Origin of the sequence: Candidatus Caldatribacterium saccharofermentans, assembly GCF_050267035.1 — a bacterium.
In the GTDB taxonomy this organism is placed as follows: domain Bacteria; phylum Atribacterota; class Atribacteria; order Atribacterales; family Caldatribacteriaceae; genus Caldatribacterium; species Caldatribacterium saccharofermentans.
The window spans coordinates 451,540-506,477 of record NZ_CP187957.1 but is presented as its reverse complement, the minus strand read 5'-3'; the positions used below and the strand labels follow the sequence as shown (position 1 = coordinate 506,477).

Annotated in this window: 62 protein-coding genes (2 of these 62 only partly in view); 46 read left to right on the top strand and 16 right to left on the bottom strand. The window is 57.1% G+C overall.

The window, feature by feature from the left end; all coding sequences use genetic code 11:
• The 5 genes in view from ACPT9Q_RS02590 to ACPT9Q_RS02570 are tightly spaced (at most 39 nt apart) and all read right to left on the bottom strand, a layout consistent with a single transcriptional unit that may run on beyond the window.
• Positions 1–421 carry the 5' portion of a ZIP family metal transporter gene (locus ACPT9Q_RS02590; RefSeq protein ID WP_427366186.1) on the bottom strand. The gene continues 329 nt to the left of window position 1, outside the view, so the window shows 421 of its 750 coding nt (coding positions 1–421); its start codon is at positions 419–421; the stop codon falls past the left edge of the window.
• 39 nt (positions 422–460) lie between these two features.
• The gene (locus tag ACPT9Q_RS02585; RefSeq protein ID WP_427366185.1) at positions 461–1,483 is read right to left on the bottom strand and encodes a lysylphosphatidylglycerol synthase transmembrane domain-containing protein; all 1,023 of its coding nucleotides are present in this window, start codon (positions 1,481–1,483) and stop codon (positions 461–463) included.
• A gap of 38 nt (positions 1,484–1,521) precedes the next feature.
• Positions 1,522–2,604: a glycosyltransferase gene (locus ACPT9Q_RS02580; protein ID WP_427366184.1), complete on the bottom strand. Its 1,083-nt coding sequence runs from the start codon at positions 2,602–2,604 to the stop codon at positions 1,522–1,524.
• A gap of 6 nt (positions 2,605–2,610) precedes the next feature.
• Entirely contained in the window at positions 2,611–3,786 is a 1,176-nt protein-coding gene (locus ACPT9Q_RS02575) for a glycosyltransferase family 4 protein (RefSeq protein WP_427366183.1), read from the bottom strand.
• Between the two features lie 22 nt (positions 3,787–3,808).
• Entirely contained in the window at positions 3,809–4,207 is a 399-nt protein-coding gene (locus ACPT9Q_RS02570) for a cupin domain-containing protein (protein ID WP_017872683.1), read from the bottom strand.
• Between the two features lie 218 nt (positions 4,208–4,425).
• Between ACPT9Q_RS02570 and metG (ACPT9Q_RS02565) the strand changes: the two genes are divergently transcribed.
• From metG (ACPT9Q_RS02565) to ACPT9Q_RS02460, 22 genes are all read left to right on the top strand, one after another.
• The gene (gene metG, locus ACPT9Q_RS02565) at positions 4,426–5,955 is read left to right on the top strand and encodes a methionine--tRNA ligase (RefSeq protein WP_427366182.1); all 1,530 of its coding nucleotides are present in this window, start codon (positions 4,426–4,428) and stop codon (positions 5,953–5,955) included.
• Positions 5,956–5,971: 16 nt separating this feature from the next.
• Complete coding sequence (metG, locus tag ACPT9Q_RS02560) at positions 5,972–6,307, top strand: methionine--tRNA ligase subunit beta (RefSeq protein ID WP_017872686.1); 336 nt, start codon at positions 5,972–5,974, stop codon at positions 6,305–6,307.
• Positions 6,304–7,077, top strand: a complete 774-nt coding sequence (locus ACPT9Q_RS02555; protein ID WP_017872687.1) for a TatD family hydrolase — start codon at positions 6,304–6,306, stop codon at positions 7,075–7,077. Before metG (ACPT9Q_RS02560) ends, ACPT9Q_RS02555 begins: the two co-directional genes overlap by 4 nt.
• 52 nt (positions 7,078–7,129) lie before the next feature.
• Positions 7,130–7,885: a flagellar basal-body rod protein FlgF gene (flgF, locus tag ACPT9Q_RS02550; protein WP_427366181.1), complete on the top strand. Its 756-nt coding sequence runs from the start codon at positions 7,130–7,132 to the stop codon at positions 7,883–7,885.
• 13 nt (positions 7,886–7,898) lie between these two features.
• Positions 7,899–8,687 carry a flagellar basal-body rod protein FlgG gene (gene flgG / locus ACPT9Q_RS02545; RefSeq protein WP_017872689.1) on the top strand — a complete coding sequence of 263 codons (789 nt, stop codon included), beginning with the start codon at positions 7,899–7,901 and terminating at the stop codon, positions 8,685–8,687.
• A gap of 6 nt (positions 8,688–8,693) precedes the next feature.
• Positions 8,694–9,641, top strand: a complete 948-nt coding sequence (gene flgA, locus ACPT9Q_RS02540) for a flagellar basal body P-ring formation chaperone FlgA (protein ID WP_427366180.1) — start codon at positions 8,694–8,696, stop codon at positions 9,639–9,641.
• Positions 9,638–10,231, top strand: coding sequence for a flagellar basal body L-ring protein FlgH (locus tag ACPT9Q_RS02535; protein WP_427366179.1), 594 nt, complete (start codon positions 9,638–9,640; stop codon positions 10,229–10,231). Before flgA ends, ACPT9Q_RS02535 begins: the two co-directional genes overlap by 4 nt.
• Before the next feature lie 10 nt (positions 10,232–10,241).
• Positions 10,242–11,354: a flagellar basal body P-ring protein FlgI gene (locus tag ACPT9Q_RS02530; RefSeq protein WP_427366178.1), complete on the top strand. Its 1,113-nt coding sequence runs from the start codon at positions 10,242–10,244 to the stop codon at positions 11,352–11,354.
• Positions 11,355–11,415: 61 nt separating this feature from the next.
• The gene (locus ACPT9Q_RS02525) at positions 11,416–11,658 is read left to right on the top strand and encodes a hypothetical protein (protein WP_427366177.1); all 243 of its coding nucleotides are present in this window, start codon (positions 11,416–11,418) and stop codon (positions 11,656–11,658) included.
• Positions 11,639–12,046 (top strand): hypothetical protein, encoded by a 408-nt coding sequence (locus ACPT9Q_RS02520; protein ID WP_017872694.1) that lies wholly within the window; start codon positions 11,639–11,641, stop codon positions 12,044–12,046. Before ACPT9Q_RS02525 ends, ACPT9Q_RS02520 begins: the two co-directional genes overlap by 20 nt.
• A 60-nt stretch (positions 12,047–12,106) precedes the next feature.
• Positions 12,107–12,430 carry a flagellar biosynthesis anti-sigma factor FlgM gene (locus ACPT9Q_RS02515; RefSeq protein ID WP_017872695.1) on the top strand — a complete coding sequence of 108 codons (324 nt, stop codon included), beginning with the start codon at positions 12,107–12,109 and terminating at the stop codon, positions 12,428–12,430.
• On the top strand, positions 12,414–12,941 hold the full coding sequence (locus tag ACPT9Q_RS02510) for a flagellar protein FlgN (protein ID WP_427366176.1): 528 nt from the start codon (positions 12,414–12,416) through the stop codon (positions 12,939–12,941). Before ACPT9Q_RS02515 ends, ACPT9Q_RS02510 begins: the two co-directional genes overlap by 17 nt.
• A gap of 11 nt (positions 12,942–12,952) precedes the next feature.
• On the top strand, positions 12,953–14,341 hold the full coding sequence (gene flgK, locus ACPT9Q_RS02505; protein ID WP_427366175.1) for a flagellar hook-associated protein FlgK: 1,389 nt from the start codon (positions 12,953–12,955) through the stop codon (positions 14,339–14,341).
• Between the two features lie 10 nt (positions 14,342–14,351).
• The gene (gene flgL / locus ACPT9Q_RS02500; protein WP_427366174.1) at positions 14,352–15,518 is read left to right on the top strand and encodes a flagellar hook-associated protein FlgL; all 1,167 of its coding nucleotides are present in this window, start codon (positions 14,352–14,354) and stop codon (positions 15,516–15,518) included.
• A gap of 16 nt (positions 15,519–15,534) precedes the next feature.
• Positions 15,535–15,987, top strand: a complete 453-nt coding sequence (gene fliW / locus ACPT9Q_RS02495) for a flagellar assembly protein FliW (protein ID WP_427366703.1) — start codon at positions 15,535–15,537, stop codon at positions 15,985–15,987.
• Positions 15,959–16,204, top strand: coding sequence for a carbon storage regulator CsrA (gene csrA / locus ACPT9Q_RS02490; protein ID WP_017872700.1), 246 nt, complete (start codon positions 15,959–15,961; stop codon positions 16,202–16,204). The genes fliW and csrA overlap by 29 nt, the downstream gene beginning before the upstream one ends.
• 14 nt (positions 16,205–16,218) lie before the next feature.
• Positions 16,219–16,983 (top strand): TlpA family protein disulfide reductase, encoded by a 765-nt coding sequence (locus tag ACPT9Q_RS02485; RefSeq protein WP_427366173.1) that lies wholly within the window; start codon positions 16,219–16,221, stop codon positions 16,981–16,983.
• A complete protein-coding gene (gene lptC / locus ACPT9Q_RS02480) occupies positions 16,967–17,524 on the top strand; it encodes an LPS export ABC transporter periplasmic protein LptC (protein ID WP_427366171.1) in 558 nt (185 codons plus the stop codon). Before ACPT9Q_RS02485 ends, lptC begins: the two co-directional genes overlap by 17 nt.
• On the top strand, positions 17,521–18,228 hold the full coding sequence (locus ACPT9Q_RS02475; RefSeq protein WP_427366170.1) for an LptA/OstA family protein: 708 nt from the start codon (positions 17,521–17,523) through the stop codon (positions 18,226–18,228). Before lptC ends, ACPT9Q_RS02475 begins: the two co-directional genes overlap by 4 nt.
• Positions 18,225–18,959, top strand: a complete 735-nt coding sequence (gene lptB, locus ACPT9Q_RS02470) for an LPS export ABC transporter ATP-binding protein (protein WP_427366169.1) — start codon at positions 18,225–18,227, stop codon at positions 18,957–18,959. The genes ACPT9Q_RS02475 and lptB overlap by 4 nt, the downstream gene beginning before the upstream one ends.
• A gap of 2 nt (positions 18,960–18,961) precedes the next feature.
• The gene (locus ACPT9Q_RS02465; protein WP_427366168.1) at positions 18,962–20,047 is read left to right on the top strand and encodes an LptF/LptG family permease; all 1,086 of its coding nucleotides are present in this window, start codon (positions 18,962–18,964) and stop codon (positions 20,045–20,047) included.
• Positions 20,048–20,056: 9 nt separating this feature from the next.
• Positions 20,057–21,235 (top strand): DUF3084 domain-containing protein, encoded by a 1,179-nt coding sequence (locus tag ACPT9Q_RS02460; protein ID WP_427366167.1) that lies wholly within the window; start codon positions 20,057–20,059, stop codon positions 21,233–21,235.
• Here ACPT9Q_RS02460 and ACPT9Q_RS02455 read toward each other — a convergent pair.
• From ACPT9Q_RS02455 to ACPT9Q_RS02440, 4 genes are read right to left on the bottom strand one after another with little or no spacing between them, the layout of a single operon-like run.
• Positions 21,167–22,063, bottom strand: coding sequence for an AEC family transporter (locus ACPT9Q_RS02455; protein WP_427366166.1), 897 nt, complete (start codon positions 22,061–22,063; stop codon positions 21,167–21,169). The genes ACPT9Q_RS02460 and ACPT9Q_RS02455 overlap by 69 nt on opposite strands.
• A gap of 6 nt (positions 22,064–22,069) precedes the next feature.
• Positions 22,070–22,834 (bottom strand): fumarylacetoacetate hydrolase family protein, encoded by a 765-nt coding sequence (locus tag ACPT9Q_RS02450; protein ID WP_017872708.1) that lies wholly within the window; start codon positions 22,832–22,834, stop codon positions 22,070–22,072.
• Entirely contained in the window at positions 22,806–24,206 is a 1,401-nt protein-coding gene (locus ACPT9Q_RS02445) for a B12-binding domain-containing radical SAM protein (protein ID WP_427366165.1), read from the bottom strand. The genes ACPT9Q_RS02450 and ACPT9Q_RS02445 overlap by 29 nt, the downstream gene beginning before the upstream one ends.
• Complete coding sequence (locus ACPT9Q_RS02440) at positions 24,155–25,300, bottom strand: isocitrate/isopropylmalate dehydrogenase family protein (RefSeq protein ID WP_427366164.1); 1,146 nt, start codon at positions 25,298–25,300, stop codon at positions 24,155–24,157. The genes ACPT9Q_RS02445 and ACPT9Q_RS02440 overlap by 52 nt, the downstream gene beginning before the upstream one ends.
• 346 nt (positions 25,301–25,646) lie before the next feature.
• On the opposite strand from ACPT9Q_RS02440, the gene bioB reads away from it, so the two are divergent.
• Positions 25,647–26,630, top strand: coding sequence for a biotin synthase BioB (gene bioB / locus ACPT9Q_RS02435; protein ID WP_427366163.1), 984 nt, complete (start codon positions 25,647–25,649; stop codon positions 26,628–26,630).
• Positions 26,631–26,689: 59 nt separating this feature from the next.
• On the opposite strand, the gene ACPT9Q_RS02430 is transcribed toward bioB, so the two are convergent.
• Genes ACPT9Q_RS02430 through ACPT9Q_RS02410 form a run of 5 tightly spaced genes read right to left on the bottom strand, consistent with a single transcriptional unit; the run spans position 26,690 to position 31,333 of the window.
• Complete coding sequence (locus ACPT9Q_RS02430) at positions 26,690–28,057, bottom strand: 2-hydroxyacyl-CoA dehydratase subunit D (protein WP_427366162.1); 1,368 nt, start codon at positions 28,055–28,057, stop codon at positions 26,690–26,692.
• Positions 28,050–28,934, bottom strand: a complete 885-nt coding sequence (locus ACPT9Q_RS02425) for a 2-hydroxyacyl-CoA dehydratase family protein (protein ID WP_427366161.1) — start codon at positions 28,932–28,934, stop codon at positions 28,050–28,052. The genes ACPT9Q_RS02430 and ACPT9Q_RS02425 overlap by 8 nt, the downstream gene beginning before the upstream one ends.
• Position 28,935: 1 nt before the next feature.
• Positions 28,936–29,151 carry a hypothetical protein gene (locus ACPT9Q_RS02420; protein WP_427366160.1) on the bottom strand — a complete coding sequence of 72 codons (216 nt, stop codon included), beginning with the start codon at positions 29,149–29,151 and terminating at the stop codon, positions 28,936–28,938.
• A gap of 8 nt (positions 29,152–29,159) precedes the next feature.
• Entirely contained in the window at positions 29,160–29,846 is a 687-nt protein-coding gene (locus tag ACPT9Q_RS02415; RefSeq protein WP_427366159.1) for a lipid-binding SYLF domain-containing protein, read from the bottom strand.
• On the bottom strand, positions 29,843–31,333 hold the full coding sequence (locus ACPT9Q_RS02410; protein WP_427366157.1) for a class I adenylate-forming enzyme family protein: 1,491 nt from the start codon (positions 31,331–31,333) through the stop codon (positions 29,843–29,845). Before ACPT9Q_RS02410 ends, ACPT9Q_RS02415 begins: the two co-directional genes overlap by 4 nt.
• Before the next feature lie 111 nt (positions 31,334–31,444).
• On the opposite strand from ACPT9Q_RS02410, the gene ACPT9Q_RS02405 reads away from it, so the two are divergent.
• From ACPT9Q_RS02405 to gltX, 22 genes are all read left to right on the top strand, one after another.
• Positions 31,445–32,746, top strand: a complete 1,302-nt coding sequence (locus ACPT9Q_RS02405) for an HD domain-containing phosphohydrolase (protein ID WP_427366156.1) — start codon at positions 31,445–31,447, stop codon at positions 32,744–32,746.
• Between the two features lie 12 nt (positions 32,747–32,758).
• Positions 32,759–33,166: a bacteriohemerythrin gene (locus ACPT9Q_RS02400; protein WP_017872640.1), complete on the top strand. Its 408-nt coding sequence runs from the start codon at positions 32,759–32,761 to the stop codon at positions 33,164–33,166.
• A complete protein-coding gene (locus ACPT9Q_RS02395) occupies positions 33,163–34,353 on the top strand; it encodes a class I SAM-dependent rRNA methyltransferase (protein ID WP_427366154.1) in 1,191 nt (396 codons plus the stop codon). The genes ACPT9Q_RS02400 and ACPT9Q_RS02395 overlap by 4 nt, the downstream gene beginning before the upstream one ends.
• A 46-nt stretch (positions 34,354–34,399) precedes the next feature.
• Positions 34,400–34,828 carry an RrF2 family transcriptional regulator gene (locus ACPT9Q_RS02390; RefSeq protein ID WP_427366152.1) on the top strand — a complete coding sequence of 143 codons (429 nt, stop codon included), beginning with the start codon at positions 34,400–34,402 and terminating at the stop codon, positions 34,826–34,828.
• A gap of 52 nt (positions 34,829–34,880) precedes the next feature.
• The gene (locus ACPT9Q_RS02385) at positions 34,881–35,228 is read left to right on the top strand and encodes a ferritin family protein (RefSeq protein ID WP_427366151.1); all 348 of its coding nucleotides are present in this window, start codon (positions 34,881–34,883) and stop codon (positions 35,226–35,228) included.
• Positions 35,225–36,013, top strand: a complete 789-nt coding sequence (locus ACPT9Q_RS02380) for a family 1 encapsulin nanocompartment shell protein (protein WP_017872644.1) — start codon at positions 35,225–35,227, stop codon at positions 36,011–36,013. The genes ACPT9Q_RS02385 and ACPT9Q_RS02380 overlap by 4 nt, the downstream gene beginning before the upstream one ends.
• 114 nt (positions 36,014–36,127) lie before the next feature.
• Entirely contained in the window at positions 36,128–38,806 is a 2,679-nt protein-coding gene (gene secA, locus ACPT9Q_RS02375) for a preprotein translocase subunit SecA (protein WP_427366150.1), read from the top strand.
• Between the two features lie 14 nt (positions 38,807–38,820).
• Positions 38,821–39,916, top strand: a protein-coding gene (gene prfB / locus ACPT9Q_RS02370; protein ID WP_427366149.1) for a peptide chain release factor 2 whose coding sequence is annotated in 2 segments (ribosomal slippage) — positions 38,821–38,889 and positions 38,891–39,916 — 1,095 coding nt in all. Because the reading frame shifts where the segments join, the coding sequence is not laid out codon by codon here.
• The gene (locus ACPT9Q_RS02365) at positions 39,913–40,740 is read left to right on the top strand and encodes an Asp23/Gls24 family envelope stress response protein (protein ID WP_017872646.1); all 828 of its coding nucleotides are present in this window, start codon (positions 39,913–39,915) and stop codon (positions 40,738–40,740) included. Before prfB ends, ACPT9Q_RS02365 begins: the two co-directional genes overlap by 4 nt.
• 53 nt (positions 40,741–40,793) lie before the next feature.
• Complete coding sequence (locus tag ACPT9Q_RS02360; RefSeq protein WP_427366146.1) at positions 40,794–42,353, top strand: acyl-CoA carboxylase subunit beta; 1,560 nt, start codon at positions 40,794–40,796, stop codon at positions 42,351–42,353.
• A complete protein-coding gene (locus ACPT9Q_RS02355) occupies positions 42,334–42,525 on the top strand; it encodes a hypothetical protein (RefSeq protein ID WP_017872647.1) in 192 nt (63 codons plus the stop codon). The genes ACPT9Q_RS02360 and ACPT9Q_RS02355 overlap by 20 nt, the downstream gene beginning before the upstream one ends.
• A 5-nt stretch (positions 42,526–42,530) precedes the next feature.
• A complete protein-coding gene (locus ACPT9Q_RS02350; protein WP_427366144.1) occupies positions 42,531–42,896 on the top strand; it encodes a biotin/lipoyl-containing protein in 366 nt (121 codons plus the stop codon).
• A complete protein-coding gene (locus ACPT9Q_RS02345; protein ID WP_427366142.1) occupies positions 42,896–44,746 on the top strand; it encodes a DUF5693 family protein in 1,851 nt (616 codons plus the stop codon). Before ACPT9Q_RS02350 ends, ACPT9Q_RS02345 begins: the two co-directional genes overlap by 1 nt.
• Positions 44,734–45,801, top strand: a complete 1,068-nt coding sequence (gene csaB, locus ACPT9Q_RS02340) for a polysaccharide pyruvyl transferase CsaB (RefSeq protein WP_427366140.1) — start codon at positions 44,734–44,736, stop codon at positions 45,799–45,801. The genes ACPT9Q_RS02345 and csaB overlap by 13 nt, the downstream gene beginning before the upstream one ends.
• Entirely contained in the window at positions 45,798–46,541 is a 744-nt protein-coding gene (locus tag ACPT9Q_RS02335) for a WecB/TagA/CpsF family glycosyltransferase (RefSeq protein WP_427366138.1), read from the top strand. The genes csaB and ACPT9Q_RS02335 overlap by 4 nt, the downstream gene beginning before the upstream one ends.
• Positions 46,542–46,553: 12 nt before the next feature.
• A complete protein-coding gene (locus tag ACPT9Q_RS02330) occupies positions 46,554–47,225 on the top strand; it encodes an ATP-binding cassette domain-containing protein (protein ID WP_017872652.1) in 672 nt (223 codons plus the stop codon).
• Positions 47,226–47,227: 2 nt separating this feature from the next.
• Entirely contained in the window at positions 47,228–48,082 is an 855-nt protein-coding gene (locus ACPT9Q_RS02325) for a cell division protein FtsX (protein WP_427366136.1), read from the top strand.
• Positions 48,079–49,251, top strand: a complete 1,173-nt coding sequence (locus tag ACPT9Q_RS02320) for a murein hydrolase activator EnvC family protein (RefSeq protein ID WP_427366134.1) — start codon at positions 48,079–48,081, stop codon at positions 49,249–49,251. The genes ACPT9Q_RS02325 and ACPT9Q_RS02320 overlap by 4 nt, the downstream gene beginning before the upstream one ends.
• 18 nt (positions 49,252–49,269) lie before the next feature.
• Positions 49,270–50,445, top strand: coding sequence for a S41 family peptidase (locus tag ACPT9Q_RS02315; protein WP_427366132.1), 1,176 nt, complete (start codon positions 49,270–49,272; stop codon positions 50,443–50,445).
• The gene (locus tag ACPT9Q_RS02310) at positions 50,429–51,511 is read left to right on the top strand and encodes a divergent polysaccharide deacetylase family protein (RefSeq protein ID WP_427366130.1); all 1,083 of its coding nucleotides are present in this window, start codon (positions 50,429–50,431) and stop codon (positions 51,509–51,511) included. Before ACPT9Q_RS02315 ends, ACPT9Q_RS02310 begins: the two co-directional genes overlap by 17 nt.
• The gene (locus ACPT9Q_RS02305; RefSeq protein WP_427366128.1) at positions 51,511–51,930 is read left to right on the top strand and encodes a PaaI family thioesterase; all 420 of its coding nucleotides are present in this window, start codon (positions 51,511–51,513) and stop codon (positions 51,928–51,930) included. The genes ACPT9Q_RS02310 and ACPT9Q_RS02305 overlap by 1 nt, the downstream gene beginning before the upstream one ends.
• Positions 51,923–53,395, top strand: coding sequence for a glutamate--tRNA ligase (gltX, locus tag ACPT9Q_RS02300; RefSeq protein WP_427366126.1), 1,473 nt, complete (start codon positions 51,923–51,925; stop codon positions 53,393–53,395). Before ACPT9Q_RS02305 ends, gltX begins: the two co-directional genes overlap by 8 nt.
• A 3-nt stretch (positions 53,396–53,398) precedes the next feature.
• Here gltX and ACPT9Q_RS02295 read toward each other — a convergent pair whose 3' ends face one another.
• Together ACPT9Q_RS02295 and ACPT9Q_RS02290 are read right to left on the bottom strand one after the other, a co-directional pair.
• Complete coding sequence (locus ACPT9Q_RS02295; protein ID WP_017872659.1) at positions 53,399–53,704, bottom strand: phage holin, LLH family; 306 nt, start codon at positions 53,702–53,704, stop codon at positions 53,399–53,401.
• A complete protein-coding gene (locus ACPT9Q_RS02290) occupies positions 53,701–54,240 on the bottom strand; it encodes a hypothetical protein (RefSeq protein ID WP_427366123.1) in 540 nt (179 codons plus the stop codon). The genes ACPT9Q_RS02295 and ACPT9Q_RS02290 overlap by 4 nt, the downstream gene beginning before the upstream one ends.
• An 89-nt stretch (positions 54,241–54,329) precedes the next feature.
• On the opposite strand from ACPT9Q_RS02290, the gene ACPT9Q_RS02285 reads away from it, so the two are divergent.
• Positions 54,330–54,938 carry the start of a gluconokinase gene (locus ACPT9Q_RS02285; protein ID WP_427366122.1) on the top strand. 864 nt of this gene lie beyond the right edge of the window, so only the first 609 of its 1,473 coding nucleotides appear in the window; its start codon is at positions 54,330–54,332; the stop codon falls past the right edge of the window.

Here is a 54,938-nt window from a genome sequence, read left to right as displayed (position 1 = left end):
CCACCGTGATGCCGTCAGCGATGTTCTTGCTCCCAAAGCTCACCCCCACAGCGAGGCCCTCGGGGAAGTTGTGCAGCGTAATGGCGAGAACAAAAAGCCAGATTTTCCGGAGTTTCGATGCCGGACCTTCCTTTCCCTTTTCGAAGTGCTCATGGGGGACGATGCGATCAAGAAGGTCTAAGAGTGCAGCTCCGGAAAGCACCCCTGCAACGGTCACCCATGTTCCACCCTGTTCAATAGCAGGAACAAGGAGACTGAAGGCGGTGGCGGCGAGCATGACCCCGGCGGCAAAGCCGAGGAGCTCGTCCTTCAGGCGGTGGGAGAGGGCATGAAGCGAGGAGAAAAGGACGGGTATAGCTCCAAGACCCGTCGCAAGGCCTGCCAGAGTACTCGCTATGATTCCCCAAAAGAGATGGTTCATGGCCCAATTTTGCCAGAGAAATGAGAAGATGGCAAGGGTTCAGCGGGCCAGGGTTCGGAAAAAGGCAATGCTTCCAGCACCTAAGGCCCCGTAATAGGTGAGAAGGCGCCAGAAGAACACAAGAAGGCTCACCTTTCCGCCTTCAAGGAAAGGCTTAAAGAGCGAGGCAAAGGAGAGCTCGGCTACACCGCTTGCTCCGGGAACCGGGGTGAAACGAAGGGCGAAAAAGAGGGGAACCTGGAGGTGAATAGTTGAAGGCCAGGAAAGACGGGTTTCAGCAAGGGCAAGGAGAATGAAGTAGGTCGTACCGAAAAGGCAGAGAAAGTGCAGGCAGTACATGGAGATGTTCCATCCAAGGTAGTGGGGGTTGCGGAGGAAAATGAGGAGTTTCTCCCGGAGGTCGAGGAGGAAGTTGCTGACGAGAGTGGGGATTTCCTGTCCGGTGGGGGCGAGGCGAGGGAAACGAGAGGCCAGAAAGGTACCGACTTTGCCGGAGAGCGCCACAAGAGGCGCAGGGAACCTGAGAAAAGCCGCCAGAATGCCGATGAGGATGGCGTAGAGCCCGAGAAGATACGAGGTAATTTGGAAGATCCGGGAAGGAATGGGCTCTTTCTGGAGGAGGGAGAACAACAGGAACAGAACCACAAGGCTCAGTGAGTACAGTGCTCCTCCCACAAGGGTCAGCGAAGTTGCTTCCCCGAGGGAAAGCCTGGATTTTGTGAGGACGTAAATCTCGGCGACGTTTCCCCCTGTGTTGGCAGGGGTGATGCCACTTAAGAAGTACCCGGAAAGAACCACGGTGAGGCCATCCCGAAAGCGAATGCGCTTTCTCCAGATGCGGGCCGTCACCGTCACCCGCAGGGCGTCACAGGACCACCCGCAGATAAGGAGGAGTACGGCCAGAAGGAGGTACTGGGGAGCAGGAACAGCAAAGACCACCCGTCCTTCCCGGCGGAAAAGGGAAAGCACGATGAGCACCAGCGCTCCTGCACTCCCACCCACTCCCACAAGGAACTGCCTGAGAATCTTTCGGGGGTTGAGGGTATGTTCGATTCCGCGCACAACCCCATTATAACAGAAGTTTTGAGCTTCGGCAGGATTCAGAGGGCCTTTACCCTGGAGAGTCCCGCTTTATGGGCAAAAAGCAAGCTCAAAAGGCACACAATCGTACTTTCTGCTCCCCGATTCTCGTTGAGCCCAGAAGGTGTGAGTCCATCAGCACAGGAACCTGTTGCTTCATCGTAGAGGCTCAGATGATGGACGTTTCTTCCCAGAAACCACTCTAAAGACAGCAGAGCTCGTCTTCGATTCCTCTCCGGGTCGTAGAATTTCGAGGCCCTGAGGGAGGCGACGAGCATCCAGAAGGCCTCAATGGGCTGCTGGTCAAAAAGCGCCCGTTTCCCTCCCTTCCGGTACCACCCCCTGTTCCCGATGGGGACGAACATGCTGTCCATAAAGACCTGGGAGGAAAGAAACTCAAAGCTTTCTCTGGCTGCTTTGAAAAACCCCCGGTCTTCAGTGAACTCATAGGCGGTGAAAAGGGCCAGGGGAAGCAGGGCATTACCCCAGGTGAGAACTTCGTCGAACCACCTCCACAGGGGGTCAGAATGCTCCCTGTAGTGCCTGAGAATCTTCTCCCCAAAAATCGAGGCGCATTCAGTGATGGAGAGTTCTACCCCCGGGACTGCTCCTTCCGGGACAAGTTCACGCAGACCCTCAAGAAGAAAGCCTATCGGGCGAGGGTGGTGTAGGGAGAGAAGATGAGGGGCGAGTTTCTCAAGCATTCTCCGGGCAGGTTCTCTGAGCTCCCGGGGAAAGCAGGAAGAAGCGAAGAGGGCCGAAAGCGCCCAGAAAGCCCTTCCCTGGCAGTCCTCAGAACCCACCTCGTCAAGGGGTTTACAGTCAATGGCGAAGAGGTTGTGGAAGAGCCCATCGGGTCTTTGAGCCCACTGGAGGAAGGACAGGTACCTTCTTGCGAGTTGCAGTACCCGGGGTTTGCCAAAGAGCTCAAAGTGGCGGATGGTCACAAGAAGGGCCCGGGCCACATCATCGGTGGTGTACCCGTGGCGGAGGTCGGGAACACCGAAAACGGCATGCTGGTAGAGGCCAAAGTGGTCGGTGAGCGCCGCAAGGTAATCAAGGCGAAGAACAGGAGTCCTTTTTCGCGTCTTCAGAGAGAACATAGCCTTTCACTCCCTGAAGGATGCGACGCGAGCCTGGTAGAGAATGTGTTCGAAGAGTTTCACATATTCCCGACCTACCCGGTCCCAGGAATAGGCTGTCCCGGCGTTTTTTGCCCGGGCTTCAATGGTGTGCATTTTCTCGGGGTGCTCAAGGAGTTCTATGAGTGCTTCCTGGATGGCCGTGGCATTCCGGAAGGGAACAAGAATGCCTGTACCATCCTGGAGTGCTTCCCGAGCGGAGAGGTAGGGCGTGGAGATGACGATTTTTCCAAAGCGAAGGGCATAGGTGAGGGTACCGCTTGTGACCTGTTCGGGGTTGAGATAAGGCGTGAGGTAGATGTCCGTTGCGGTGAGATACTGAACGAGTTCTTCCTGGGAGAGATACCGGTTCACAAAGCACACGTGGTCTTCAAGACCCAGGTTGTGAACTTTCTCTTCCAGAAGGGCTCGGTAAGATTCTCCCCGTCTTTTTCGCTCTTGGGGATGGGTTTCTCCGAGGATGAGGTAGAGGACATTGGGGAAACGGTGAACAACTCCAGGCAGGGCTTCGATGGCGTATTCGATGCCCTTTCCCGGACTGAGGAGGCCAAAGGTGGAGAGAACAGTTCTCCCCGAAAGCCCAAGGAGACTCTTTGCTCCCTCTTTGTCTTCAAGGATGTGGGAGGGTGCTCCGTGAGGAATGTAGAAAATTTTGTGGGGTGGAAGACCGTACACCTGTTCGAGAATGGGGATGGCCAGACGATTCATGCAAACGAAGGCGTCGACGTAGTAAGACATTTCCCGGATAATGGCGAGTTTCCCAGAGTCCGGGCGCGGGAGAACAGTGTGGAGAGTTACAACAGAGCTCTTTTTCAGATGCTTCAGGAAGGTAAGCACGAATTCCCCGTTTTCTCCACCGAAGATGCCGAATTCATGCTGGATGCTCACCACATCGGCAACGTCGCTGGCCATCTTTGCCGCTTTGATGTAGTCGAGCTCATGGTCCCTCCGCACCACAAAGAGCACTTCAGGAGGTCGTGCAGAAGTCTTTTCCCCTCCCTGTTCAATGGCAATGACTGCAGGCTGTGTGAGATTCCAGGAAGCAGCGGCAGAAGCAAGGTCCTGGGTAAAGGTGGCCAGGCCGCATTCTGTTGGGGGGTATGTTGAAAAATACAGGACCCTCTGATTGCAAGGGATGGACATTGTTCTCACCTCCCGTGAGTTTTCAGATTCTGCCGTACTTGTCCTCGTAGCGGACGATGTCCTCTTCGTCGAAAAAGCCAAAAGAAATTTCGAGGACTCTCACCGGGGCGCGGTGGGCCTGGAGGCGATGTTTTGTCCCTCGAGGGACAAAAAGCGTTGCAAGGTCTCCGAGCTGGTGTTTCTTTCCTTCGATTTCTGCTGTGGCTTCTCCGGAAAGCACAACCCACAGCTCGTCACGATGGCGGTGAGATTGCAGGCTCAGGGAAGCTCCAGGTTTCACCTCGAGGATCTTCACTGTGGTGGGCTCGTTGAGAGTGTACCGGATGAAACGTCCCCACGGTTTCTGGACTTCTTCAATACACGGTTCCCTTGTGTGCCGGCCGGTGTAACGGGAATGGTTTTGGACGGTCAGGTTTTGCATGGGAACCACCTCCGCACGAGGGTTTGAACGTTGCAAGCATTCTCTATTATAGTCAAAATATCAGGTTATGTCAAATGGGAGATAATTTCGCCCCGTGGCCTCCCTTCGGTCCTGCAGTTTCGAGGGAGAAGCACGTGGTGTTCTCCGCCAGGCGATTGACAGCGCCCGGAAAGTGCGGTACTTTTAAGGGCAAAATGTGGGAAACGAGGGGACAGGGGATGGATGGGAGTTTCTATATCACGACGCCAATCTACTACGTGAATGATGTTCCCCATATTGGGCATGCCTACACCACCTGCGCTGCCGACGTTCTGGCCCGTTTCCACCGCATGAGAGGGGAACGGGTGCTCTTCTCCACGGGAACCGACGAGCACGGGCAGAAAATCGCCAGGGCCGCTCAGGATGCCGGTCTTACTCCCCAGGAACTCGTGGACCGGGTAGTCCTCCGTTTCCAGGACCTCTGGAAACGGATGCACATCTCCCACGATGTGTTCATCAGGACAACCGACCCTGAACACGAGAGAACCGTTCAGTCGTTCTTCCTCCTCCTCAAGGAGAAGGGATACATCTACAAGGGTGAGTACGAGGGATGGTACTGTGTACCCTGTGAGACCTTCTGGACGGAAGCGCAGCTTGAGGGGCGCCTGGTGTGTCCTGATTGCGGCAGGCCCCTTGAGCGCCTGCGGGAGGAGAGCTATTTCTTCGCCCTCTCGAAATTTACCGAGCCTCTCCTGAGGTACCTTGACGAGCATCCCGACTTTGTGATGCCGGAGAGCCGCTTCAATGAAATCTACAGTTTCGTGAAGGGGGGCCTCAAAGACCAGAGCATTTCCCGTCTGGGGGTCCGGTGGGGGATTCCCGTTCCCGGAGACCCGAATCACACCATCTACGTCTGGTTCGATGCGCTCATCAACTACCTCACGGTGGTGGGGTTTGGGAGGGACAGGGAACTCTTTGAGACCTTCTGGCCTTCGGCCCACCACCTCGTGGGGAAGGACATCCTCCGGTTCCATGCTGTCCTCTGGCCCAGCATGCTCCTTGCGGCGGGGCTTCCTCTCCCCCGGCGGGTCTTCGCCCATGGCTGGTGGACGGTAGAAGGAGAGAAGATGTCCAAATCCAAGGGCAATGTGGTGGACCCCCTTGAGGTCATTGCCCGGTTTGGTGTGGATCGCTTCCGGTACTTCCTCATGCGGGAGGTGAGCTTTGGGCTGGATGGGGATTTTTCGGAGCGGGCGTTTGTGGAGCGGAGCAATGCGGACCTTTCGGATAACTTCGGGAACCTCATCCACCGGACGCTGAACATGGTCTGGAAGTACCGGAATGGCCGGGTGGCGAGACCTTCCCAGTATGAAGACCGGGAGTGGGAAGAGCTCCTTCAGGAGGTTCGAGAACGGTTCTTCACCTTTATGGACCGTTTTGCTTTCTCTCAGGCCCTCGGAGAGATCTGGCGTCTTGTGCACTTCGGCAACCGGTACCTCGACCAGAAGGCCCCCTGGCGGATGGCAAAGGATCCGGATCTTGGGGAGGAGCTCGATCGGGTACTGTATAGGCTTCTTGATTGCGGGAGGATACTTGGGGTGCTCTTGTTCCCCTTCATGCCGGAGACTGCAACGAGGCTTTTGCAGTACCTGGGGGTAGAAGAGATCCTGAGGGATCGCAATCCCCTGGCGTTGTGCGACTGGGGGAAGGGCCCGTCGGTGTTCTCTGTGGCGCAGCCTGAACCCCTGTTTCCTCGCCTGCAGGGGTAAGAGGAGGTTGGATGAAGTGCAATCTCAGGAAATCCACCTTGAAGATTTTCAAAAAATTGACCTTCGGGTTGGAGAAGTGGTGAGTGCCGAGCGGGTGGAAGGAACCCGGGCCCTCATGGTGCTTCGGGTGAACCTGGGGACGGAGGAGCGAACCCTGGTTGCCGGGCTGGCTCCATACTACTCAGTGGAGGAAATGGTAGGGAAGAAAGTTGTGGTGGTTACCAACCTTGAGCCCGCGGTCATCCGGGGGATTAAGTCCCAGGGAATGCTCCTTGCTGCCGATGACGGGCAGGGGAAGGTGAGCCTCGTCACCGTTGATCGGGACATCGCTCCGGGAAGCAGGGTGCGATGACCTTTTGGGTCGATATTCATGCCCACCTTGACGATGAGGCCTTCCGGGAGGATCTCCCCGAGGTACTGTCCCGTGCCCGGAGAGTGGGAGTGGCGTACATTGTCACTGCCGGGACTTCTCTTGAGTCTTCGAAAAAGGTCGTGGAGCTCATCCGGCTCTATCCCGGGGTTTACGGGTGTGTGGGGATACACCCTCAAGAGGTGAAGGGAGAGGTTGACCTTTTGCCTCTTGAGCGCCTTCTCAAAGAGGAAAGAATCCTTGCGGTGGGGGAGGTTGGCCTCGATTACTTCTGGGACACAACTTACAAAAAAGAGCAGAAAGTCGTTTTTGCCGCTCAGGTGGAACTCGCTGAGCAATACGGCCTTCCCCTTGTGGTACACTCCCGGAATGCAGAGGAGGACGTCTTCCGGATTCTCGCAAAAAAAGCCAGAAACGTCCCTGTAGTGTGGCACTGCTTCTCAGGAGATTCGGAATTCCTCAGGCGTGTCCTCTCCCGGGGATGGTACGTATCTTTTGGCGGTGTGGTGACCTATCCGAAGGCATTTCGTCTCCGGGAGGTGGCACGGATGGTTCCTCCTGAGCGTCTTTTCCTCGAGACCGATGCGCCTTATCTTGCGCCTCAACCAAAACGGGGCGCAAGAAACGAGCCGGCATTCCTCATTGAGACGGCCAGCTTTTTCGCCGCTCTTTTGGGGAAAAGCCCCGAGGACCTGAAGGCGCGTCTTTGGGAGAACTTCCTTCAGGTTTTCCTCAAAAATTCCCACCTGTAACTCCCTCTTTTTGGCATATTTCTTTATCACCCTCCTTGCGGGAGGTGATAGGGTGATCCGGGGAATTTACACTGCCCTTTCAGGGCTCAATCTCCACGAGATCAAGCAGGCTATCCTTGCCAACAACATTGCCAATATCGACACCCCGGGCTTTAAAAAGGACATCTTCTCCATTGAGGGAGGGGGAATGGCGGAACTTTTCCGCTTTGTCCCTGGGGAGTATCCAGCCTTCGTGGGCGAACTTCCCCTTGTCGTGCAGCCCCAGGTGGAGTTCACCACCGATTTTTCCCAGGGCAGGTTGGAGATGACGGGGAATCCTCTGGATCTCGCCATCGAGGGTGAGGGGTTTTTCGTGGTGATGACCGGGGAAGGCGAAGCATACACCCGGGCCGGGAATTTCCTGCGGAGTGCCGATGGGAGGCTGGTGACTCCGGGGGGGTATCCCGTCCAGGGAGAGGGGGGCGATCTCGTACTTCCTCCGCAAGGAGAAGTGGTGGTGGATGGAGAGGGCAATGTCCGGGTGGGGGAAGAGGTGGTAGGGAAACTCCGGATTGTGCGGTTCGCTGATCCTGGCCTTCTGGAGAAACAGGGTGAGAACCTCTTCCGGGCGCCAGGAGGGGTGGTGCCCGAGGTGGCTCAGCGGTACACCGTCCGGCAGGGGTTTCTGGAGCGGTCCAACGTGGAGATTGTGGAAGCCATGGTGCGGATGATTGAGGCTCTCAGAGAGTACGAGCTCACCCAGCGGGCCGTGATGGCTCAGGATGAAACGCTGGAGAAAGCGGTGAATGACATCCCTCGTCTGGGATAGGAGGAGGAGAGCGGTGATTCGAGCGCTATGGACGGCGGCTACGGGGATGCAGGCTAAGCAACTCGACCTTGACGTGATTGCCAACAACCTCGCCAATGTCAACACCACGGGGTTCAAGAAGAGCCGGGTGGACTTCCAGGACCTCATGTACCAGGTTATCCGCTTCAAGGGGACTCCCACTTCTCCCGAGACCCAGGTTCCCTCAGGGATTGAGGTGGGTCTTGGAGTGCGACCGGCGGCCATTCAGAAGATTTTCTCCCAGGGTGATATCTACGAGACGGGGAATCCGCTGGATCTCGTGATCGAGGGGGATGGGTTCTTCCAGGTCCTTCTCCCCGACGGAACGGTGGCCTACACGAGAGACGGGTCTTTCAAGCTCGATGCTCAGGGAAGGATGGTCACAAACGATGGATTCCCTCTTGAGCCTCCTATCACCATTCCTCAGGAGGCTGAGTCCATCACCATTGCTCAGGACGGGACGGTCACGGTGAAGATGCCCGGGGAGACGGAACCTCAGGAAGTCGGAGTGATTGAGCTAGTTCGTTTCGTGAACCCCGCAGGACTCCTGAGTATTGGAAGGAACCTCTACGTGGCTACAGCAGCTTCAGGTGATCCTCAGGTGGGGACCCCGGGGTTTGGGGGTTTCGGGACGCTGGCTCAGGGGTTTCTCGAGACCTCCAATGTCCAGATTGTGGAGGAAATGGTCCGGATGATTTCTGCCCAGAGGGCTTACGAAATTAACGCCAAAGCGGTCACCACCGCTGATGAGATGATGAGCATCACCAACAATATGAAGAGGTGAGGCCGCTTGCGGCGATGGGCAGGGGCCTTTGCGCTTTTTGGTCTTCTGAGCGCGGTGTCTTCGGCCTTTGCGCTCACCCTTGAGGTGCGCCTCAGGGAGGAGGTTGTGGTCTTTCAGGAGGTTCTAACGCTGGGAGACGTGGCCGAGGTTTCCTACCCCGACCCCCAGTGGGAGAAAGTCCTGCGGGGCTTGAGCCTTGGAGTTTTACCCCCTCAGGGGGAACGGGTGGTTTCGCCCCAGGAAATCTACGCCCGGGTGGTGGGGCAGAGGGTCCCGGGTCTTGACTACATTTACTTCTCTGGGGCCAGCGTCTCCCGGGTGCGGCGAGGAGGAACGCCGGTGGCCCGGGAAACTCTGGAGGAAGAGATTCACAGGGCTTTGAAGGAGCGTTTCCCTGGGGCTGAGCGGATTGAGGTGACCCTCCTTGAGGAGTCCGGGATAGTCCTCCCTACTCCGGAGTTTGCGGTGGTGCTCCCAAGGACCCTGAAACCCTGGGGAGTGCAGGGAGCAGATATCGTTGCAAGCGATGGGACGCAGAGAAAAACGGTGCGGTTTGCTCTTTCAGTCTACCGTCCTGTGGTTCGGGCCAGGAAAGACCTAACCGTTCACGAGACCATCGACCCGGAGGACGTCACCGTGAGCGTTGAGCCAGTGTCTTTTGCAACCGAAAAGGCCTGCACCGCCCTTGAAGAGGTTCTGGGGAAACCGGTGCGAAAGACCATCAGAGCGGGGGATCCTGTTGTGCCCACCGCTTTGGGGAAGGACGTCCTTATTAAGCGAGGAGACCTCGTGACGATGGTGGCAGAATACGGGGGCATTGTGGTGACGACCACGGGGAAGGCCAGGGGGGAAGGGACCTTAGGAGATCGCATTGTTGTTGAGAATACCTCCTCCCGGAAGAGGGTGGAGGGCATCATTGTTGATGAGCGGACTGTGCGGGTGGTGGTCCAGTGAGGTGGCTTTTTGGTTTCTTTGTCGGTTTTTGCCTGCTTTTGGGAGGTGTGGTCTTCGGAGAATCCCTCTGGCGAGATGATGGGTGGTTCTCAGAGCCTTACGTGGCGGAACGGGCCAGAGACGTCGGAGATGTGGTCACGGTGATCCTTGAAGAACAGACCAAGGGAACGGCCACAGCTTCATCCCAGGGGAGTAACGAAACACAGGTTGGGCTTCAAGCAGGCCAGGGAATCTTTGATTTTCTTCCCCCGGCGCAGCTCAACCACCAGAGTTCTCAAACGGGGAAGCGTTCGTACAGCCGGGGTGTCACCTTAAGTGGTGTCATCGCCTGCCGGGTTGTGGAGGTTCTCGAGAATGGTCACCTTCGCATCGCGGGCAAGAAAGAGATTTTCCTCAACAGGGAGCGGGAAACCCTGAGTATTGAGGGAACCATCGACCCCCGTTTGCTCTCGCCACAGAACACCATTTCTTCCACCCAGGTAATGGACGTGGTGATTCGTCTTGAAGGGACGCTCAAGCCCAAAAAGCGGGGTGGGCTTCTTGGGGTGCTCCAGGGACTTTTCGGTTCCATTCTTGACGTGCTCTTTTAGAGGGGAGAAGATGAGGCGGCTTTTGAGCGTTCTCATCAGCGTCTTCTGCGTGCTTCTGGCGTTGCCCCTCTGGGCAGAGGTGGTACGGATTAAGGATATCACCGACATCGAGGGCGTGCGGGGGAATCAACTCGTGGGGTACGGGCTGGTTGTGGGGCTCTCGGGCACCGGAGACAGCCAGAGCACCCTCTTCACCAACCAGGCCCTGGCGAACGTCCTGGCAAAGTTTGGTATCCCTGTGGACTCGCAGCTTGTGCGTTCCCGGAACGTCGCTTCGGTTCTTGTGACCGCAGAGCTCCCTCCCTTTGTTCGGAATGGGGAGCGCATCGACTGCATCGTTTCTTCGCTGGGGGACGCCAAAAGCCTCCAGGGAGGAGTGTTACTCCTCACCCCGCTCAAAGGGGTGGACGGAAAGGTGTACGCGGTAGCCCAGGGGCCGGTTTCCATCGGGGGGTTCAACGTTGGTGGAGGAGGGGGAAACCAGGTACAGAGGAACCACCCTACGGTGGGCCGGATTCCCGGTGGAGCCATTGTGGAGCGGGCAGTGGAGACGAATTTCTTCAACGCTGCCCGGGGAACCCTCACGCTCCTTCTCCGAAACCCCGATTTTGTCACCGCCTCCCGTATCGCTCAGGCCATCAATGTGGAGCTTGGTGGTGACGCTGCCCGGGTTCTTGATGCCAACCGGGTGGAGGTGCGCATCCCCGAGCACTACCGGGACCGGGTGTCCCAGCTTGTGGCGCTTTTGGGGGAGATTCCGGTGACGCCTGATGCTCCGGCCCGGGTGGTGGTGAACGAGCGCACCGGGACCATCGTCATCGGGGGGAACGTGAGGATTCTCCCCGTGGCTTTAGCCCATGGGAACCTTACCGTAACCATCAGGACCCAGTACGAGGTGTCCCAGCCCCCACCGTTCTCGCCGGGGGAAACCGTGGTGGTGCCAGAGACACAGGTTCAGGTGGAGGAGCAGGAAGCCCGTCTTTTCCGGGTGGAGTCAGGCAACACCATTGATGACCTCGTGCGGGTGCTCAACGCTTTGGGGGTGAGTCCAAGGGATCTCATCGCCATTCTCCAGGCCCTGAAAGAGGCAGGGGCGCTGCAGGGGGAACTCGTGATTCAGTGAGGGATAGGGTATGCGCGTTGAGGGGAAGTGCTCAGGACATTTGACAGGAGAGGAAAAATCGTTGAAAATGATGCAAAAGGCCTGCAGTGATTTCGAGGCCTTTTTCCTGGGGTTTGTGTTCAGGCGGGCGTTTGTGCCGGTGTTTTCTTCTTCGCTTTCAAGTCGGGAGGAGCTGTGGTTTCGGGAACTCTGGGTCGAGGAGGTGGCCAGAAGAGCGAGCGCCCAGGGAGGGGTGGGCCTGGGGAAGTTCCTTTTTGAGCGTCTCGTGAAAGAAGGGAAGTTCCGTGACCCTGGCAAAGTGTAAGCGGTGTGGGGCGATTTTCCAGAAGGTCATCGAGCGGGACCTCTGTCCGGCGTGTCTGGCCAAAGAAGAAGAGGAGTTCCAGAAGGTGAAGGAGTTCTTTCGCCGGCATCCCAAGGCGCGGCTTGAGGAGGTCAGCGAGGCCACTGGTGTGGAGAAGAAGGTGATTCTGGAGTTCGTGAAGGAGGGACGGCTGCAGGTTGCGTCTGAGGTGCAGCCTGTCCTTGAACTTTTCTGCGAGCGATGCGGCAGGCCAATTCTTGCGGGACGTCTCTGTGAGGAGTGTCGCCGGAAAGTCGCTCAGCTCATCCAGAGCGGTGAGAAGAAAAAACCCTCAGGGCCTGATTTCTACTTTAAAGATGCGCTGAAGAAAAAGAAGGAACAGGGCTAAAGAAAACTCAAAAGGCGTCGATATATAGGGGCAGAAGGGGAAGAAAAGAGGGGATGGAGCGTGAAGATTTCTGGGAATCAGGTGGAAAGCCTTCTCCAGGTGTACGTCGAGAGAGCCAGAGGACAGAAGCGAGGAGAGGTGCTCCGGGTATCTCCTCAGGGCGATTCCCTCGCTCTCTCTCTTGAGGCCCAGAGGATGAGCGTCCTGAAGGAACGCCTGCGGGAGATTCCTCCTGTCCGACAGGAGCTCGTGGCGGCTTTCCGGGAGCGCCTTGAGAAAGGTCAGTACCACCCAGGTGGTGTAGAGATTGCCCGGAAGATGCTCTACCGCGAAGCGGTGGATTTCATCGTGAGCGAGGGTGAACGTGTTGACCACTCAGCGTGAGTACTTCCTGCATCTTCTTGAGGGATTCAAGAGGGAACTTGGGCTCCAAGAGAGACTTCTTGAGATTGCCCGGAAGAAGCAGGCACTCCTCCTCAAAAACGACATTGAGGCCCTTGTGCCTCTTCTTGAGGAAGAAGGGGAACTGGTCTTCCAGACCTGTGCAGTGGAGAGGCGGTTAGGCAACATCTGGGAGGAGATGAAACGGCAGTTTTTCCCAGAAGAGCAGGAGATGAGCCTCTCGAGGGTTTTTGAGCTTGCCGATGCGGATCTCAAGGAGGAGTTCCACACCCTTCAGGGGGAACTCTCCCGGGTGGTTCGGGAACTCCAGGAGCTCAACCGGCAGAATGCCCTGCTCATCGAGGATGTTCTGAACTACATCGATGTGGTGTTCTCTTTACTCCTCCGGGAGGCGGAGCGGCAGGAAGAAAAAAACAGCCCCTATTACGGACCCCCACGGGGTGAGAGGTTCAGGAGTAGCGTCCGTGGGATTCTCATCGACGGCGTTGTGTAGGGGGGAAGGGTATGCGCACTATCTTCCTTGGACTGGAAATTGCCCGAAAGGCGCTGCAGGCACACCAGGCAGCGATGAACGTCACAAGCCACAATATTGCCAACGCCAATACCCCAGGGTACACCCGCCAGGTTCCTCACCTTTTGCAGGAGACTGTTCCTTTGAGTGGTCTTTTCGTTCCACCTCACCTCAAGAACATAGGTCTTGGGACCGACGTGGACGAAATCCGGAGAATGCGGGACAAATTCCTGGACCTGCAGATTCGCCAGGAATCCCGTACCGGAGCGTACTGGAACACGATAGACAAGGGGCTGGAACAGGTTGAGGTGATTTTCGGGGAACCGGGTGAGAGTGGTCTTTCCCAGATTTTTGACCGTTTCTGGAACACCTGGCAGGAACTGGCGAAATCTCCCGAGTCTCAGGCTTCCCGGGTCCTTGTGGCTGAGACCGGGAGTCTTCTTGCCCAGGCGCTGAATCACACCTACATGCAGCTTGAGGCCCAGAGGAGCGAACTCAACGAAGAGGTAGCCATAAAGGTCCAGGAGGTGAACAACTACATCCAGCAGATTTACGACCTCAACCAGCAGATTGTCCGGGTGGCCCCAGCAGGAGGCAACATCAACGACTACAAAGACCAGCTTGATGTTCTCGTTGAGAATCTCTCGAAGGTCCTCAGCGTCCAGGTCAAAGAGAACCAGAACGGGACCTACACCATCGTGCTCCAGGGGAGGATTCTTGTGAACGACCGGGAGCGGAGTTTCCTCAATCTCTCCCCGAACGCCTCGGGAATGTACGAGGTCTTTCTGGAGAACGGCCCTCGGGTGGACTTTACGTACCAGAACGGAGAGCTTAAGGCAATTCTCGACCTTCGGGATGTCATTGTCCCGAAGTACCAGGAGGCCTTGGATACCCTGGCCATGGGTCTCCGGGATGCAGTGAACACGGTACACCGGATGGGCTTTACCCTTGAGGAACCACCTCAAAGAGGCGGGGACTTCTTCATCGGAGACGGGGCGAAAGACCTTGCAGTGAACCCAGAGATCCCTGAAAACCCGGAAAAGATCGCAGCCTCCCTGAGTGGTGCTCCGGGAGACGGAGGAAACGCCCTGGCCATTGCCCAGCTGAGAGGTAGACCTGTGGTCAGCGGGTCCACCCCGGACGACTTCTACCGGGGGATTGTTTCCCGTCTGGGAGTGGAACGGGAGGAAGCCCAGCGCATCGCCAAGAATCAGGAGCTTCTTGTGCAGCAGCTTGAAAACCGCCGGGAGTCGATTTCGGGGGTGTCTCTTGATGAGGAGATGACCAACCTCATCCGGTACCAGTATGCGTACCAGGCGGCTTCCCTTCTTGTGCGTACCATCGATGAAATGCTCGACACCTTAGTGAACAGGATCAGGTAGAGGTGAGAGGATGCGGGTTACCCACCGGATGATCACCGACCAGGTCATGGCGAATCTGTACAATATTACAGAGAGGCTCCTCCGGGTGCAGGATATGCTCTCTTCAGGCAAAACCCTCCGCCGTCCCTCGGATGACCCGGTGAAGCTCAACCACGTGCTCCTTCTGCGCACATCTATCCGGAAGCTCGAGCAGTACACTGCAAACGTTGAGGACGGACTGAGCTGGCTCAACCTCACCGACACAAGTCTCAACCAGGCCACCAGCGTCCTCCAGAAGGTACGGACGCTGGCCGTTCAGGGGGCGAACGGAACACTCACTCCTGAAGACCGCGCCATGATCGCCACCGAGGTGGAGAAGTACCTTGAGGAGCTCGTGGGAATCGGCAATACCGCCTATGCTGGCAGGTACGTATTTTCCGGAACCGAAACCCTTACCACGCCCTTTGTTCTTGCCGGTGGCCGCCTTACGTATCAGGGGAACGGAGCATCCATCCAGAGGGAAATCAGCGAGGGGGTGGTGGTGGCGATTGGGGTACCCGGGGATGGCCTCTTCTTCCGGGGGTTTGAGGTCCAGAGTAACGAAGGCATAACGCTGACAGTGGGGGAACGCTTTGCCATAAACGGTGTGGAAATCGAAATCGATGGCACCATGACGACCCTTGAGGACCTTGTCCGCCGCATCAACGAGGATCCGGCCCTCAAAGAAGAGGTGTACGCCTTCACCGATGGCAAGCGGCTTTTCCTGCGTTCCCGGACGGAAACCCCCATCGACCTTGTGGATGTCTCGGGTACGTTCCTTCAGGACTCGGGGATGCTTGATCCGGCGAACTCTCGGGAGGCCTGGGGGATTCTCAAGGTGGTCCGGGACCTTGCGGAGCATCTTCGAGAGAACCGGGTAGACCTTGTTTCTGGGGAGGACCTGGAGAAACTGGACCAGGCTCTGGATCTCCTCTTGAAGGTCCGGGCGGAAGTCGGTGCCCGCACGCTTCGCCTGGAGAACGCCCTGGGTCGTTTCGAGGACTTCACCACGAATTTCAAAAAGCTCCTTTCCCTTGACGAGGACATCGACGTTGCCGAGGTTGTGGTGCAGCTTCAGGAGCATCAGAATGTGTACCAGATGGCTCTGGCAGCTGCGGCAAGACTCATGCAACCGACGCTCCTCGACTTTTTGCGGTGAGGGAAGCGCCTTGAAGGTGACCACGAGGTATTTCGGCGATGTTGAGGTTGAGGAGAGCAAAATCCTCCTTTTCCCCTGGGGTATTCCCGGGTTTGAGCACCTCCACCGCTTTCTCCTCCTTGAGGATCGGGGATTTTTCTGGTTGCAGAGCGTGGACGACCCGGACATCGTCTTTGCCGTGTGTGACCCCTTTGTGTGTTTCCCGGGGTACGAGGTAGAAATTCCCTCTCCCGAGTGCGAAGCTCTGGGAATCACGAAAAGCGACGAGGTCATCGTTCTCGCCATCATGAGTGTCCGTTCTCCTCAGGAAATAGGTGTTAACCTTCTGGCCCCACTTGTGATAAACTGTACCTTGAAGATGGGGAAGCAAATCATCCTTGAGGATGAACGGTACACCCTGTATCACCCCCTCGTCCTCAAGGGGCAGGGAGCGGAAGTCAATGCTGGTCATCACCCGGAGGGTCAATGAGAGCATTCGCATCGGCGATACCATTGAGGTCAGGGTAGTCGCCATTGAACGGGGGAAGGTTCGTCTTGGGGTCCTTGCCCCAAAGGACGTCCCTATCTACCGGGAAGAACTCTACCGGTCTCTCGTGCAGAAGAACCGGGACGCTCTCTTCGCCTCCGAAGAGATGGTGCACACCCTCAAAGAGATTTTCCTCCCCCAGAATGCCCCGCGAACCTGAAGGAGGCTACTTTCATGCGCATTCAGAGAGTTTTCGGGCTTTTTGTCGTGCTCTTTGTGGTGGTATGTGTTCTTCCTGAAGCCGGAGCTCAGGAAGCACCGGCTTTTCGCCTTCCTGGTTTAGACGGAAAAGAATATGCCCTCGCCGACTTTCGGGGCCAGCCGGTCGTTCTGTCTTTTTTCACCACCTGGTGTCCGTACTGTGAGAGGGAACTGCCGCTTCTTGACAAGCTCTACCGCGAGTACCGGGAAAAGGCGTCCCTGCTTGTTCTTGGTATCGACCTGCAGGAGCCAGGGGAGAAGGTCAGACGTTTCGTGGAAGGTCTGGGTCTTTCCTTCCCCATCCTTCTTGATGAGCGAGGAGAGACTGCCTTTTCGTACCGGATTTTTGGGCTTCCCACGCTCTTTTTCATCGATCCCCAGGGGAAGATTGCCGATGTGATTCTTGGGGGAAGCGATGAGGCCACCATCCGGAGGAAGCTCGACCGTATCCTGTGGTTCCGGGGTCTTCTGCTTCCTGAGGTTCGAAACCTCCTCGAAGTTCTCGACGGGGTGGTGCTTCTAGATCTCCGGGGGCATGGCACGAACCCCTTCCCTGAGAAGCCAGGTCTCCGTTATGAGGTCGCAAGAAGCGGGGATGACCTTTCCCACCTTGACCCCCAGGGCGTTTACGTTATTCTTGCAGCAACCAGCACCGAAGGGAAAGCCTTTGCCGCCTCCCTGGCGGCCAGAGGTTTCCGGCACGTGTACTACCTCCTGGTCGATGGTGCCAAAGAGTGACTCCAGGGGGGTACTGCTCTTTCTGGGTTCCCTTGCCCTTTTGGGGTTGCTTGTTGGGTACTTTTTTGTCATCCCCCACCCGGTGACCCTTCAGGAACCCCCCGTAGAGGAAAAGCGGACGACCATCTTCCTTGAGGAGGCCGAGGTGACGAAAGTCGGCGCAAGAGGCAGGGAGTGGACCCTCAGGGCCCCGCACATTGAGAAGCAGGGCGACACAGTGGTGCTGTCCTCGATTGTCGGAACGTTTTTTCGTGAAGGCACGCCGCTTTATGAAGTGCGGGCTCTGAGGGGGCGTGTTCTCCTTGGGACGCAGAGTGTGTTCCTCGAGGGTGTGGAGCTTCGCCATGTGACGACTGGGGAGCAGTTTTTCGGGCAAGCATTGAGCTGGCAGGGAGAGCGGGAAGAGTTCACGGTGGCGGGGGTGCGCTTTGTTGGTCGGGGAGTGAGGGCAGAGTGCAACGAGCTGGTTTATAATGTAGCGGAGAAGAAGGCGTACCTGCGGGGGAATGTTGTGGTGCGGCTGGAGATGGGAAAACCATGAAACGATGGCTTCTGGTTCTTGGATGTTTTGTCCTGGTCGTATTCGTTCTGGTTTGCGCGCTTTGGGGAGAAGAGGAAAATGTGCTCCTTGTGCGGACTCAGGAAGCAGAATACGACGAAAGAACAGGGAAAATCGTGGCCCACGAGGCCACCCTGCGCTGGAGGAATCTTGAGATTTTCTGCCCCACCCTCGAGGTGGACGTCAAGGCCCAGGAGGTCCGCTCAAGCGGTGATATCACTGCTCTCCTTGACGGTCTCACGGTTCACATAGGTTCCCTCTTGTATTCCCGAGAGGCCAACGTCCTCCACGTCCTGAACCTTTCGGGGACCGGGAAGGACATGAGCTTTGGAGCCCGGGAGGGACTTTTCGATTTCCCTCAGGGTGTGGCGGTGTTCACCGGGAATCCTGTACTCACTTTCCAGGGTTTTCAGGTGACTTTTTCCCGAGCAGAGTACCATTTCGCTGAGAAGATCTGGCAGGGGCAGGAGGCAGTAATCCGGCGGGAGGGATGGTGGGGGAGCGCGAAGCAGGCGCGATACACCGAGGGGACCAGTTTCCTGATCCTTGAAGGAAGAGCAGAGCTTGAGCGGGAGGGCAACCGCCTTCGAGGGGAACGCATCACGGTCAACCTCGATACCCTTCAGGTGAAGGTGGAGGGCAACGTGGAGATTTTCCTTGTCCCTCCCAAGGAAGGGATGCAATGAAGCGAAACTGGAGTGTCCTCTCCGGTCGGCGCCTGACGAAAGAGTACAGCAGGAAGCGGGTGGTGAACGAAGTCGACATTACGGTTCACCGGGGGGAAATCGTGGGACTCCTTGGCCCCAATGGCGCGGGGAAAACCACCACCTTCTATATGCTTGTCGGCCTTATCCGGCCCACAGGAGGACAGGTGTTCCTTGACGACCTTGAGCTCAACCACTTCCCCATGTATCTCCGGTCCCGTATGGGTATTGGGTACCTCCCGCAGGAACCCTCAGTCTTTCGCCGGCTCACGGTTCAGGAAAATCTTGATCTTGTCCTGGAAATGCAGGGGCTTTCCCGAAAAGAAGTGGTACAGCGGAGGAATGAGCTCCTTGAGGAGTTTGGCATTGCGCATCTTGCGAAATCGGTGGCCAACCTCCTCTCAGGCGGCGAGCGAAGACGTTTGGAAATTGCCAGAGCTCTGGCTACTTCCCCTTCCTTCATCCTCCTTGACGAGCCCTTCACAGGCATCGACCCCATAGCCGTGGAGGACATTCAGAACATTGTGCGGGGGCTGGCTGGAAGAGGCATTGGTGTTCTCATTACTGACCATGCCGTTCGGGAAACGCTGGCCATTACCGATCGGGCCTACATCATCTTTGAAGGGAAGATTCTGGTTTCGGGAACGCCGAAAGAAATCATTGAATCGGAATTGAGCCGCCGGTACTATCTTGGAGAACGGTTCAACCTCTGAATATGCAAGTGCTTGACCGGTATGTACTCAAGCAGGTCAGTGGGTCGTTTCTCTTTGGGGTTTGCCTCTTTGTGGCCATCCTGAGCGCAGGAGATCTCCTCTTTCGCCTGGCCCGGATGTGGCTTCGAGAAGGCCTTCCAGGGGAGAAGGTTGTGGCCATTTTCTTCCTGAGCCTCCCGCAACTCCTCGTTTACGTCCTCCCCATGGCGCTGCTTCTGGGGGTGCTTCTTGTCACCGGAAGGATGGCTGCAGACAGTGAAATCATTGCCCTTCGGTCCTGCGGGGTGAGCCTTGCCCGGTTCTTCGCTCCCTTTTTCCTCTTTGCCCTGTGGGTGTGCGTGGGGACTATCCTTCTTCAGGAGGTCGCGCTTCCCCTTTCGGCGCTGAAATTGAAGGAAATCTGGTCCGGGAGGGGTTTCTTTTGGCCGGTGGAAGAACGAACGTTTTTCCGGGACGTCAGTGAGGAGGGGGTGGAACGCATCTTCTACGTCCGGGAGATAGACTCCCACCATGAGATCCTCCGGGGGGTCGTGGTCCAGGAGTACCAGAAGGAGAAACTCCGGCGCATCATCAATGCGGCCCGGGCCCGGGTGGCTGACGGTCAGTGGGTTTTTGAAGATGGGGTATACTACGAGGTGAACGACCGCGGTGAGGTCGAGCGGGTCGTTCGTTTCGCCCGGGAAAGGGCAAAGACACAGGAAACCATTTCAGGCATCCTCAAGACCAGGAAAAGCCCCCAGGAGATGAGCTTTGCAGAACTCCGGGCCTACATCGCTCAGGAGAGAGCCCGCGGTCAGGCCACAGGACACCTTGAGGTTCTCCTCTGGCACAAGACCGCTATCCCCTTTGCGGCTCTGGTCTTTGCTCTTCTTGGTGTGGCGCTTGGGGTTGCCTCGCCCCGCTCAGGGAGGGCCCTGGGCATCGGGTTGAGTGTTCTCATCGTTTTCGGGTACTACGTCCTCTTCTCCATCATGAGTACCCTCGCCGAGGGGGGAGTACTCCCTCCTCCCCTTGGCACGTGGATACCGAATATCCTCGGAGGTCTCGGGGGGAGTATGCTCCTCTTGAGGCAGGATTCTGCGCAGTGAGGTGGGACAATGGGCACAGGTGGTTTCCTGCTCGTTCTGGTGCTTCTCCTTCTAAGCGGTGTCATTGCCTACGTGGGGGATTTCCTCGGCCGTCGTATTGGCAAACGGAAACTCTCGGTCCTCGCCCTCCGTCCCCGCTACACGGCGATTCTTGTGAGCGTCCTCACGGGGATTCTCATCTCCACGGTGACGCTCGCCATTCTGAGCCTGGCTTCAAAAGACGTGCGTACGGCGCTTTTTGGGATGGAGGAGCTGAAAGCGCAGCTTGAGTCGCTGAACCGGGAAATTCTGGAGCGGAATGTCCAGCTTGAGCACATGCAGAAGACCGTCAAGATGTACGAGGAACAGGTCACGGCGCTCTCGGAAAAAGAAAAAGAGCTTTCGATTTCCAAAGCCAGTCTCGAAGAACAGGTGAAGTCGCTTTCCCAGAGTGTTGCTGAACTTGAGGAACAGCGGAAGACCCTCCAGGATGAAATCCAGTCTTTGCAGATGGAACTTACCCGTCTTCGGGCCAATCTCCTGGCGGTGCGGCAAGGAGAGATTGTCTTCCGGGATGAAGAGGAAATCCTGCGAGTGGTGGCCCAGCCGGGGATGACCCGGAAAGAAGCGGAGAACTTCCTCCTTGCCCTCATTCAGCGGGCAACGGTTGTTGCCCAGGCGCGGGGAGCGGGGCAGGACCGGGAAGGGAGGGGGGTGGTGTTCGTCCAGGAAATGAACTTCCGGGAAGCGGTGCAGAGGCTCTCTGGAGCAACGAAGGAGTACGTGGTGCGTCTTGTGGCCGCCCTCAATACCCTCCGGGGAGAACCGGTCGTTGCCCGCTTTGTGATTGATGAGAACCGGAAAATCTTTGCCCAGGGTGAGGTCATCCTGAGGAAGAGAATAGCACTGGAGCGGGGGAAAACCAGTCCTGACCTTGTGCTTGCAGAAATGCTCCGGGACCTCAACGTCCTGGGGGTGGAGCGGGGGGTTCTCCCCCAAGAAGGGAAGGTCGGGGTGATTTCGGCGATGAACCTGAGCGAGATACGCCAGGAGCTCGAGAAGCGGGAAGGAACGGTGGTCCTTGAGGCGGTGGCTGAGGGAGACATCTTTGTGGCTGGCCCCATGAGGGTTTTCCTGAGGCTAAAGGAGGAGATTCCAGAGGGGAAGACTTCCCAAAGCAATGAGCGTCGTTGCGCAGATGATGCTTGAGGAGAGTTCGGTATCAAGTTCATACACCGAGGCGAAAACATAGGAACTCACCAGAGTCGGTGTGGCCGACTGGAGCACAAGGACCTTCGCGTAAAGCGGAGGAAGGGGGAAGAGCTTCACAAGCCCTAAAGCCACAAGGGGAAGGACAAGAAGCTTGAGGAGGGCCGAGACGCCGAGGAGTGGCGCGTCTTTGGAGAGGCTTGCAGGAGAAAGGGAAAGGCCAATGGCCACCATAGTGAGAGGAACGGTGGCATCGGCCAGGCGGTTGATGACACCAAGGAGAAAGGGTGGCAGGGGAAGGCCGTTGAGGAGGAGTGCCAGGAGGAAGGCGTTGAAGGGAGGGAGCTTCAGGAATTCTGTGACGTTTTTCCCCGAAAATTTCCCCGTTTTCCCAAAAACACAAAACGTTACCCCCAGGGTGTAGACTGAGAGGAAATTCCCGAGCTGGTCGTAGAAGATGGCTGCCGGTAACCCCTCTTCCCCAAGGAGGGCGAGGATGAACGGGTACCCCAGGAATGCGGTGTTGCCGAAAGCCGCACCCATGGCAAAACTCACCGCCCGCTTGGGGGGAAGGCGGAAGTACTTCGACCCTATGAGGAAGGCCAGAAGAAAAAGAGCACTGATGGCTGTGTAGGCCAGGGGTGGGATGCTCCACAGCCTCCGATCTAAGGCGGCTCCCTGGAGGGAACGGAAGACAAGACATGGGAAGGTCACGTAGAGGACGAAGCGATTGAGTAAAGGAGCAGTCTCTTTCGGGAAAACCCGGAGAATCCGCAGGAGAAACCCAAGGCCGATGAGGGCGAACATCAACCCAAGGACCTGGCCCATTGTGCTCTACCTTGTGGCTACGGGATTCTGGAGGATGCCGATACCCTCAACCTCCACTTCCACAATGTCCCCGGGGGCAAGTGGTCCAACGCCCTTTGGGGTTCCCGTGGCGATGACGTCCCCGGGAAGAAGGGTCATGATTTCCGAAATGAACACGATGAGCTCCTCCACCGGGAAAAGAAGCGTCCGGGTATTGCCCTCTTGCTTCAGGGTGCCATTCACAAAACACCGTACTGTGCAGTTTCCCGGGTCGAGCTCGTCTTCAATCCAGGGGCCAAGGGGGGCGAAGGTGTCAAAAGACTTTGAACGTGTCCATTGCCCGTCTTTGGTCTGGAGATCCCGGGCTGTGACGTCGTTGAAGCAGGTGTAGCCGAGGATATAGTCCCGGACCTCACTTTTTTTCAGGCGGAAGGCCCGTCGTTTCATCACCACCGCAAGTTCTGCCTCATAGTCCACCCGGCTGGAACAGGGAGGAAGGAGAATCGGTTCTTTTGGCCCGATGACCGCCGTCTGGGGCTTCAGGAAAAGGATGGGGTTTTCAGGAACGCTCTGGCCAAGCTCAGCGATGTGGTCTTTGTAGTTGAGGCCCACGGCCACGATTTTGCTCGGTCGCACAGGGGGAAGGATCCAGAGATCCCTGAGGAAGAAGCGTGCTCCCCGTTCTGTTACCTTTCCAAAGGGAGAGGTGATTTCCTCGACCACGTCTCCCTCAAGGAGCTTTCCCCAGGAGGGCGTGCGTCGCTCAGGATGCAGAAAGCGAAGGATTTTCACGGCTCATCCGCTCCTTCAGATAGAGTTGTTCCTTAAAATGCGCAAGGAAGGGAATCTTCACGGTACAGATTTTCCGCAAAAACTGCACAACCTGTGGCAGGGCATGCCATCCCCGGTACACCTCAAGGTACGCCGAGATGAGCAGTCGACGAAGCTCCCCGGGCTTTAAGGTATCGAGCCTCACCACAGGGTGGGCACCGTCAAAGAGCGACCAGCTGAAGTGGAGAATGCGGTTTTCCCTCTGGAGCTCCTCAAAAAGCGCTGTTCCGGGGAAAGGCGTGAGGAGGGAGAACTGCACAATGTCTGGGCGGATTTTCCGGGCGAATTCAACGGTTTTCCGGATGGTAGCCTTCGTTTCCCGGAGGCTTCCGAGGATGAACGACCCCCAGCTTCTTACTCCGTACTTGCGGAGGATTTCCAGGGCTTTCCTGGCTACCTCCTGGGTGAGCTGCTTCCCGTAGTCTTCGAGAATGGCCCGCTCAGCACTCTCAAGGCCAAGGTACACCATGCGGAGCCCGGCTTTGGCCATCTTTTTCACCAGGGACTCATTGCGGACGATGGTATCCGCCCGGGAGAAGCACCACCACCAGAGCTTCAAACGTCGCCGCTCAATCTCTTCGCAAAGGCGCTCCACCCGTTCAGGCTGCAGGGTGAAGTTGTCGTCCACAAAGGCCACGGCCCGGAATCCCCAGTCGAAGTAGAGGATTTCAAGCTCCCGGAGGATGTTCTCTGGGGAACGGGCCCGCCATTTCCTCCCCGAGAAGTGGGAGGAAGCGCAGAACTTGCAGGCAAAGGGACATCCACGACTTGTCAGGACGTTCACCAGGGGTTCTCCCTCAAGCTGGGTCATCCAGTATTTGGAGAGTTGTAAAAGATCCCGGGCCGGGAAGGGCAAAGCATCGAGATCCTGAGGTGGCAAAGAAGCGGGCGTGCGGAAGATTGTTCCCTCCCGCAGGAAGGAAACTCCCGGGACGTTCTCCGGGGGTATTCCCCGCTCCAGGGCTTCAAGGAGTTTCACAAAGATTTCCTCTCCCTCCCCCCGCACAACATAGTCCACCACGCCACTTCTTAAGGCCTCTTCATCCCTGAAGGTGACATGGTACCCACCCATGACCACCAACCGACCTTCGTCTTTGGCTTTCCGGGCTATCCGGAGGGCTTCGGGAAAGGTGCTCGTGGTCGCCGTGATGCCCACAAGGTCACACCGCTTGAGTTCTTCCTCAAAGCGCTTTGCATCCTCAACCTGGAGGTCCACAATGGCGACCTCGTGGTGGGTACGGCATGACGCCGCAAGGTACGCCAGACCAAGGGGTGGGAGTTTCAGGCCGATGAGGTCGTAGATTCCTGGAGATGGGGGCTGGACGAGGAGCACCCTCGTCCTCTTTTCAGCTCCTCCATCTTCTCGATGATGGCCTCGCCCACTTCAAAGGTTTTCGCCGCTTCCGGGTCGCTGGGATCGGGCTTCAGGTCATAGGTGACCTTTTTCCCCTCCCGGATGACGGCGGCTACAGCACGCTCAAGGAGGTCTGCTCTTTCTTCCTCTCCGAGATGGCGGAGCATCATGACTCCTGAGAGGATAGTGGCGATGGGATTCACCTTGTGGAGCCCTTTGTACTTCGGTGCACTCCCGTGGGTCGGTTCAAAAACCGCATAGTGGTCACCGATGTTTCCTCCTGGGGCCACTCCCAGTCCTCCGACGAGTCCAGCGGCAAGGTCGGAGACGATGTCTCCGTAGAGGTTCGGGAGCACAAGGACGTCGTAGAGTTCAGGCTTTTGGACAAGCTGCATGCACATGTTATCGACGATGCGGTCTTCAAATTCGATATCGGGGTAGTTTCTGGCCACTTCCCGGGCGACTTCAAGGAAGAGCCCGTCGGAGTACTTCATGATATTGGCCTTGTGGACTGCGGTGACCTTTCTGCGCCTGTGCTTTCGGGCGTACTCGAAGGCGAATCGCACGATGCGCTCCGCACCGAAGACCGAAATGGGTTTCACACTGATGCCAGAATCCGGACGGATTTTCCCCTTTCCCAGGCGCTCCACAGTGGCGATGAATTCCAGAGTCTCGGGTTTGCCCCGCTCGAACTCAATCCCAGCGTAGAGGTCCTCGGTGTTCTCCCGGATGACCACAAGGTCGATGTTCTCATAGCGGGAGCGGACACCCGGGTAGGTCTTACAGGGTCGGACGCAGGCGTAAAGGTCGAGCTCTTTCCGGAGCGCAACGTTCACACTCCGGAACCCTGTCCCCACAGGCGTGGTGATGGGGCCCTTCAGGGCGACACCGTTTCGCCTGATGGACTCAAGGACCTGTGGTGGAAGGGGAGTGCCGTACTTTTCGATGACCTCTGCACCGGCTTCCTGGATGTCCCATTCAATGGGCACGCCGGTGGCTTCGATAACCCTTTTTGCGACTTCGATGATTTCTGGTCCGGTTCCATCTCCCGGTATCAGCGTCACCCGGTACATGGCACAACCTCCTTTGTCTCCTTTGTAAGGGAATGTTAGCGAACTGCAGTGTGCTTTGCAAGTTCAGGAAAGCAGGACCTGTATCAGCTCTGTCCGGGTGGTTTTAACCCCTGGACTTGGTGAGGATTTGTTGCGATCTTGGTAGTTCAACCTACTCCTGTGTGCCTTGCAATCTGGCGTTTGTTCCTTTTCAAATACCCAATACGTCCATTGTCTGAGCTTTGTCGCTCTCCATGAGCCCTGTACTTTCTGACCCTGCTGAGTCTTGAGGGATAATTGAGAAATACGTTAACCTTGTTTATACTTATGGTTAACTGAGCAATCCTTTTCCAAGGGGGAACTTGTGGTGTTTCCTGTTATCCAGAAGGCGCTGGAAATCGTTCTTTCCGGCGGTAATATTGGTCGGGAGGAAGCCCTTGAACTGTTTGACCTGCCACAAGAGGCCATGCTGGACCTGCTTGTAGCGGCCCACCGGATACGCCTGGCCTACAAGGGCAATGCCGTTGAGCTCTGCTCCATTGTCAACGCCAAATCTGGGCGTTGCACAGAGAATTGTGCCTTCTGCGCTCAGTCCACCTACCACCGCACGGCAGTGGACGTCTACCCCCTTCTTCCTGCTGAAGAACTGATAAGGCGTGCCCGCAGTGCCGCAGCCAGTGGAGTCCACCGCTTCGGGATCGTCACTAGCGGCACCAGGATAAGCCGTCTAGAAGAGTGGCGGGAAATCCTTCGGGCAGTTGAGGTTATCGCTAAGGAAGGAAAAATTTGGCCCGACGCTTCCCTTGGCTTCCTCACGCCAGAACAGGCCAGAGAGTTACAGGAAGCCGGGCTTTGTATGTACCATCACAACTTGGAAACGGCGCCGAGTTTCTTTCGCCAAATCTGTACCACCCACGACATTGCCGAGGACATAGCTACCGTTGAGGTAGCTAAGGAAGCAGGGTTGAAGGTGTGTTGTGGAGGTATCCTGGGCATGGGGGAAACCCCGGCCCAAAGGGTGGAACTGGCCTTGCTCCTTCGCGAGCTGGATGTTGATTCTGTTCCCCTGAACTTTCTCAACCCCATTCCAGGTACCCCTCTGGAGCATCGACCCCTTATGGAACCCTGGGAAGCCCTAAAGAGCGTGGCGATCTTTCGTTTTATCCTTCCCGACAAGAACATCAGGCTCTGTGGCGGGAAGGAAAAAACCCTGCGACAGCTCCTGCCCCTGGGTCTTCTGGCGGGTGCCGACTCCCTCATGACCGGTAACTACCTCACTACCCGAGGTCGAGAATCCTCCCTGGATTTGGAAATGATCAGAGACCTTGGCCTCGTCATAACCCCGGCTTAGGAAAGTTATTGACCGCGTATCTTTAGGCTGGAGATAGTGCCAAGGATCACGTGGATATTTCATCTTTCGGTTCCCCATCGTTCCATGAGCTGACTCTGGGTCCAGAGTTCAACGGATGCTTGGTCAGACGTTGCTCCCTGAGGACCCCAGGAACAGAAGCTTCTTCCTCTCATTCTTGAGGATGAGAAGCCCCCTCTTCCTTCGAGTACCTCAACGAAAGCCTCAAGACGTGTACGAAGTTGTTCCGGGGCGTTGTGTCGCCGGTCGAGGTGGTCACCGTCAAGGAGAAGTACCGGATACCCTGCTTCAAGGAGTTTTTCCCGAAGAAGCACAACCATTCCCTGACTCTGGCGACACCCCCACTGGGTGAACTGGATGGCTCCTTCGGCATCGTACCGTTTCAGCGCCTCGAGAATTCCCGGTATGCGTCCCTGGGAAGTGGCCAGGGTTTCGCTGGCCCAGAGAATCTTCCGCGCCAGGGACTTCAGGGGCGAAGCGGCAGAGAGTTCCTCGGGGAAGGGTGTCGTGAACTCCTCGTACACCACCCCAAGGCCAAGCTTTTCAAGAAGGGCCGGGAGTTCGCCCGAGTAGAAGGGTTTGAGGTGGAGCCAGACGAGGCGATGTGGCAGGGTTTTCGATGGTTTTGAGAGTTCCTCCTTCAGGCGCTCGGCAAAGCGGAGTGATGTCTCCTCACCCAGGAATTCGTAGTAGTATGGGAGGTAATCGAGGTTTTTGGTTGGAGGAAGGAGCATCCGGTCTTTCCGCTGGCGCAGTGCCTCTACCTCAAGGAGAATCTCCCGGGTTCTGTTAGAGAGCAAGAAAGGTTTGTCCCACGCAAAGCGGACGTGCCATTCCCTTTCCAGACGTCTGGCAATATTGGTGAGCTGTTCGGCAACGTACCTTTCCGCGTCCTGGGTCCACCGCTTCGGGACATCAACGAGGAAGAGGGGGACGTTCCAGATTTCCCGGAGGACCTCAAAGAACCCCACCGTCCCGTGGCAGATGCTCGAAGTGGCAAAGAGGAAATCCGGTCGGGGAAAGAACCGGAGCAGGCTCATGCCGATACCTCCCCGGTGGTAGCTACAGAGGTCCTGGGAGAACCAGGCCTTCTCGGCTGCAGCAAGAGGAAGCTGGACAAAATGCAGGGCAGCGACGAGTCCAGTGGCGATTTCGGGGTAGAAGGGGATGAAGTGGGCGGCGTGGAGGAATTCCGAAGGGAAGAAGAGACTGGCCCAGGCGATTTTTCCTCGTCTTCCATAGAGGTTGCGGATGGTGTGAATGGTCACCTGATAGGAGAATTGCGGAAGCGTTGGGTTAGGGTGTTTCCGGCGAAGCCACCACTCATACGCTCCAAGGCACCGGAAGAGCGTTCTCCGCTCAAGAAGGAAGCGGAGAATCCGCAGAAGCGCTGGGGAAATGTCATCCACAGAGAATCATCTCCCGGAAGGCATCAAGTCGCGTTTCCCACTGAGGGAAGGACGAAGTGGTGTCGTGTTCAAGGCAAAGCACAGGAAGACCAAAACTTCGCCTGAGAAGCCCGATTTCGTAGAGTTGAAAGTCGCAAAACTTGGAGAAAACTATCACCACTCCGCGAAGGCCAAGGGTGTCACAGAGTTTTTTGAGCGCTATCCTCCGCGCGGAACCGGAGAACCACGGGCAGGGAAGGCGGTGGAGGAGGAGGCGTGTCAGGTCTTCAAGAGGAGATGCAGTAAGGAGCAGAGGTTCTTCGCCAAGAAGAAACCGGTTTTCGGGAAGATCCGGGAAAACCAGGAACCCTTTCTCCTCAAGAAGGGGCAAAAGCGCGTAGGCGAAATGCGAGCCCGAAAGCAGAAGAGGAATACGGTTCGACGCTCCACGGCGCTCTTCCCATTCCCTAAAGAACGCTTCCCGCTGTCTGAGCGTTTCCTCCAGGGTCTGCCTTAAAGACGCAGTGAATTCTGAAAAGGAGCGGCCACTCCGTGCCAGGAGTTCTCGGGCAAGCTCATTCAGGTTTTCGGTCAGCCATCTCAAGGCGATTTCTCCAGGCAGGGCGGGAACGTCAAGGGGAAAGACCGGAACGGAAAGGGCCCTGAGGATTTCATAGGTTCTCCGGGAGGCGTCACATGTGAGGGGGACAACAAACCCTGAGAGCTCCCTGTGGTTCAGGGCCCAGCTGATGAAGGTCTTGCAGAGCGCACAGAAGGGAACAGGAAGGGAGGAGAACTGGGGGCTTGAGAAATCCGGTTTGAAGAATACGGCCTTGAAACCACAGGCTTCAAGGAGCTCCTGAGGGACATAGCGGCAGAAGTACCCCAGAGTGCGCATTTCAGAGGACGAACGCCCAGAGAATTGCCCAGAGTGTGAGTCCAGCAAGGACAAAGGGGAACACCACAAGCAGCGCCCAGCCGAAGAGGAGGATGCCGAGGAGGAAGAGGAAAAGAAACGCCAGGCTTCCCAGGAAAAAGGGGAGGAAAAAGGGAAGGGTATGGAAGAGGATGGTAAAGAGCGCCACAAGGAATACCAAAACAATGAGCGACCACAAGATGCGGATCAGGAGTTTTCACCTCCTTCAGCGAGGTCTCTCAGGAACCGTTCCAGGTTCCGTGAGGCAAAGTCAGGAGGCAAAAACTGGGAGAGGATGGTTGCTGCCTTGACCTCTCGTCCCCAGAACTTCTCGTTGAGCTCTGGGTTTTCGGAAAGCTTTGTCCCTTCAAGGGCAACCCCGAGGAACGCCCCCCGGGAAAGGGCATAGGCGTAGCAGGGTGAGGAGAGCTCAGGGTCCAGAGCAACGGAAACCCCCCGTCCCGCTGGTCCCAGGGTGACGGAGAGATTCCCTCCAAGGACCACGTACCCCCGAGATAGCGCCTCCAGAGCTGCCCGGCGCATGATGAAAAGGATGATGTCCTGAGACTGGATGCCCACCTGAATCCCAAGGTTTACCCCCTGAAGGGTGTAGAATGCTGGTCCAAAGAAGGTTTTTCGGTCCTCGCCCCGCGCAAAGACCACCCCTTCACCCCGAGCGATGCCCACAAAGAATCCAGCTCGTTTCACTCCAGGGAAAATCGCAATGCTCTGAGCGTTCTCAAAAAGGGGCAGGAGAACCCGACGATCAAGGGAACGGGAGAGTTCGTAGAGGACTTCAATAGAGCGGTTGATGAGGTCTTCTCCGGGAGAGAGGGCGAGAGCCTGGGAGGCACAGAGAAAACACAAAGCTCCAAAAAGCGCAAAGAGCTTCATGCTTCGTACTCCTTCTCCGAAGTGGCCTGGGTAAGGAGGTACTTCATCACCTTTCCAGTGACCGTCTGGGGGAGTCCGGGGACGATTTCCACAAGACGTGGCACCTTGTGAGGGGGAAGGTGTTTCCGACAGAAATCCACGATTTCCCGAGGTCTGAGGGAGACTCCTTCCTGGGGCACGATGTAAGCTTTCACCATCTCTCCCCGGAGCTCTCTCTTGACGCCTACCACTGCGGCCTGTGCCACTCCGGGAAAGCCAAGGAGGACCTCCTCGACTTCTTGAGGGTACACGTTGAAACCGGAGACGATGATGACTTCCTTCTTTCGCCCTTCGATATAGAGAATTCCCCGCTCATCCATTCTCCCCAGATCCCCTGTGCAGAACCATCCCTCCCGAAAGGCCCGGGCGTTCTCTTCGGGGTTGGCGAAGTACCCGGGGGAGATAGGGTCTCCGGCAAGGAGGATTTCCCCAACCTCGTTCGTCCTCAGGTCTTCTCCTGCGTCGTTGACGATTCGCAGGCGTATGGCACTGATGACCGGTCCTGCAGAACCGGGGACACGCACCTCAGGAGAGGGATTCACGGCTACCACCGGAGAAGCTTCGGTAATGCCATATCCTTCAATGATGCGGAGCCCAAAGGCCTCCTCAAAGGCCTCCCGCACCCTTGAGGGCAGCGCATCGCCCCCGCAGATGAGAAGCCGCAGGGGGTAAAGATCGAAGGAGGTCTTTCTCCGGGCGCCGGTGAGAATGGAGAACATTGCCGGAACGCCGAGGAAGACAGTGGACTGGTCCTCCCGCAGGGCGGCGATGAGCTCTTCAAGGGGATACAGGGAGGGGACAATGGTGAGCGTCATGCCCTTCATGAGGGGGAGGAGATAGGCGATGGAGAACCCAAAGACGTGGAACATGGGCAAAACCCCAAGCATCCGGTCTTCAGGGGAGATATCGACGAGGTCGAAGCAACTATCGATGTCGGAGAGGATGTTCCGGTGAGTGAGCATGACGAGTTTTGGCATTCCCGTGGTTCCCGAGGTGCAGAAGAGGGCTGCCACAGGGCTTTCGAACTCTGGAAGGGGTATGGAAGAGGGGAGGAAGGTCGAGGGGTAGGAAATTTCTCCGTTCTCTCTCAGGATGGCGCAGGGAACGTCCTGGTCTTTGAGGGGAGTTTCACGGAGGAGGAACTGCGCCGAGGCGGCATGGAGGATGTTCACCTGCATGTCCTCCGGGGTACGGGGAGAGAGGGGAATGGGAATGACGCCAAGAGTAAGCGCGGCAAGGTAGAATCGAAGGGCATGCCAGCTGTTCCCGATGGCCGTGACCACCCTTGTCCCGGGCCGTATTCCAGCCTGTTGCATAGCCGCTACTTCCTGGGCGATGATTCCAGGGAGGTCCCGGTACAGTATCCGTGTCCCCCGGAAGGAAATGGCAACTTTCCCCCGGTAGTCTCTGCTCATCTTCTCCAGACGTTCAGGAATGGTTTCTAACATGGTTCCTTTTTTCTCCTTTTTGCTTCCATTGTAGCACAAACCCGGGAGTGGGTGACAAACCGGGAGAGTTGTGGTATATTTCCTCCAAAATAACAGGACATGTTGCCTGTCATGGAGGATCGGAAGGTTACCTATCTGGTGCAGGGAAACAGGGGTTCCTGTCACGGTATCCCTCTCCTTGGCTTCGTGCTCTGCCTTGCTGAGATGGCTGATTTTGTGGACCATCGGCTTTTCGAGCACCACCTGAAGGTTGCCTATCTTGCCTTTCGCCTCGGAGAAGTTCTGAGGCTTTCGGAACGGTCCCTCTGGAATCTCCTCCTCGGGGGTCTTTTGCACGATATCGGGGCGTTCTCTTATCAGGAACGTCTGGATGCGCTTCACTTTGAATTCCACAACCCCCATCGCCACGCCTTTGTGGCCTATACCCTTCTTAGAGATTTTGACCCGTTTGTGTCACTTGCAGAAGTTATCCGTTTCCACCACGTTCCCTGGGAAGAAGGCCGTGGCAGGGGTGTTCCTTTCGAAAGCCATGTGGTGCACTTTGCTGACCGGGTGAGTATTGTGTGTTCCTTTCGGGAGGACCCTCTGGGGGAAATCTGGGAGAAGGAACCTTTCCTCCGGTCCTTTGTCCCCCGTCTCTTCCATCCAGAGATTTTCGAGGCTTTCCGGAAACTTCTCTCCAGGGATTACGTGTGGCTTGACCTTGCTTCGTCCCACCTTCGCCGCATCGTGCATGACCTTGTTCCTCCGGGGAAATTGTGCCTGAATACAGAGGATTTCCTCCGCTTTTGCCGGATCATTGCTCACCTTATCGATTTCCGGAGCGCATTTACGGCTACCCATTCCGCCGGGGTGGCATATGTAGCTCGCAGGCTTGGGGAACTCACCGGACTCCCACGAGGAAAGCATGAGCTGCTTTTTGCGGCAGGGCTTCTCCATGACCTGGGGAAAATAGCCATACCGGTAGAAATTCTCGAAAAACCTGGGCCACTGACTGAAAAGGAAATGCGCATCATGAAATCCCACGCCTACTACACTTTTGCGGCTCTTTCCTGGATTCAAAACCTGAAGGACATTGCTTTGTGGGCTTCAGAGCACCACGAACGGTGCAATGGTCGGGGGTATCCTTTTGGAAGAACAAAGGAAGAACTCCTCTTTGAGTCGAGGGTTATGGCTGTTGCCGACGTCTTTACGGCGTTGTCCGAAGACCGTCCTTACCGGCCGGCCCTGAGGCCCCAGCGTGTTCGGGAAATCCTCGAAGATATGGCGGCTTCGGGAGGTCTGGATACCGATATCGTGGCGATGCTTCTGGACCACTTTGACGAGATTCGTGCTTCCTGCAGGGAGGTTCAGGAGCAATCAGCCCTGGAGTATGCGGCTTTTCGTCAGGAAATCGTCCGGTTCGCAGGATAGGGGGTGTGCTCTGTGGCGCTTGTGTGGTCGGATACGTTCTCGGTGGGTGTGGCGGTGATTGATGAGCAGCATAAGGAGCTCTTTGCCCGGACCAATCGCCTCCTTGAAGCCTGTCAGGAAGGAAAGGGAAAGGAGGCTGTTCGGGAGACTCTGGCCTTCCTTGGAGAATACGTGAGGACCCACTTTGCTACCGAGGAAAAGCTCATGGTGCAGTACGGGTATCCAGGATTTGCTGCTCACAGGAAGCTCCACGAAGGTTTTACCGAAGCTTTCCTGGGACTTCAAAAAGAGGCTGAAAGAAACGTGGGTGTTGCTCTCGTTACTCAGGTGAATAAAACGGTGGTGGACTGGTGGGTGAACCACATTCTGAAGGTGGATAGAGAACTCGGGGCGTTCTTGCGGACAAAAATGGGTGCGTGACGGAATACGCCCGGGTCCGTCTCAAGAAAGGAAAAGAAAAGCGGGTGCTTCTGGGCCATCCCTGGGTGTACCGTACGGACGTTGAGGTTCTGCGGGGTCCGGCAGACCCCGGGGATGTCGTGCTTTTAGAGAATCACCGCGGGAAACCCCTTGCCCTGGGGTATTACAACCCGAATTCGGTCATCGCTGTTCGGGTGCTGACCCAAAACCCCAAAGAGCGCATCGACCGGGACTTTTTCCTCCGCCGGATACAGCAGGCTCTCGAGCTTCGCCTGAAGCTTTTTCGAGAAGCAACAACCAATGCCTTTCGTGTGGTTTTTGCCGAGGCGGACCTCCTCCCCGGGCTCATTGTGGACCGGTTTGCTTCTCTACTTGTGGTGCAGTTTCTTACTCTTGGGATGGAGAGGAGAAGAGGAGACATCGTGGAGGTGCTTGAGGATCTCCTACATCCTGGGGGGATTTACGAGCGGAGCGATGTGGAGGTCCGCAAGAAAGAGGGCCTTGAGGAGTGTGTGGGGTGGATTCTCCCGGGTGGGAGTCCAGAGGTGGTCATCAAGGAGAACAATCTTGCCTTTTTCGTAGACGTTGCTCGGGGTCAGAAGACGGGGTACTTCCTGGATCAGCGGGAGAACCGCCTGAGCCTTCGCCGCTACGTCCAGGGGGCACGGGTTCTTGATTGTTTCTCGTATACCGGGGGGTTTGCCATCCATGCGGCGGCTTTTGGGGCGAAAGAGGTCCTGGGGCTTGACATCTCTGAAAGCGCTGTAGCCCTTGCCCGGGAAAACGCTCGCCTGAACCGGCTGGAGGATCGGGTCCGGTTTGAGGTTGCCGATGTCTTCGAGGCCCTGCGGGAACTCCTCAAAAAAGGCGAGCGCTTTGACCTTGTGGTTCTCGATCCTCCTGCCTTCGTCAAGGGGAAGGAAGCCCTTGAGGGGGCGCTTCGGGGGTACAAGGACATCAATCTCCTGGCCATGAAGCTCCTTGTCCCTTCAGGAATTCTCGTCACCTGTTCCTGCTCATACCATTTTTCTGAGGAACTTTTCCTTGAAGTGCTCCAAGAGGCAAGCCAGGACGCCGGGAGGCGCCTGCAGATTCTTGAGCGGCGGGGACAGGCTCAGGACCATCCTGTCCTTGTGGGGTATCCTGAATCCCGGTACCTGAAGTGTTTCATCCTGCGAGTTCTGTGATATAGTAATGGAGCGTTGAGTATCCTTCTCTTGAAGGAGTGAGGTTGTGTCGCCTTTTCCTCAGTTCAGTGAGGCCGTGTCTTTAGCACTGCACAGCATGGTGCTTTTGAGTAAAAGCCGCACTCCCCTCACGGTGAAAGAGATGGCTGAAAAGACAGGTGCCTCCTTTCACCATCTGGCGAAGGTTTTCCAGCGCCTGCGCAAAGCACAACTTGTGGTGTCCACCCGTGGGCCTCGAGGGGGTTTCACGCTTTCCCGTCCCCCAGAGCGCATCACCCTCCTTGAAGTCTATGAGGCCATTGAGGGGCCGGTTTCTGAGCGAATCTGCCTCCTCGGAGAACAGGAGTGTCCTTTCGGGGGGTGCATTTTCGGCGGGCTTCTTGGAGAGTTTGCCCATCGCTTTCGGGAGTATCTCGCCTCCCACACTTTAGAGAGCGCGTGTCACAAAGGAGAGGCCACACAGAACCTGGAATAAAGTGGTCACAGACCATGGTTGTACTCTAAAAACCTCACAGGAGGTGGTACCGTTGCCGGAGTTCGTGAACCCCTTCAGTGGTATGGTGCCCGGTCGGAAGATGACGAAAGAGGAGCTCATCCGCGCCATTCGTCTGAATCTCGCGGCTGAGGAAGAGGCTGTACATCTCTACATGGCGCATGCTGAAGCTACCGACCATCCTCTGGCCAAGAAGGTCCTCATCGATATTGCCAACGAGGAACGGGTCCATGCGGGGGAATTCCTGCGGCTCCTTGAGATTCTCACGGGAGACGAGGCAGATTTCCTGGCGCAGGGAGCAAAGGAAGTCGATGACCTTGCTCGTTCATTCGGCCAGAGTACCCCGACCCTGGGGTCCCTGCGAGAGGAGGGAGAACAGTGAGCGGTTCGTACCTTGGTCGAGAGGATGCGCCCTTTGGGCAGGCCTTCTGGGAGCTGCTTGAGAAAACCGCCATTTCTGTGGCAAAGTCGGAGCTCTCGGGGCGAAGAATTCTCCCCCTTGAAGGTCCTTTTGGTCTGGGGTTTGCCTTTGTCCCCTTTGGGACGAAGCCGCTTGAAGAGGGGGTTCTTGTTGCCGGGGGACAGCCGCTTGTGGCGCTCGAGCAGACGTTCTCCTTAAGAAAACTCGACATCGCCCAGTTTGAGCGAAACGGTGTGACCCTGGACCTTGCGCCGCTTGTGGAGGCAGTGAGGAAAATTGCTTATCTTGAAGAACGGTTGATTTTTGAAGGATTCGGGGACTGTAGGGGTCTCTGCACGGCTTCCGGGGTTCTCGAGAGTTCGCTCTCTCCCTGGGACGAGCCGGGAAAAGCGGCTGAGGACCTCATTCGGGCCGTTTCCCTTCTTGATGGGGAAGGATTCCACGGGCCCTTTGCCCTGGCGCTTTCTCCAGGACGGTACAATCTCCTCCTTCGCCGTTACCCCGAAACGGCACAGATTGAGCTTGACCACATAAGGACCATTGTGGGTGACCGGGTGGTTAAAGCGCCATACCTGAAAGAAGGAGGGGTGCTCCTTGCGGTGAACCCGGTCTACGCCCGAATTCTCCTTGGTCAGGACCTTGAGGTTGGGTTCATCGGCCCGGATAAGGAGGGGTACCTCTTCTCCGTCTCGGAGAGCCTGACCCTTCTCCTTGCCGAACCCCGCTCGGTGTGTGTCCTTCGCTGAGACTGGCGGGGCCCTCCCCCGCCGGTCCTTCTGGAACTCCCTCTGCGCCTTGGCGATACCTCTCTGTGTTATAATGGTAACTGCCCTCTGGGCAATTCCTGAGGAGGAAACCGTATGCTTTCTCTCTTGAAAGAGGTATGGGCGAAGAAGGCCCAGGAGCGCATCATCCGGGAGCTCCAGAAGAAGTTCGTCGAGCCCATTAACGCTCTGGAGGAAAAGGTACGTGTGCTTTCGGACCAGGAGCTTTCCCGGAAAACCGAAGAGTTCAAAGAGCGCCTTGCCCGGGGCGAGACCCTCGATGACCTTCTCATCGAGGCCTTTGCCGTGGTGCGGGAGGTGGCTCGCAGGGTCGTCGGTATGCGCCCCTTTGACGTGCAGATCATGGGGGCGGTTGTGCTCCACCAGGGGAAGATCGCCGAGATGCAAACTGGAGAGGGGAAAACCCTGGTGGCCACCATGCCTGCCTACCTCAATGCCCTCACCGGACGGGGTGTCCATATCGTCACGGTGAACGACTACCTTGCCAAACGCGACCGGTACTGGATGGGGCCGATTTTTGAATTCCTGGGTCTTTCCGTGGGGCTCATTCAGCATGAGTCAACACCTGAGGAGCGGAAGAGGGCGTACCGGTGCGATATCACCTACGGGACGAACGTCGAGTTTGGCTTTGACTACCTCAGGGATAACATGGCGCTGCGCAGAGAAGACGTGGTCCAGCGGGAACTCCATTACGCCATCATTGACGAGGTGGACTCCATCCTCATTGACGAGGCCCGGACGCCCCTCATCATCTCCGGTCCGGCAGAGGAAAATACCGAAATCTACTACAAGATCGACCGGGTGGTCCGGAAGCTCACCCCCAAAGAGGATTTCGACTTCGAGGAAAAAACCCGCTCGGTGTGGCTGACGGAGAAAGGCATCGCCAAAATCGAGAAGCTCCTCCATGTGGCGAATCTCTATGAGGAGACGGGAAAGGGAACCCTGGAGCACCTCGTGCGGCAGGCCCTCAGGGCGCACTACCTGTACAAAAGGGATGTGGATTATGTCGTGAAGGACGGCCAGGTCATCATCGTGGATGAGTTTACCGGTCGCCTCATGTACGGAAGGCGTTACAGCGACGGTCTCCACCAGGCCATTGAGGCAAAAGAGGGGTTGCAGGTAGCGAGCGAAAACCAGACCCTGGCCTCCATCACTTACCAGAATTACTTCCGGATGTACGAGAAAATCTGTGGCATGACCGGAACGGCGAAAACGGAAGAAGAAGAGTTCATCTACACCTATGGGATGCCGGTGGTGGTGATTCCCACGAATAAACCCCTTCGCCGGGTGACGCTTCCTGATGTCATCTACCGTACAGAGCGAGAGAAGTTTGAGGCTGTGGTCCAGGAGATTGAACGCCTGCACGCTTTGGGACGGCCAGTCCTTGTGGGGACGACCTCCATTGAGAAGTCAGAACGTCTGAGCGACATGCTGAAAAAGCGAGGTATCCCCCACGAGGTGCTGAATGCCAAGCACCACGAGCGGGAAGCAGAGATCATCGCTCAGGCAGGCCGCAAGGGGGCGGTCACCATCTCGACGAACATGGCCGGGAGGGGAACGGATATCCTCCTTGGGGGCAACCCGGATTTCCTTGCCAAGCGGAAGATGCGGGAGATGGGCTTTCCGGAACACGTTATTCTCCGCCTGAGTCTTGGCATTCCTGCCGATGATCCTGAGATGCACCATGCGAGAGAGGTCTACCGCGAGCTCTACGCGCGCTTCAAGACAGAAACCGACAGGGAAGCTGAGGAAGTGAAAGCCCTGGGAGGATTGCACGTCATTGGTACGGAACGCCACGAGAGCCGTCGCATCGACAACCAGCTTCGGGGCCGTGCCGGGCGCCAAGGAGATCCAGGGTCGTCACAGTTTTTCCTTTCCCTTGAGGATGACCTTTTGCGGCTTTTCGTTCCGGAACGCCTGTCTTCTGTCATGGCTCGCTTCGGAATGGAGGAAGGGGTTCCCATCGAGCATCCTCTAGTCACCCGTCTTGTGGAGGCGGCTCAAAAAAGGGTCGAAGGGCACCACTTCAGCATCCGCAAAACCCTCCTCCAGTACGACGACGTTATGAACAAGCAGCGGGAGGTCATCTACGCCCAGAGACGGCGGGTGCTCTTTGAGGAGAACCTCCGACCCTTTGTGTACGATATGCTGGAGAAGGTCATTGATGACCTTGTTGAGGCTTACGCTCATGAGCGGGTGTATCCGGAGGAATGGGACCTCGAAGGGTTGAACCAGCGCCTGCGGCTCCTTTTCGGGGTAGAATTCCATCCCTCCGAAGAGGAGCGCCTGAAGCTCACTTCAAAAGACCTCAGAGAGAAGCTCTACACGAATCTGGTGCATCTCTATGAGCGCCGGGTTCAGGAGGTGGGTGATGAGGTCTTCCGTGATATTGAGCGCTATGTCCTCCTGCGGGTTGTGGATTACCACTGGAAGGACCACCTCCACAACATGGACCACCTTCGGGAGGGTATTGGACTCCGGGCAGTGGGCCAGAAGGACCCCTTTGTGGAGTACCAGCTTGAGGCCTTTGAGATGTTCCAGAACATGGTTGCTGCCATCCGGGAGGACGCCTTACGGTATCTCTTCCACGTCCGGGTGGTTCCCGAAAGGAAGCCCTCTTTCCAGAAGGCTTCGGAGAAGCCCCGACCAGTCTCTGTACCACAACCTCAAAAGGTGCAGCGTAAAGTGGGCCGGAACGACCCCTGCCCCTGTGGGAGCGGGCTCAAGTACAAATACTGCTGTGGGAAAAAGTGAAAGGAGGAAGAACGATGCAGGTTGACCTCTCCGGGGACCTTACGCTCGTCCGAAAGAAACTCGAGGAAATCGGGGGGTATCTTTGAGGAGGAGAAGGTTCCGGAAAAAATCAAGGCCATAGAGTTTGAGATGTCCCGGGGGGATTTCTGGGGCGACGAAGAAAAGCAAAGCCGTCTCCTTACAGAGTACCGGAAGTACCGGCAGGTGTTTGAGGAGTACCTGGAACTCAAGAAACGCCTGGAGGATGCGGAGGAGCTTGTTCACCTTGTCGCTCCCGAAGACCCGGAGTACCGGGAGCTTGTGCAGGAGGTCCGGAAGCTCTCCGAAGCTGTGGAGGACCTGGACATTCGGCTCCTGTTCCGCCGGGAGGAGGACCGGTGTAATGCCATTGTGACCATTCACTCGGGTGCGGGAGGAACGGAGTCCCAGGACTGGGTGGAGATGCTCTTCCGGATGTACCTCCGCTTCTGTGAGCGTAAAGGTTTCGATGTCCGGGTAACCGATATCCTCGAAGGGGAAGAGGCAGGGCTGAAACACGTGACCTTCCTTGTTCAGGGAGAGTACGCGTACGGGTATCTCCGTTCTGAACATGGGGTGCACCGCCTGATTCGCATCTCTCCTTTTGATGCGAACCGGCGTCGTCACACGACCTTTGCCCTGGTGGACGTCATTCCGGAAATCGGCGAGGACGTTAAGGTGGAGATTAACCCCCAGGATCTCCGGATTGAGACCTTCAGAGCAAGCGGTCACGGTGGGCAGCACGTGAACGTCACCGATTCAGCCGTTCGCATCACCCATATCCCCACGGGTATTGTGGTCCAGTGTCAGAACGAACGTTCCCAGCACCAGAATAAAGCCGTCGCCATGCGGATTCTCCGGGCCCGTCTGTACGAGTACTACCGTCAGGAGCAGATGAAGAAAATCCAGGAGCTCAAGGGAGAGCGGAAGGACATCGCCTGGGGGAACCAGATCCGGACCTATGTGTTCCATCCCTATACGCTTGTTAAGGACCACCGGACGGGGCATGAGACAGGGAACATCGAGCGGGTGATGGACGGGGAAATTGACGACTTCATTGAGGCGTTCCTCAAGAGGGAACGGAGTCTATGAAGGTGTATGCCCTTGTCGGGCCAACGGGAACGGGGAAGAGCTACCGGGCTCCTCACCTGGCAAAGGAACACGGCATCGACTGCATCATTGACGACGGGTTGCTCATTGCTTCAGGGAGGATTCTTGCGGGGAGATCGGCAAAGGCCGAGCTCAGCAAAATCCGGGCGGCCAAGGTTGCCGTCTTTTACTTCCCGAACCACCGGGAGGAGGTCAAAAAGGCCCTGCAGGAGCTCGCCCCAGAGAAGATTCTGGTTCTTGGCATTTCCCTCCCCATGGTGGAGAAAATCTGCGAACGCCTTGAGCTCCCGAAACCTGAGGTCGTCTGGGATATTTTCCACCTTGCGCCCCTTGACGAGATTCAGATGGCTCTGGTGGCCCGGGAATCTCAGGGGAAGCACACCATCCCCGTGCCCCTGGTGGAGGTCAAGCGCAATCTCTGGAGTGCCATCACCGATGCCCTTCCTGTGGGTGTGTGGCGCTGGTTCTACACCTCCCGGGAAAAAACGGTGGTGCGTCCACCTTTCAGTTACCTTGGAAAGCTCATCGTCAGCGAAGCTGCCCTGCGGACCCTTGTGTTCCTCTGCCTTGTGCACACTCCCTGGGTGCAGAAGGTTACCGCCATCAATCTGCACCGGACGGAACGGGGTCTTGAGGTGGAACTTTCGTGTGTGCTCCAGAACGGTTCATCGGTGGCCGAGGTCTGCCGTTTCCTGCAGCAGTACCTCCGGGAGCGGGTAGAGTACCTCACAGGGGTCGAGCTCCAGGCAGTACATGTGGATGTTGAGGGTGTGCTCTTTCCCTCCTGGCAGCCGTCTCGCTCTTGACATCTGGGATGGCATCTGGTAGGAAATACGAAAACCTGTGAGGCGAAAGAGGTATGGCTCGCAAGACTATGGAGGAGCTCCTCAGAGAGCTCAGGGAGAAGGAAGCCGTTCTCCTTCTGGGTGGTGGGGAGAAGGCCGTTGAAAAGCAGCATCAAAGCGGCAAGCTCACCGCTCGAGAGCGAGTTGCCCTTTTGCTTGATGAGGGGAGTTTTGAGGAAGTTGACCTTTTCGTGGAGCACCGGGCGGAAAAGTTCGGTATGCCCGAGCGGAAACTCCCCGCCGATGGAGTGGTCACAGGCTTTGGGACCATCGACGGTCGAGTGGTCTTTGTGTACTCTCAGGATTTCACCGTCATGGGTGGGTCCCTGGGGGAGATGCAGGCCAAGAAAATCTGTAAAATCATGGACATGGCCCTGAAAGTCGGTGCCCCCCTTGTGGGCATCAACGATTCAGGGGGTGCAAGGATTCAGGAGGGCATCGATTCCCTTTCAGGATACGGGCAGATTTTCTTCCGGAATACCCAGGCGTCGGGCGTTATCCCGCAGATTGCCGTTATCGCTGGTCCCTGTGCAGGGGGTGCGGTCTACTCCCCGGCACTCATGGATTTCATCTTCATGGTAGAGGGCATCAGCCGGATGTTCGTCACCGGTCCCCAGGTGGTGAAGGCGGCCACGGGAGAAGAGGTTTCGGCTGAGGAACTCGGTGGAGCCATGACCCACGCGACACGAAGCGGTGTTGCGCATTTTACGGCCCGCACCGAGGAGGAATGTTTCCGGGAGGTTCGGAGACTCCTCTCTTTCCTCCCCTCAAACAACGCCGAAGACCCCCCTTTTGTGGACACCGGTGACCCCCTGGAACGGCAGGAGGAACGCCTGCTCGAGATTGTCCCCACCAATCCCAACAAACCCTACGACGTGAAAGAGGTCATCCGCTGCATCGTGGATCAGGGGGAATTCTTCGAGGTCCACAAGAGCTTTGCCCGCAACATCGTCGTGGGGTTTGCCCGAATTGGAGGGCATGTGGTGGGGATTGTGGCGAATCAGCCGTACCATCTGGCGGGGTGTCTTGACATCGATTCGGCGGATAAGGCGTCGCGGTTCATTCGCTTCTGCGATTGCTTCAATATTCCCCTGGTGACGCTGGTTGATGTTCCGGGGTTTCTGCCTGGAACGAACCAGGAGTTTGGAGGAATTATCCGCCATGGAGCAAAGATGCTCTACGCGTATTCTGAGGCCACGGTCCCGAAAATCACGGTCATCCTCCGTAAGGCCTATGGAGGGGCATACCTTGCCATGTGCAGCCGGGACCTGGGGGCTGATATGGTCTTCGCCTGGCCGACTGCCGAAATTGCCGTGATGGGTGCAGAGGGTGCGGTGGAAATCATCTTTCGCCGGGAGATTGAGGGGGCTCTGGACCCCGAAAGGGAACGGGAGCGACTGCTTGAAGCGTACCGTCAGGAGTTCTACAATCCCTATCAGGCCGCAAAGCGGGGGTATGTCGACCAGGTCATCGATCCTCGCCTGACGCGCCTCAAAATCGGCCGGGCACTTGAGGTTTTCTGGTCGAAACGGGAGGAGAGGAAGGGGAAAAAACATGGCAATTTCCCGGTGTGACCTTGGGGTGGGCGTGAAACCAGAAGTCGTTGCTGCCATCGTAGCTGCGCTCATGGAGTTTCTGGAAACCGAAGAGACTCCGCGTCAGAAGCCTTACGTTCTGCGGAAAAGCCATGCCTGGAAGGCACTGGCTCTGCAGGAAGGACGCTTGCGGATTCGTCTGGGGAGGTAAGGAACGTGCGGAAGTTCCTCGTTCGGGTGAACGGTGAGGAGTACGAGGTCGAGGTGGTGGAGATCACCGGGGGTGAGCAGAGGACATTCAGTGTCAGTGGTGTTCGAAAAGTTGGCGAGCCGAAACCCGCTGAGGGTCTTCGGGTGACCACCACTGTTCGGGCTCCCATGCCGGGGCGGATTGTGGCCGTCAACGTGAAGAAGGGGGACGAGGTCCGGGCCGGACACGTTGCGGTGATTCTTGAAGCCATGAAGATGGAGAACGAGATCCCGGTGGAACACGATGGGGTGATCACGCAGGTCTACGTTGAGGAGAACGACACCGTGGACGTAGGCGATCCGCTCTTTGACGTCGAAGAGGTGCGTCTGTAATGCCGGGGAGGCGCCTTCTTGTCCTTCTGAGCATCGTTGTCCTCGCAGCGGCTCTCCCCTTTGCCCTTGAGCGTGTGGCCCGGGAACGGGAGAACCGTAGCGTTCTCCTTGTGGTGGACTGGGATGACTTAGAGTGGTTTGCCCGCACAAAAGGCGTGGACCCCCTTGTGCTTGCCCGGGAACTCAGACAAGAGGGGTTCACTGTCTTTGGGGTGAGCGAGTGGTCCCTGAAAGCCCTGAAAGCTCGAGGTTTGCTTGTTCCTGCTCCCGCACCCCCTGATGCTCCACCCTACCTTCAGTACTTTACTGGTGCCTCAGAGGCGGTGCGAAAGACCCTGGCAGAGCGGCTGAATACCCTGGGAAAGCGGGTGGAGGTTTTTGGGGAAGTTCTCGGGGTGAGCCTGCTTCCTGAAGAGGAGGAAAAAGTGGGTCTTGGCTGGGATAGGGACCTCATCCAGCGCCTGAGGGAGGAAGGTTGTACCCTGGTTCTTCGGCCGTACAACTATCTGAACGTTCCCCCTGAAGTGCTCTCCCGCCTCCTTGGGGACGACGTGTGGAAGAACGAGGGAGTGGTGGGGGTCATCGCTTCTGGTGACAGCATCCCAGGATACGGGAACCCTCAGTCGCTCCGGAGGTTCGCCGACTTTCTCAGCGACCGCGGGCTCTTTTTTGGGTATGTGGAATTTGTGGGGCAGAAGGGTGAGGACACCCTGGCGCGGCTTGTGCCCCAGTGGACGCTCCGGGTGCACAGCATTCCCCCTGATGAGCTCAAGAACTACACTCCCGAAACGGCCCGGGAACGGTTTCTGCGGGCCCTGAGGGAACGCTCGGTTCGGGTGCTTTACCTTCGCCTTTTTACCGAACCCTCTTTCACTGGCTGGGAGCGGAATTTTGTGTATCTTCAGGACCTTCGCAAGGATATCCAGGCACAGGGGCTGGCCTTTGGTCTACCCCCTCTCCCCCACAGAGCCTTTGCTCCCTCACGGGCGTTTCTTGTGCTCTCTGCCTTTGTGGTTTCGTTTTTTGCTCTTTTCCTTTTTGAGGCGCTGTTCTTCCGTCCCCCCCTCTGGCTGGGGTTTTTGGGAGGGGTACTCCTCTCAGTGGTGGTCTTTACCAGTCCCCTCTGGGGGATGAAAGTCGTTGGTCTCTGTGCCGGGGTGACTGCACCGACGCTTTCGGTCATGCTCCTTGTGGAGGAGTTTTCCCAGGGAAGGAAATTTCGGGGTATCCTTGAGGCCTTTCTCGTGGCTTTTGCAGGTTCTCTCGTCATTGCCCAGGGGCTGTACCACTGGCTTTTCGTCCAGCGCATTGAGCAGTACTTCGGTGTGAAGGTCATGCTCACATTTCCTGTGGTGCTTGTCTTCCTTTACCTTTTCCGTCGCCGCCTTCTTGGGGGGAGTCTCCAGGAAGTGCTTCTTGGGGACCTTCGGCGATTTGAGCTGCTTGTTGCTGCATTCCTTGGAGTGGCCTTTGTGTTGTACCTCACCCGTTCGGGGAATTTCCCCCTTCTTGGGGCGGGGAGATTGGAGAACCAGATGCGGACGTTCCTTGAACGGATACTCTTCGCCCGTCCTCGAACCAAGGAGTTCCTCGTCGGGTATCCGGCCCTGTGGCTTCTTGCGAGTCTTCGGGACCTCCGGCCGGTGTACCGGATGGTGCTCTGGCTCTCGGCAACTGTTGGATTTGTGACCATGGTGAACTCCTTCTGTCACCTCCACACGCCGTTGCTCTTCACTCTCCTCCGCTTCGCGAACGCCCTTTCCCTGAGTGTTCCGGTCTTTGGCGTGTACTACCTCGCCGTACTTTTCGCGCTCTGGATATGGCGCACGGTGGGCCGATGGGGCGCATGACGCCTCCCCGGAAAATTCCCCTTGTGCTCTACGGGTACTATGGTTTCGGCAACTGGGGGGATGAGCTGAGTCTGCTTGCAACACTCAGGGCGCTTGAGGGCATAGGGCGGGAGCTCTCCCTTCCTTTTGCCTACCGGGTGATTGTGGGGAACTCATCCCTTGTACCGTATCTTCCTGGAGAAGTGACCCTGGTGGAACGGAAGCACCCTGGTCGAATGCTCTCAGTCCTCCTTGAAAGCCGGGGAGTTGTTGTGGGTGGGGGGAGTCTCCTCCAGGATGTCACCAGTTTCCGTTCCCTCCTGTACTACACGGCCTTTCTGTCTCTGGCGCAGTGTGTGAGAAAACCGGTAGTCTTTTTTGGTTGCGGCCTTGGCCCCTTTACGAGGAAGCTCAGTGTGAAACTTGTCAGGAAGCTCCTTCGTCGGGTGCGGCTGTTTCTGGCTCGGGATGAGGCGACCCTGGCGTTCCTTAGAGAATGCCGCCTCTGTCCTGCCTCTCTGGGGGCCGACCCGGTTTTTCTCCTTGAGCAGGAGGAAGCAGGAACATCTTCGTCGCGTCTTGGAGTTTTCCTGCGGCAGGAGGCTCTGGAGCGGAAGGAGGTGCTCTTTGAGGGGTTGCGGAGGCTCCAGAGGGAAGGGTGGGACCTTGAATTCGTGGCCTTCCACCGGAGAGAGGACCAGGAGGTTGCGGAATCCTTTGCCAGACGCCTCCGTGCTCCGGTACGCGTTTTCTCTAAAGTTCCTGAGGTTCTCTCCTATTTCTCGGAGCTTTCTGGAGTGATCAGCATGCGTTTTCATCCTCTGGTACTGGCCACGCAGAGCGGCATTCCCTGGTGGGCCTTCGACCTTGACCCGAAGATTGTGGCCTTCAGCGCCCACTGGGAGGGGAAAAACCTCCTGTCCCTGGCGACGCTCGAGCCTGCTCTGCTTTGCGCTGCCTTGCAGGGTGCCGCGGTGCTTCGCGAGAAGACGCGTGTTTTGCGGGATGTGTTCCGGCAAAGGGCGCTTGCTGCAAAGGGGGAGCTTGCCCACTTTTTGGGAAGCATTCTGGGGTGAGGTCTGTGCCGGCTGTGGAACTTCTGGGGTATTCCTTTTTTGCTGGAGGACTTGAGGATTTGCGGAATGTGGTTGAGAACGCCGTGGAGCAGGGCAGAAAGCTCCACATCGTGACGGTGAACCCGGAGATGCTGGTGTTCCGCGATCCTCACTTTCTGAAGGTCCTCGCCTCAGCCGAACTCCGTCTCCCTGATGGTATAGGCGTGGTGTGGGCTTCCCGCCTCCTGCGGTGTGGAATGTTGCAGCGGCTTCCAGGAATAGAGGTGGCGGAGGCCATCATGACGTGGGGGAGCGAGCGGGGCTGGGGGGTTTATTTCCTTGGTGCCCGGGAGGATGTGGTGCAGCAGGCTGCCCAGGTCATGCAGCGCCGTTATCCGGGTTTGAAGGTCTGTGGATGCCACCACGGGTATTTCACCAACGATGCGGAGGTTGTCGAAGACATCAAGCGCACCGCTCCGGAAGTGCTCTTCGTGGGCATGGGTGTGCCAAAACAAGAGCTCTGGATTGCCCGCCATCGGGAGGCACTTCCGGTGAAGGTTTTCATGGGCGTTGGAGGGAGTTTCGATGTGTGGGCAGGGAAGCTCCCCCGTGCACCGCTTCTTTTCCGTTCCCTCGGGCTTGAATGGTTGTGGCGATTGCTCCTTGAGCCCCGGAGAGTCCAGCGTGTGGTTCCGGCGTTCTTTCGCTTTGGTCTTCGGCTCCTCGGGGAGAAGTGGCGGGGGTGGTATAATACGGGTTGAGAGAGGAGCGCCATGGCGTTTCTGGAGTTCCGTGGAGTTTCCAAAGTGTATCCCCCTGGAATCCGGGCTCTGGAGAAGGTGACCTTTGCCGTGGAGAAGGGGGAGTTCGTTTTCCTCCAGGGACCAACCGGAGCCGGAAAAACGACACTCTTCCGGCTCATCACTCAGGAAGAGCGGCCCACCGAGGGGGAGATATGGTTTTCCGGACGCCGGATTGACACCCTGGACCCCCGCTTTGTCCCCTTTCTCCGGCAGCGCCTGGGTGTAGTCTTTCAGGACCTGGAGATTGTCCCGGACTGGACGGTGTATGAACACCTTGTGGCACCTCTTGCAGTCCTTGGAGTTAACGGGAAGGAGGCCAGAAAGGCCGCCTGGGCTGTGCTGTGCCTTCTTGGTCTTGAGAAGAAAAGCACGTTCCAAGCCCGATGGCTCTCAGGGGGAGAGAAGCAGAAACTCTGCATTGGGCGTGCCCTGGTCCATCGGCCGAAGCTCATTCTCGCTGATGAGCCGACGGGAAACCTCGATGCCGCCTCTGCCGCAGAGGTTTTGAACCTCCTCTGGGATCTTTCCCGAAACGAGCGCGTGACGGTCATCGTGGCTACCCACAACGAAGCTCTCCTTGAGCGTTTCCCGGCGCGGGCAATCCTGCTTGAGCGGGGGCGAATCCGGGGAGAGAGGTGCTGAGCATGGGGCGTGTTTCCCGCTACATGCTTCGCCGTCCCGGGCTTTTCGTCCTCAGCACGCTGAGTGTCCTTCTGGTTGGTGTTCTGGTGAATGCTGCGGTTTTCGGGTACCTCGAGGCAGTACGATTGCGGGAACACTGGCGCGAGCGTTTCACGATTCGGGCCATTTTCCGGGAGGATGTACGCAGGGAGTTCATGGAACAGATTCGGGAGGAGGTTGCCCGGCATCCCCTGGTGGGGCAAGTGGTTCTGGTCTCGCCTGAAGAGGCGAGGGCCCGTTTCCTGGAACGTCTTGGGCTTTCCGAGGGAGAGGTTGCGGGAGTTTCCTTCCCCGCCTCTCTTGAGGTTGTTCCCCGGCATGTCGAGGATCTCCCTGAAATCGCCGCTATCCTCCGCGAGGAGGGAACCTTTGTCGAAGTATTCTACGGAGGGAAGGAAGTTGAGGGGTTCCTCCGCCTTTTTCGGCTTTTGCTCAAAGCCCTGAGTGGGTTTCTCCTTGGGGTTTTAGGGTTTGGGGTTTTTGTCATCGTGGTGACCACGGCCCTGACGGTGCAACTTCGGGGGAGGGAAGTCGAGGTGCTGTCCCTTGTGGGAGCGCCTTCGGCTTTTTCTCTGGCGCCTTTCCTCTTTGAGGGACTTTTCGGGGGGCTTCTGGGTGGTGCGGGGGCGTACCTTTTGGGCCTTGCCTTCTTTGTGCCCTTCTTCCGCCTTGTGGGTGAGGCCTTCCCTGGGTTTTTGTGGGTGAACGTAGAGGAGCTCCTTGTGGTTCTCCTCCCCCTGGACCTTGGTGTGGGGTGTGGGATGGGCGTTCTGGGGGTACTCTTGGGACACTGGAGGGCCCGGAGGAGAAGGCCGTGAGGCGTGCTGTGCTCATCCTCCTTGTCGTGCTCTTTATGTGTTCACCCTGGGCTCTGGGGAGCCCGGGTTCTCTCGAGGACGAAATTGCCCTGCAGACGAGGAAACTCGAGGAACTCCGGAAGGAACAGGCACGCCTTGAGAGTGAACTCAAAAAGGTGCTCTCAAGCGCGAAGGACCTCTCCAGTGAACTCGCTAAGCTCGAAAAGCAGATTGCCGCTGCCGAGGCAGATATCGCAAAATCCCGGGAACGGATTCTTGCTTTGGAGAAGCAGAGGAAGCAGCTTGAGCGGGAAGTGGAGAGCTTGCAGAGAGGTATTCTTCAGGAGAAAAGCAGCCAGGAGGCAATTGCCAGAGGGGCTTACCGGGTAGACACCGGTGAGATGGTGCTGCAGAGTCTCATCAGCGGGGTTTCCCCAGCCGAGTGGGAGGCCGATGTTTACTGGGCTGCGCAGTGCCTCAGGGCGAAAAGTAGTACCATCGAGGAGGCCTCAAGAAAACAGAGGGAATTGGCGGGAAAGCTCGAGGAGATCAAGCAGCGCATCCGCCTCGAGGTGGTGCTGAAAGAACGGCTGGTCCTTGAGAATCGACGCCTTACCGAGCTCAGGAAAGCCCGGGAAGAGATTCTTCGGCGTCTGGAGCATGATCGGGCCCGCCTTGAGAAAAATCGCAAAGATCTCGTCCAGGCCCAGAGGAACCTCGAAGCTACCCTGGCTAGACTCCGGGAGGAACTGGCAAGGAAGAAAGCGCCCTCTCCTCCTCAAGTTCCAGTGAAGCGTGGACGGCTCTTCTGGCCGGTGTCGGGAGGAACGATCTTCCGCCGGTTTGGAGAGTGGAAAGACGCTCACTACGGCATCACCTTCTACAATCCCGGAATCGACATCGCCTGTCCGGTGGGAACCCCGGTGTACGCTGCGGCCGATGGCGTGGTGCTTCTTGCGAGCACCATCAGGGGGTATGGAAAAACCATCATTATCGATCATGGGAACGACCTGGTCACCGTGTACGCCCATCTTGGAGAGATTCGGGTGCAGGCGGGTGATACGGTCAGGGGAGGGCAGGTCATTGCACTGAGTGGGGACTCTGGTCTTGTGGAGCGACCAGTGGTACACTTTGAGGTGCGGGTGGGCACAAGCGCTCGTGAGGAGGACCCCCTTCTCTGGCTTCAGTGAATTCGAGGTGAAGAGTTCATGCGGCGAAGAAGACTCTGGTTGCAAGTATTTCTGGGGATTCTCGTGGGGTGTGGGACACTCCTTCTCTTCTTTGAGTGGGAATTCCTGGCCTTTGGCCTTGGAAAAGAAAAGGGTTTTGAGAACTGGGAGCCGCTTTTTGAGACCATATCTCTCATCCGGGAGAAATTCTACTCAGAACAGCCTGTAGACGAGGGGAAACTCCTTGAAGAGGCTATCCGGGGTGTGCTTCGAGCCCTTCCGGACCCTTACGCCCGTTACCTCGATCCCGAGGACTACAAGATTGAGACCAGTGACACCCTGGAAGGGGCTTTTTCGGGAATCGGAATTGTTATCGCCATCCGGGATGAAAAGCTCACCGTTGTTTCCCCTATTGCGGGTTCTCCTGCGGAAAGAGCGGGAGTGAAGGCAGGAGACGTGATTCTGGCAATTGACGGGGAGTCAACCCTTGGCATGTCCCTGGACCAGGCGGTGAAGAAAATGCGGGGGCCGGAGGGGACCAAAGTTGTGCTCACCTTGAAGCGGGAAGGGGTTCCAGAGGACATCACCGTGGAGATTGTTCGAAGCATCATCAAAATCCAGAGCGTGAGCGCCGAGGTGCTCCCTGAGGGTATCGGCCTTGTGCGGATTTCCGAGTTTCACGGACGGACGGCCGATGAGGTCCAGAAAGTCCTCACCGACCTCATCGCACAGGGAGTGACGGGGTTCATCCTTGACCTTCGCAACAACCCTGGGGGATTGCTTTCGGCAGCACTTGTCACCGCAGGGTTCTTTGTGCCCTATGGGGAAAAACTCCTCCTTGTGGAAGACCGGAACGGCAAGCGCGAGGCCATCACAAACTTCATACACCCCCTGGTCTCGACTCCCGTGGTGGTCCTGGTGAATCGGGGGACGGCGAGTGGTGCGGAAATCCTTGCAGGGATTCTCCGTCTTGCGGTCCACGCCCCCCTTGTGGGGGAGAAGACCTTCGGCAAGGGTGTCATCCAGGAGATTTCCCCCCTGTCGCACGGAGGAGGCGTCATCTTCACGGTTTCTAAGTACTACCTTGCCGATGGCACGGACATCAACGGTCAGGGGCTTATTCCTGATGTCCTGGCAAGTGGTGAAGACGAGCAGCTGAAGCGGGGCATCAAAGAGCTCAAAAAACTCCTCAAGGACCATGCCCTGGCCTCGTAGATTCCTTTTCTTTCTCCTTTTTGGGCTTTTAGCCTGGGGAGTGGTGCTCTTTGCCCTGGGCTTTGAAACACGACTTTTTGAGGAGGGTCAGGCCGCCCTTTCCCGGGCACTCTTTCGGGGGGTAGGAAGGGAACTCGCCCTGCTTGTGCTCCATGAGGTCAAAAGGCATAGCCTCTCCTTTCAGGTTCTCCGTTATCCTCTTCCTGAGAGACCTTCCTTCGAGGTTGAGGTGGTGCTTGAGAACGCTCGGCAGAGGGAGCGTCTCCTGAAGCACCTTGAAGTCCTCCTTGCTCCTCTGCGGCCCTTCGGCCTCTGGGGGAAGGAGGTGGAGGGTGACGATTACCGTCTTTTCTGGGGAGAAGAGGAGTGGTTCCGCTTCTACCTTCGCCTCAGGCGGGTTTTCCGGGTTGCCATCGTTATCGACGACATCGGGTACGATGTGCCTCTGGCGGAGAAGTTTTTCTCCCTTCCAGTCAAGCTCAACGTGGCGGTGTTCCCTCATCTTCCTCATGGCCCGCACCTTGCCCGACGGGCCGAAGAAAGCGGGAAAGAGGTGCTCATCCACTTCCCGATGGAGGCGATGGATCCTGGGGAGAACTTGGGGGAGCGGTTTTTGCTCCGAAGCGGTGCCTCCAAAGAAGAGGTGGTGCGGATGCTTGAGGAAGCCTTCCGGCGCATTCCTCAGGCAAAAGGTCTCAACAACCACAAGGGTTCCAGGGCCACGCAGGACGAGCGCCTGATGGCACTCTGTGCCCTGGTCCTCCGGGAGAAGAACGCCTATTTTCTGGACAGTCTTACCACGCCGCGTTCTGTGGCCTTTCGGGTGATGAAGAGCATGGGCGTTCGGGCACTTCGCCGGGATGTTTTCCTTGACGGAGAGCCTGCCGTTGAATATGTTCTGAGACAACTCGAAGTCACTCTGGCCGTAGCGAAAAAGCAGGGTTTTGCCGTGGCCATCGGGCATCCGAAGGAAGTCACCTATGAGGCGCTGAGGCGCTTTCTGGAAAGGCCGCATCCGGAGTACGAATTCGTCTTTCTCTCTGAAATATTTGAGGATGGAGGTTGATGCTTGTGGAATTTGTGGACGACCGGAGGTGTTTCTTCTGTGGGGAGCAAAATCCCCGCGGGTTTTCGCTCCGCTTTCGGGAAGAGAATGGGTGGACGGTGGCAGAAACCGTTGTCCCCTGGTACCTGCAGGGCTTTGCCGGGGTGGTCCATGGGGGGATTGTGGCGTCGCTCCTTGACGAGGTGATGTCCCACAGCGTGAAGCACGCGGGGATTTTTGCTGTCACCGGAACGCTCAAGGTAAAGTACCTCAAGCCCTGCCCGACAGAGAAGATTCTGCTCCTTCGGGGGCAGGTCCGAAGGCGGGAAGGAAGGATTGTTGCGGCTTTTGGAGAAATTCTCTATGATGGGGAGAGGGTTGCGGAAGCCGAAGGCATCTTCGTCATCCCGAAGGATAAGGGAGTGAGAAACCGTGAATGAGACCGTCCGGGTTCGCTTTGCGCCAAGCCCCACAGGGTTTCTGCACCTTGGAGGGGCACGCACAGCGCTCTTTAACTGGGCTTTTGCCCGGAAGTACGGAGGAGTATTTGTCCTCCGGATTGAGGACACGGACCTTGCCCGTTCCACGGAAGAATCCGTGCAGGTGATTCTCGAGAGCCTCAGGTGGCTTGGGCTTTTGTGGGATGAAGGACCGGAGGTTGGCGGGCCCTACGGGCCCTATTTCCAGAGCCAGCGGTTGCACCTGTACCGGGAGTACGCTGAAAGGCTCCTTGAGAAAGGTCTGGCCTATGAGTGTTTCTGTACCCCTGAGGAACTGAAAGAGCGGAAAGAACGGGTCATCGCCCAGGGGAAGAGTTGGCGATATGACCGGCGCTGTCTCCACCTGAGTGCGAGAGAACGGGAGGCTTTTCGCCGGGAAGGGCGGAAACCCGCACTGCGTTTCCGAATTCCGGAGGGAACGACGACCTTTGTGGACATGCTTCGGGGGGATGTGACCTTTGACAACAGTGAGCTTGACGATTTCGTCATTCTGAAGTCCGACGGTATGCCGACGTACAATTTCGCCTGTGTGGTGGACGATGCGCTCATGCGCATCACCCACGTCATTCGGGGCGATGACCACATCTCCAATACCCCTCGCCAGGTCTTGCTGTATGAGGCTTTTGGGTTTCCCTGCCCGCAATTTGCTCATATCCCTATGATTCTTGGAAAGGACAGGACCCGCCTGAGCAAACGCCATGGTTCACCCTCGGTGACCTATTACCGGGATATGGGGTACCTCCCTGAAGCCATGGTGAACTACCTTGCCCGGTTGAGCTGGGCAACGGGGGAAGAGGAGAAGGAGATTTTTACCCGAGAGGAAATCATCGAGCGGTTCTCCCTTGAGCAGGTCACCAAGCACGCCGCGATCTTCGACCTTGATAAGCTCAACTGGATGAACGGGGTCTATCTCAGGGCAGCTGACCCTGAGAGGCTTGCGGAAATCCTCATCGACATCCTCAAGCGCCAGGGGAAGGTTACGGAAAAAGACCTCACACCGGAGTTTTTCGCCTACTGCAGGAGGGTTATGGCCCTCATGCGGGATCGCATCCGGTACGTGGCACAAATTCTCGAGGAGGCAGAGTACTTCTTCACCGAGCACTACGAGTATGATCCTCAGGCGGTGGAGAGCGTGCTCTTTGAGGAGAAGGTGCCCGAGATTCTCAGGACTTCTTATGAGCTTCTGAAGGACCTTGAGCCCTTTGACGCGCAAACCATCGAAAAGGCCATACGGGCTGAGGCGGAGCGGCGAGGCCTCAAAGCGGCGCAGTTCATCCACCCCCTTCGGGTGGCGGTATCGGGGAAAAAGGTCGGTCCGGGGCTCTTTGAGCTCCTCGAGGTTCTGGGGAAGGAGCGGGTCCTTGCCCGCATCGCAAGGACCCTGGGGTTTTTGGAGAGAGGTTGAGGGTTATCTTGTTCTTTCCAGTTTCTGGTAAGCGGCTCGGACCTTGGCTTCGGCTTCCGCATCGTCGAGGGGAATCCCGAGCCGCTCGCAGCACCTTTTCAGGTACTGAATGGCCTCTCTGAGCTTTTCGAGGCCTCGCTTTTCGGGGAAGGCGTCCTCTACAAAGAGCACCGCTTCCTCCGCAAGGTCCAGGATTTTCCGGTACCGGTCAAGCGTCAGGCGATCCACATGCCATCGGGAGAAGATATAGCTTCCCAGCCCAAGCAAAAAGAGTGAAGCTGCCGAGAGCAAGAAGTCCTGGAAGTTCACTGTTCTTCCCCCTTTCGGAAGAGGTTGTAGAAGTACCGCACATTGTCCACCCAGAACCTGTTGAGCCCCTTCGGGTCGTTTTCCGCCCCAACCGGTGCCCAGCGCTTCCCCAGGAAGGCGATGAAGTCCTTTTCACCGCTTTCTCTGAAGCGATCGAAGTTCTTTTTCACCGTGGCGCAGGCCCACTCAGCCTGGGTCTTTAAGTCCGTGTCTTTTGCCGCCACTATCCCGAATTCGAAGCCTTTCCGCCCCCGCTCGGCCTCCCGGATGGCTAAAAGCAGAGCGTAAGGATTCACGGGGTAGGACTCGTTTTGCGGGAAGTAGCGCCGGGCCACCTCGAGGATTACCGGGAGCTCTTCAGGGAAGGAGAAGGAGAAGAGGACCGTTTCGGGGTTCAGTCCCTGGTCTTTCAGAAACCGCGTGAGAGAAGGAGAGGACTGGACATAGGCGGCAAGGAGCGTCAGGGCATCATCAAGAAAAGCCCGGGCGAGCTCAACCACGTGCTGCACGTCTTTGAGTGTTGGTTCTCGATGCATGGACAACCTCCTTTCGTACATGTCTTCCTATTCTTTAAAGGAAATGGGTGACAGGGCTATAATAGGAAAAAGCGTCCGGGGGGATACCGGTGACTCAAGGGCTTTTCCTCTGTGCAGATATCGGCACGTCGTCCCTGAAAGTCTGTGTGTTTGACCAAAGCGGCAATATCCTCTTTTCAACGAAAAGGGAATACCCCACCCTTTCTCCTGCCCCAGGATACGCAGAGCAGGACCCGGGGGAAATTTTCAGTGCCCTTGCCGGAGCAGTGAAGGAGGCAGTTTCGTCCTTTCCTGGAAGCTCTTTCGAAGCGCTGAGCTTTGACACCATGCTCCACAGCCTCCTTCTTGTGGATGGCAATTTCACTCCCCTTGCCCCTCTCTGGAACTGGATGGACACCCGCTCTTTCCAGGAAGTTGAGGAATTCCGGGAATCCTATGAAAAGGAACGCCTCTACGAGCTGACAGCTGCACCACTCCACACCATCTACCATCCTTCCCGAATCCTGTGGTTCAGGAAACACCACGGGGGCCTCTGGGAGAGGGTTTCGAAAATCCTGAGCATCAAGGACTGGGTGCTCGTTCAGCTCACGGGGGAGCTTTGCTGCGATTGCTCGACGGCTTCAGGGACAGGACTTCTTGAGGTGCAGAGGAAGGCGTGGAGCAGGAAGATGTGCGACCTTCTTGGGATTTCCCCGGAG

What these genes read in the sequence shown, in the direction of transcription:
- ACPT9Q_RS02365 (WP_017872646.1), top strand. Translation starts at nt 39,913, where the DNA reads ATGAAGGTGTATGCCCTTGTCGGGCCAACGGGAACGGGGAAGAGCTAC.
- ACPT9Q_RS02290 (WP_427366123.1), bottom strand. Translation starts at nt 54,240, where the DNA reads ATGCATCGAGAACCAACACTCAAAGACGTGCAGCACGTGGTTGAGCTC.
- ACPT9Q_RS02425 (WP_427366161.1), bottom strand. Translation starts at nt 28,934, where the DNA reads ATGCGCACTCTGGGGTACTTCTGCCGCTATGTCCCTCAGGAGCTCCTT.
- ACPT9Q_RS02315 (WP_427366132.1), top strand. Translation starts at nt 49,270, where the DNA reads ATGCGGCGAAGAAGACTCTGGTTGCAAGTATTTCTGGGGATTCTCGTG.
- ACPT9Q_RS02305 (WP_427366128.1), top strand. Translation starts at nt 51,511, where the DNA reads ATGCTTGTGGAATTTGTGGACGACCGGAGGTGTTTCTTCTGTGGGGAG.
- csaB (WP_427366140.1), top strand. Translation starts at nt 44,734, where the DNA reads ATGGGGCGCATGACGCCTCCCCGGAAAATTCCCCTTGTGCTCTACGGG.
- csrA (WP_017872700.1), top strand. Translation starts at nt 15,959, where the DNA reads ATGCTGGTCATCACCCGGAGGGTCAATGAGAGCATTCGCATCGGCGAT.
- ACPT9Q_RS02530 (WP_427366178.1), top strand. Translation starts at nt 10,242, where the DNA reads ATGAGGCGGCTTTTGAGCGTTCTCATCAGCGTCTTCTGCGTGCTTCTG.
- ACPT9Q_RS02570 (WP_017872683.1), bottom strand. Translation starts at nt 4,207, where the DNA reads ATGCAAAACCTGACCGTCCAAAACCATTCCCGTTACACCGGCCGGCAC.
- ACPT9Q_RS02310 (WP_427366130.1), top strand. Translation starts at nt 50,429, where the DNA reads ATGCCCTGGCCTCGTAGATTCCTTTTCTTTCTCCTTTTTGGGCTTTTA.
- ACPT9Q_RS02415 (WP_427366159.1), bottom strand. Translation starts at nt 29,846, where the DNA reads ATGAAGCTCTTTGCGCTTTTTGGAGCTTTGTGTTTTCTCTGTGCCTCC.
- ACPT9Q_RS02345 (WP_427366142.1), top strand. Translation starts at nt 42,896, where the DNA reads ATGCCGGGGAGGCGCCTTCTTGTCCTTCTGAGCATCGTTGTCCTCGCA.
- flgK (WP_427366175.1), top strand. Translation starts at nt 12,953, where the DNA reads ATGCGCACTATCTTCCTTGGACTGGAAATTGCCCGAAAGGCGCTGCAG.
- secA (WP_427366150.1), top strand. Translation starts at nt 36,128, where the DNA reads ATGCTTTCTCTCTTGAAAGAGGTATGGGCGAAGAAGGCCCAGGAGCGC.
- ACPT9Q_RS02485 (WP_427366173.1), top strand. Translation starts at nt 16,219, where the DNA reads ATGCGCATTCAGAGAGTTTTCGGGCTTTTTGTCGTGCTCTTTGTGGTG.
- ACPT9Q_RS02455 (WP_427366166.1), bottom strand. Translation starts at nt 22,063, where the DNA reads ATGGGCCAGGTCCTTGGGTTGATGTTCGCCCTCATCGGCCTTGGGTTT.
- metG (WP_427366182.1), top strand. Translation starts at nt 4,426, where the DNA reads ATGGATGGGAGTTTCTATATCACGACGCCAATCTACTACGTGAATGAT.
- ACPT9Q_RS02410 (WP_427366157.1), bottom strand. Translation starts at nt 31,333, where the DNA reads ATGTTAGAAACCATTCCTGAACGTCTGGAGAAGATGAGCAGAGACTAC.
- lptB (WP_427366169.1), top strand. Translation starts at nt 18,225, where the DNA reads ATGAAGCGAAACTGGAGTGTCCTCTCCGGTCGGCGCCTGACGAAAGAG.
- ACPT9Q_RS02465 (WP_427366168.1), top strand. Translation starts at nt 18,962, where the DNA reads ATGCAAGTGCTTGACCGGTATGTACTCAAGCAGGTCAGTGGGTCGTTT.
- ACPT9Q_RS02440 (WP_427366164.1), bottom strand. Translation starts at nt 25,300, where the DNA reads ATGTACCGGGTGACGCTGATACCGGGAGATGGAACCGGACCAGAAATC.
- ACPT9Q_RS02330 (WP_017872652.1), top strand. Translation starts at nt 46,554, where the DNA reads ATGGCGTTTCTGGAGTTCCGTGGAGTTTCCAAAGTGTATCCCCCTGGA.
- ACPT9Q_RS02580 (WP_427366184.1), bottom strand. Translation starts at nt 2,604, where the DNA reads ATGTTCTCTCTGAAGACGCGAAAAAGGACTCCTGTTCTTCGCCTTGAT.
- ACPT9Q_RS02355 (WP_017872647.1), top strand. Translation starts at nt 42,334, where the DNA reads ATGGCAATTTCCCGGTGTGACCTTGGGGTGGGCGTGAAACCAGAAGTC.
- ACPT9Q_RS02360 (WP_427366146.1), top strand. Translation starts at nt 40,794, where the DNA reads ATGGCTCGCAAGACTATGGAGGAGCTCCTCAGAGAGCTCAGGGAGAAG.
- lptC (WP_427366171.1), top strand. Translation starts at nt 16,967, where the DNA reads ATGGTGCCAAAGAGTGACTCCAGGGGGGTACTGCTCTTTCTGGGTTCC.
- ACPT9Q_RS02325 (WP_427366136.1), top strand. Translation starts at nt 47,228, where the DNA reads ATGGGGCGTGTTTCCCGCTACATGCTTCGCCGTCCCGGGCTTTTCGTC.
- ACPT9Q_RS02405 (WP_427366156.1), top strand. Translation starts at nt 31,445, where the DNA reads ATGGAGGATCGGAAGGTTACCTATCTGGTGCAGGGAAACAGGGGTTCC.
- ACPT9Q_RS02460 (WP_427366167.1), top strand. Translation starts at nt 20,057, where the DNA reads ATGGGCACAGGTGGTTTCCTGCTCGTTCTGGTGCTTCTCCTTCTAAGC.
- flgL (WP_427366174.1), top strand. Translation starts at nt 14,352, where the DNA reads ATGCGGGTTACCCACCGGATGATCACCGACCAGGTCATGGCGAATCTG.
- ACPT9Q_RS02555 (WP_017872687.1), top strand. Translation starts at nt 6,304, where the DNA reads ATGACCTTTTGGGTCGATATTCATGCCCACCTTGACGATGAGGCCTTC.
- ACPT9Q_RS02575 (WP_427366183.1), bottom strand. Translation starts at nt 3,786, where the DNA reads ATGTCCATCCCTTGCAATCAGAGGGTCCTGTATTTTTCAACATACCCC.
- ACPT9Q_RS02475 (WP_427366170.1), top strand. Translation starts at nt 17,521, where the DNA reads ATGAAACGATGGCTTCTGGTTCTTGGATGTTTTGTCCTGGTCGTATTC.